General features: G+C 55.0%; 55 protein-coding genes and 1 pseudogene (2 of these 56 cut by a window edge). 26 read left to right on the top strand and 30 right to left on the bottom strand.

All coding sequences use genetic code 11. From position 1 onward, the window contains the following. From ACSQ3N_RS26815 to ACSQ3N_RS26690, 26 genes are all read right to left on the bottom strand, one after another. Positions 1 to 2,228, bottom strand: partial view of a hypothetical protein gene (locus ACSQ3N_RS26815; RefSeq protein ID WP_436137181.1) — the 5' portion only. The gene continues 709 nt to the left of window position 1, outside the view; 2,228 of the gene's 2,937 nt are visible here — the first part of the coding sequence; it begins with the start codon at positions 2,226 to 2,228; its stop codon lies beyond the left edge, outside the window. After that, positions 2,225 to 4,372, bottom strand: coding sequence for a hypothetical protein (locus ACSQ3N_RS26810; protein WP_436137180.1), 2,148 nt, complete (start codon positions 4,370 to 4,372; stop codon positions 2,225 to 2,227). Before ACSQ3N_RS26810 ends, ACSQ3N_RS26815 begins: the two co-directional genes overlap by 4 nt. A gap of 1,028 nt (positions 4,373 to 5,400) precedes the next feature. Then, complete coding sequence (locus ACSQ3N_RS26805) at positions 5,401 to 6,309, bottom strand: tetratricopeptide repeat protein (protein ID WP_436137179.1); 909 nt, start codon at positions 6,307 to 6,309, stop codon at positions 5,401 to 5,403. Positions 6,310 to 6,655: 346 nt separating this feature from the next. Continuing rightward, complete coding sequence (locus tag ACSQ3N_RS26800; protein ID WP_436137177.1) at positions 6,656 to 10,162, bottom strand: conjugal transfer protein TraG N-terminal domain-containing protein; 3,507 nt, start codon at positions 10,160 to 10,162, stop codon at positions 6,656 to 6,658. Between the two features lie 7 nt (positions 10,163 to 10,169). Continuing rightward, positions 10,170 to 11,675: a conjugal transfer protein TraH gene (locus tag ACSQ3N_RS26795; protein ID WP_436137176.1), complete on the bottom strand. Its 1,506-nt coding sequence runs from the start codon at positions 11,673 to 11,675 to the stop codon at positions 10,170 to 10,172. A gap of 1 nt (position 11,676) precedes the next feature. Then, positions 11,677 to 12,669, bottom strand: coding sequence for a conjugal transfer protein TraF (traF, locus tag ACSQ3N_RS26790; protein ID WP_436137175.1), 993 nt, complete (start codon positions 12,667 to 12,669; stop codon positions 11,677 to 11,679). Then, positions 12,657 to 13,631, bottom strand: coding sequence for a hypothetical protein (locus tag ACSQ3N_RS26785; protein ID WP_436137174.1), 975 nt, complete (start codon positions 13,629 to 13,631; stop codon positions 12,657 to 12,659). Before ACSQ3N_RS26785 ends, traF begins: the two co-directional genes overlap by 13 nt. A 560-nt stretch (positions 13,632 to 14,191) precedes the next feature. Next, positions 14,192 to 17,692, bottom strand: a complete 3,501-nt coding sequence (locus ACSQ3N_RS26780; RefSeq protein ID WP_436137173.1) for a conjugal transfer protein TraN — start codon at positions 17,690 to 17,692, stop codon at positions 14,192 to 14,194. 465 nt (positions 17,693 to 18,157) lie between these two features. Continuing rightward, positions 18,158 to 19,180 (bottom strand): TraU family protein, encoded by a 1,023-nt coding sequence (locus tag ACSQ3N_RS26775; RefSeq protein ID WP_436137172.1) that lies wholly within the window; start codon positions 19,178 to 19,180, stop codon positions 18,158 to 18,160. A 115-nt stretch (positions 19,181 to 19,295) separates the two neighbouring features. Next, entirely contained in the window at positions 19,296 to 20,414 is a 1,119-nt protein-coding gene (locus tag ACSQ3N_RS26770; RefSeq protein ID WP_436148025.1) for a TrbC family F-type conjugative pilus assembly protein, read from the bottom strand. A gap of 25 nt (positions 20,415 to 20,439) precedes the next feature. Then, the gene (gene lepB, locus ACSQ3N_RS26765; protein WP_436137170.1) at positions 20,440 to 21,006 is read right to left on the bottom strand and encodes a signal peptidase I; all 567 of its coding nucleotides are present in this window, start codon (positions 21,004 to 21,006) and stop codon (positions 20,440 to 20,442) included. A gap of 8 nt (positions 21,007 to 21,014) precedes the next feature. Then, complete coding sequence (locus ACSQ3N_RS26760; RefSeq protein WP_436137169.1) at positions 21,015 to 21,485, bottom strand: TrbI F-type domain-containing protein; 471 nt, start codon at positions 21,483 to 21,485, stop codon at positions 21,015 to 21,017. Between the two features lie 5 nt (positions 21,486 to 21,490). Beyond that, the gene (gene traC / locus ACSQ3N_RS26755; RefSeq protein ID WP_436137168.1) at positions 21,491 to 23,914 is read right to left on the bottom strand and encodes a type IV secretion system protein TraC; all 2,424 of its coding nucleotides are present in this window, start codon (positions 23,912 to 23,914) and stop codon (positions 21,491 to 21,493) included. Positions 23,915 to 23,964: 50 nt separating this feature from the next. Continuing rightward, entirely contained in the window at positions 23,965 to 24,345 is a 381-nt protein-coding gene (gene traA / locus ACSQ3N_RS26750) for a TraA family conjugative transfer protein (RefSeq protein ID WP_436137167.1), read from the bottom strand. Between the two features lie 27 nt (positions 24,346 to 24,372). Further along, complete coding sequence (gene traV / locus ACSQ3N_RS26745) at positions 24,373 to 24,879, bottom strand: type IV conjugative transfer system lipoprotein TraV (protein WP_436137166.1); 507 nt, start codon at positions 24,877 to 24,879, stop codon at positions 24,373 to 24,375. A 5-nt stretch (positions 24,880 to 24,884) separates the two neighbouring features. Beyond that, positions 24,885 to 26,432 carry a TrbI/VirB10 family protein gene (locus ACSQ3N_RS26740; protein ID WP_436137165.1) on the bottom strand — a complete coding sequence of 516 codons (1,548 nt, stop codon included), beginning with the start codon at positions 26,430 to 26,432 and terminating at the stop codon, positions 24,885 to 24,887. Further along, positions 26,429 to 27,553: a hypothetical protein gene (locus tag ACSQ3N_RS26735; protein ID WP_436137164.1), complete on the bottom strand. Its 1,125-nt coding sequence runs from the start codon at positions 27,551 to 27,553 to the stop codon at positions 26,429 to 26,431. The genes ACSQ3N_RS26740 and ACSQ3N_RS26735 overlap by 4 nt, the downstream gene beginning before the upstream one ends. Continuing rightward, a complete protein-coding gene (locus ACSQ3N_RS26730) occupies positions 27,553 to 28,362 on the bottom strand; it encodes a TraE/TraK family type IV conjugative transfer system protein (protein WP_436137163.1) in 810 nt (269 codons plus the stop codon). Before ACSQ3N_RS26730 ends, ACSQ3N_RS26735 begins: the two co-directional genes overlap by 1 nt. Beyond that, positions 28,359 to 28,637 (bottom strand): type IV conjugative transfer system protein TraL, encoded by a 279-nt coding sequence (gene traL, locus ACSQ3N_RS26725; RefSeq protein ID WP_436137162.1) that lies wholly within the window; start codon positions 28,635 to 28,637, stop codon positions 28,359 to 28,361. The genes ACSQ3N_RS26730 and traL overlap by 4 nt, the downstream gene beginning before the upstream one ends. After that, on the bottom strand, positions 28,634 to 29,239 hold the full coding sequence (locus ACSQ3N_RS26720) for a hypothetical protein (protein WP_436137161.1): 606 nt from the start codon (positions 29,237 to 29,239) through the stop codon (positions 28,634 to 28,636). Before ACSQ3N_RS26720 ends, traL begins: the two co-directional genes overlap by 4 nt. 154 nt (positions 29,240 to 29,393) lie before the next feature. Beyond that, positions 29,394 to 33,149, bottom strand: a complete 3,756-nt coding sequence (locus ACSQ3N_RS26715; RefSeq protein WP_436137160.1) for a hypothetical protein — start codon at positions 33,147 to 33,149, stop codon at positions 29,394 to 29,396. Positions 33,150 to 33,168: 19 nt separating this feature from the next. Then, positions 33,169 to 33,603 (bottom strand): lytic transglycosylase domain-containing protein, encoded by a 435-nt coding sequence (locus ACSQ3N_RS26710; RefSeq protein WP_436137159.1) that lies wholly within the window; start codon positions 33,601 to 33,603, stop codon positions 33,169 to 33,171. Between the two features lie 84 nt (positions 33,604 to 33,687). Beyond that, positions 33,688 to 34,323: an EAL domain protein gene (locus ACSQ3N_RS26705; RefSeq protein ID WP_436137158.1), complete on the bottom strand. Its 636-nt coding sequence runs from the start codon at positions 34,321 to 34,323 to the stop codon at positions 33,688 to 33,690. Positions 34,324 to 34,364: 41 nt separating this feature from the next. Then, positions 34,365 to 34,973, bottom strand: a complete 609-nt coding sequence (locus tag ACSQ3N_RS26700) for a DUF4400 domain-containing protein (RefSeq protein WP_436137157.1) — start codon at positions 34,971 to 34,973, stop codon at positions 34,365 to 34,367. A 3-nt stretch (positions 34,974 to 34,976) separates the two neighbouring features. Beyond that, positions 34,977 to 36,863: a conjugative transfer system coupling protein TraD gene (gene traD, locus ACSQ3N_RS26695; protein WP_436137156.1), complete on the bottom strand. Its 1,887-nt coding sequence runs from the start codon at positions 36,861 to 36,863 to the stop codon at positions 34,977 to 34,979. A 618-nt stretch (positions 36,864 to 37,481) separates the two neighbouring features. After that, a complete protein-coding gene (locus ACSQ3N_RS26690; protein ID WP_436137155.1) occupies positions 37,482 to 37,802 on the bottom strand; it encodes an H-NS histone family protein in 321 nt (106 codons plus the stop codon). A gap of 515 nt (positions 37,803 to 38,317) precedes the next feature. Between ACSQ3N_RS26690 and ACSQ3N_RS26685 the strand changes: the two genes are divergently transcribed. The 3 genes from ACSQ3N_RS26685 (at position 38,318) to ACSQ3N_RS26675 (ending at position 43,118) form a co-directional block, all read left to right on the top strand. Continuing rightward, entirely contained in the window at positions 38,318 to 39,469 is a 1,152-nt protein-coding gene (locus ACSQ3N_RS26685) for a ParA family protein (protein ID WP_436148024.1), read from the top strand. A 20-nt stretch (positions 39,470 to 39,489) separates the two neighbouring features. After that, a complete protein-coding gene (locus ACSQ3N_RS26680) occupies positions 39,490 to 40,560 on the top strand; it encodes a ParB/RepB/Spo0J family partition protein (protein ID WP_436148023.1) in 1,071 nt (356 codons plus the stop codon). Between the two features lie 1,583 nt (positions 40,561 to 42,143). Next, entirely contained in the window at positions 42,144 to 43,118 is a 975-nt protein-coding gene (locus ACSQ3N_RS26675; protein WP_436137152.1) for a hypothetical protein, read from the top strand. A gap of 580 nt (positions 43,119 to 43,698) precedes the next feature. Here the strand turns inward: ACSQ3N_RS26675 and ACSQ3N_RS26670 are convergent. The 3 genes from ACSQ3N_RS26670 to ACSQ3N_RS26660 form a co-directional block, all read right to left on the bottom strand. Continuing rightward, complete coding sequence (locus ACSQ3N_RS26670) at positions 43,699 to 44,565, bottom strand: restriction endonuclease (RefSeq protein ID WP_436137151.1); 867 nt, start codon at positions 44,563 to 44,565, stop codon at positions 43,699 to 43,701. 14 nt (positions 44,566 to 44,579) lie between these two features. Further along, on the bottom strand, positions 44,580 to 45,050 hold the full coding sequence (locus ACSQ3N_RS26665) for a DUF6283 family protein (protein WP_436137150.1): 471 nt from the start codon (positions 45,048 to 45,050) through the stop codon (positions 44,580 to 44,582). Positions 45,051 to 45,142: 92 nt separating this feature from the next. Beyond that, on the bottom strand, positions 45,143 to 45,631 hold the full coding sequence (locus tag ACSQ3N_RS26660) for an Aca2/YdiL-like domain-containing protein (protein WP_436137149.1): 489 nt from the start codon (positions 45,629 to 45,631) through the stop codon (positions 45,143 to 45,145). Positions 45,632 to 45,796: 165 nt separating this feature from the next. Here ACSQ3N_RS26660 and ACSQ3N_RS26655 point away from each other — a divergent pair, with 165 nt between their 5' ends. Continuing rightward, the gene (locus tag ACSQ3N_RS26655; RefSeq protein ID WP_436137148.1) at positions 45,797 to 46,198 is read left to right on the top strand and encodes a hypothetical protein; all 402 of its coding nucleotides are present in this window, start codon (positions 45,797 to 45,799) and stop codon (positions 46,196 to 46,198) included. 25 nt (positions 46,199 to 46,223) lie between these two features. Here ACSQ3N_RS26655 and ACSQ3N_RS26650 read toward each other — a convergent pair whose 3' ends face one another. Then, positions 46,224 to 46,685, bottom strand: a complete 462-nt coding sequence (locus tag ACSQ3N_RS26650) for a hypothetical protein (protein ID WP_436137147.1) — start codon at positions 46,683 to 46,685, stop codon at positions 46,224 to 46,226. A 124-nt stretch (positions 46,686 to 46,809) separates the two neighbouring features. On the opposite strand from ACSQ3N_RS26650, the gene ACSQ3N_RS26645 reads away from it, so the two are divergent. The 22 genes and pseudogenes from ACSQ3N_RS26645 to ACSQ3N_RS26540 all read left to right on the top strand — a co-directional run. After that, positions 46,810 to 47,028, top strand: coding sequence for a hypothetical protein (locus ACSQ3N_RS26645; protein WP_436137146.1), 219 nt, complete (start codon positions 46,810 to 46,812; stop codon positions 47,026 to 47,028). Between the two features lie 42 nt (positions 47,029 to 47,070). Further along, a complete protein-coding gene (locus ACSQ3N_RS26640; RefSeq protein WP_436137145.1) occupies positions 47,071 to 47,691 on the top strand; it encodes a phospholipase D family protein in 621 nt (206 codons plus the stop codon). Between the two features lie 449 nt (positions 47,692 to 48,140). Further along, positions 48,141 to 48,449, top strand: a complete 309-nt coding sequence (locus tag ACSQ3N_RS26635; protein ID WP_436137144.1) for an H-NS histone family protein — start codon at positions 48,141 to 48,143, stop codon at positions 48,447 to 48,449. A 198-nt stretch (positions 48,450 to 48,647) separates the two neighbouring features. Then, the gene (locus ACSQ3N_RS26630) at positions 48,648 to 49,085 is read left to right on the top strand and encodes a hypothetical protein (RefSeq protein ID WP_436137143.1); all 438 of its coding nucleotides are present in this window, start codon (positions 48,648 to 48,650) and stop codon (positions 49,083 to 49,085) included. A gap of 109 nt (positions 49,086 to 49,194) precedes the next feature. Next, positions 49,195 to 49,437: a hypothetical protein gene (locus tag ACSQ3N_RS26625; RefSeq protein ID WP_436137142.1), complete on the top strand. Its 243-nt coding sequence runs from the start codon at positions 49,195 to 49,197 to the stop codon at positions 49,435 to 49,437. 101 nt (positions 49,438 to 49,538) lie between these two features. Further along, a pseudogene (locus tag ACSQ3N_RS26620) lies at positions 49,539 to 49,676 on the top strand (hypothetical protein); the annotation flags it as partial. 51 nt (positions 49,677 to 49,727) lie between these two features. After that, the gene (locus ACSQ3N_RS26615) at positions 49,728 to 50,714 is read left to right on the top strand and encodes a transposase (protein ID WP_436137281.1); all 987 of its coding nucleotides are present in this window, start codon (positions 49,728 to 49,730) and stop codon (positions 50,712 to 50,714) included. Between the two features lie 114 nt (positions 50,715 to 50,828). Continuing rightward, the gene (locus ACSQ3N_RS26610) at positions 50,829 to 51,230 is read left to right on the top strand and encodes a hypothetical protein (RefSeq protein WP_436137141.1); all 402 of its coding nucleotides are present in this window, start codon (positions 50,829 to 50,831) and stop codon (positions 51,228 to 51,230) included. A gap of 75 nt (positions 51,231 to 51,305) precedes the next feature. Beyond that, a complete protein-coding gene (locus ACSQ3N_RS26605) occupies positions 51,306 to 51,641 on the top strand; it encodes a hypothetical protein (RefSeq protein ID WP_436137140.1) in 336 nt (111 codons plus the stop codon). 204 nt (positions 51,642 to 51,845) lie between these two features. Continuing rightward, positions 51,846 to 52,427, top strand: a complete 582-nt coding sequence (locus tag ACSQ3N_RS26600; protein ID WP_436137139.1) for an antitoxin Xre/MbcA/ParS toxin-binding domain-containing protein — start codon at positions 51,846 to 51,848, stop codon at positions 52,425 to 52,427. After that, positions 52,424 to 52,897, top strand: coding sequence for an RES family NAD+ phosphorylase (locus ACSQ3N_RS26595; protein WP_436137138.1), 474 nt, complete (start codon positions 52,424 to 52,426; stop codon positions 52,895 to 52,897). The genes ACSQ3N_RS26600 and ACSQ3N_RS26595 overlap by 4 nt, the downstream gene beginning before the upstream one ends. Positions 52,898 to 52,902: 5 nt before the next feature. Further along, positions 52,903 to 53,328, top strand: coding sequence for a hypothetical protein (locus ACSQ3N_RS26590; RefSeq protein ID WP_436137137.1), 426 nt, complete (start codon positions 52,903 to 52,905; stop codon positions 53,326 to 53,328). 95 nt (positions 53,329 to 53,423) lie between these two features. After that, the gene (locus ACSQ3N_RS26585; RefSeq protein WP_436137136.1) at positions 53,424 to 53,660 is read left to right on the top strand and encodes a hypothetical protein; all 237 of its coding nucleotides are present in this window, start codon (positions 53,424 to 53,426) and stop codon (positions 53,658 to 53,660) included. Continuing rightward, complete coding sequence (locus ACSQ3N_RS26580; RefSeq protein WP_436137135.1) at positions 53,660 to 54,157, top strand: hypothetical protein; 498 nt, start codon at positions 53,660 to 53,662, stop codon at positions 54,155 to 54,157. Before ACSQ3N_RS26585 ends, ACSQ3N_RS26580 begins: the two co-directional genes overlap by 1 nt. A 13-nt stretch (positions 54,158 to 54,170) precedes the next feature. Then, positions 54,171 to 54,404, top strand: a complete 234-nt coding sequence (locus tag ACSQ3N_RS26575) for a hypothetical protein (RefSeq protein ID WP_436137134.1) — start codon at positions 54,171 to 54,173, stop codon at positions 54,402 to 54,404. A gap of 108 nt (positions 54,405 to 54,512) precedes the next feature. Beyond that, positions 54,513 to 55,193 carry a YkgJ family cysteine cluster protein gene (locus ACSQ3N_RS26570; protein WP_436137133.1) on the top strand — a complete coding sequence of 227 codons (681 nt, stop codon included), beginning with the start codon at positions 54,513 to 54,515 and terminating at the stop codon, positions 55,191 to 55,193. A 7-nt stretch (positions 55,194 to 55,200) separates the two neighbouring features. Next, a complete protein-coding gene (locus ACSQ3N_RS26565; protein WP_436137132.1) occupies positions 55,201 to 55,530 on the top strand; it encodes a hypothetical protein in 330 nt (109 codons plus the stop codon). Between the two features lie 149 nt (positions 55,531 to 55,679). Continuing rightward, the gene (locus ACSQ3N_RS26560; RefSeq protein WP_436137131.1) at positions 55,680 to 56,219 is read left to right on the top strand and encodes a hypothetical protein; all 540 of its coding nucleotides are present in this window, start codon (positions 55,680 to 55,682) and stop codon (positions 56,217 to 56,219) included. Between the two features lie 8 nt (positions 56,220 to 56,227). After that, positions 56,228 to 56,449 carry a hypothetical protein gene (locus ACSQ3N_RS26555; protein WP_436137130.1) on the top strand — a complete coding sequence of 74 codons (222 nt, stop codon included), beginning with the start codon at positions 56,228 to 56,230 and terminating at the stop codon, positions 56,447 to 56,449. After that, positions 56,446 to 57,183: an adenylosuccinate synthase gene (locus ACSQ3N_RS26550; RefSeq protein WP_436137129.1), complete on the top strand. Its 738-nt coding sequence runs from the start codon at positions 56,446 to 56,448 to the stop codon at positions 57,181 to 57,183. The genes ACSQ3N_RS26555 and ACSQ3N_RS26550 overlap by 4 nt, the downstream gene beginning before the upstream one ends. Positions 57,184 to 57,198: 15 nt before the next feature. Continuing rightward, complete coding sequence (locus tag ACSQ3N_RS26545) at positions 57,199 to 57,396, top strand: hypothetical protein (protein WP_436137128.1); 198 nt, start codon at positions 57,199 to 57,201, stop codon at positions 57,394 to 57,396. A 21-nt stretch (positions 57,397 to 57,417) separates the two neighbouring features. Further along, positions 57,418 to 57,671, top strand: the 5' portion of a protein-coding gene (locus ACSQ3N_RS26540) for a hypothetical protein (protein WP_436137127.1). It continues 244 nt past the right edge of the window; only the first 254 of its 498 coding nucleotides appear in the window; it begins with the start codon at positions 57,418 to 57,420; its stop codon lies off the right edge, out of view.

The following is a 57,671-nucleotide window of genomic DNA, read 5'->3' as shown; positions in this document are numbered from 1 at the left end:
AACGCAGCGCTTGCGAATTCCAGCGGAGTGAAAAGAGTCACGCCGATGGGAGGAACGGAACGCGCAACAGCAACCAATTGAGCGGAATGCAAAACGCCGTAGTCGAGGCCAGCTACAGACCATGTGCCGCTGTCTCCGATCTCTTTGGACTGACCGACAGGCGACTGATCGGACGCCAAACGGAGAGATCCCACAAAAGTACCAAACGAGGCGGTACTAAATACACCCGTCGTTGGGCCCAGTGCAGCATTCACCGTGGGTGTCGAGCTGACGGCACCAGAAGCAGAAACAATGAGGCCACCAGGAGCCACCGTCCACGAAATCGGTACAAGTACAACGCGACCTTGGGTAGCTGCTGTCGCATCGGCGTACGTGACCCGAACAGTGGCGTTCACCATCTGCCAAGCATTTGCGTTTGCTCCCAACGTCGAGGAGGACATTTGCATGGTCACCGGCGCGTTCGGGGTCACTGCATTCAACACGACCGCAAGGCTGGCGTTTGACTCATCCAGGACTTCAACGCGCGCCTTCAACGAACCTGAGTAGGCACCCAGATCCACTGTCACTTTTGCGAAATCACCCCCAGCGCGGTTGACCACAAAGCCCTGTCTCGTGGCGTCGCCAAACGAGCCCATCGTTGCCGCAAGCGAGACGACTGGAATGGGCAAGTTTTGGTATGTGACTGCTGAGGTTGCGCACTCACTGGCTGAGAACACGCTATTCGATACGGAGGCCTTGAGATTAATTTTCACCTCGTTAGGCTGCAGGTGCGCGGCGAGGGGAAATGTCGCGATCCAGTTTGATCCGTTGAAGGTCATTGGATACGCTATCCCATTTCCTTCTCCCTGAATATCGCCCCACACTCGAAGCGAAGCAGCTTCGACGGAGGATGCACCGGCCAAAGTGGCAGTTACAGTAGCGTTGGGATTGAAAGTCGTAGAAATATCGGTATTAACGGCTGAACATTTCGGCGTGTCATAAACAACAATACTTGCCGAGGTCGAAGCCGTGCCAAAGTTGCTCCCGCTCTTCTGCATAATCCGCTGCAAGGTGTAGGTCCCCGCAGAGGATGGCGCAGTTCCAGTGAGCGTCGTTGTAACCTGAGCATTGTTTCCAGTAGTTCCAGCAAATGCTGTGAACGGGATACCCCAGGAAATAGCGCCATTCGTAGAAAAGCTTCCTGTTCCGTAAGCAGCACTAGTCCAGGTTTCGGACCCGATATTCTTCCAAACCTGGGAAAACGTGAAGGATTGATTTACGCCTAGCTTTGCTGGAATCCCTGTTTGCGAAATAAACTGCGGCCCGACAAAAGGTTTTATGTACCCTGTCTCCGTAGATGACCATGGGGAAGTGCCAAGATTATTTTCAGCGCGTACCTGAAATTCGTATATGCCGTCATCAGGCACGGTTGCCCACGAATAAGTCAGAGCTGAAGTTGTAACCGCGGGGATAAGATTCAACCAACTAGTGGTGCCTTGCTTACGATATTGAATACGATAGGCAGACGCGCCAGAAGTGGCTCCCCACGATAAGTTAATACTTGTGGAGCTGACCCCATCTGTGGCAGAGAATGTGAGAGGAGCTTGCATACTAGCGAAGCAACCCCCATCGGATACAGTCCAAGTGCCCGACCCTGAACAAGTCGCTGAAGCTTGGCCCGTTGCGCCATTCGAAATGTTTGACAGATTTAGAGCAGTGCCAATGTCTGATTCATCAGCATGTGCGCTGCAGAAGTTACCGCTGCCCCACCGCAATGTTTGGGCTGGGCAGCTTGGAGGGACATAAGGCTTGATGAGCAAAGTAGAACCCGCCCCGCCCATCCACATATCGTTGAATCCGCCTGCGTCAATCTTTACGCATTCGAATTCATAGTCAGAAGCGTCATCAACCTGTGCACAAATTGGCGTTGATCCAACGTTGTTGACCTGGAACTCTGCTGCATATGCAGTATGCGTAAATGTGTAGTTCGAATTAGGGCCGACCGTCGCGTTTTTACCCGTGGATAGGAGCGAACTGGATTGAGTAGCTTGAGCGCTAAGCCAGATTTTCACCGTGCCGGCAGAAGACCCACTGGTCATGTTAATAACAGACCAGTTTGCTGCACTTGCGGAATGTGCGGCAAATGAGAAAGCGGCGAAAACGCACAGTCGCACCAGATTGGATTTGATGCGGATCATCAAGCCATTTACCAATGAATGGTACTTGGCAAAGTTAAAGCTTTTATTCATTTGACTTCCTCTGCAAAGCCGATTCCATTGCCGCCATCCATCCGAATGCCGAACCTGCCAATGGACGTTGCTTCAAGTCCGGCTTGCGCTGCAGAGCCGTCATAAAGAATGGTCAGGTTGTTTATCGTGATCGACGACCTGTCCATCACAAAAGGAATTTCATATGTCCGCTTTGCATTGATAACTACCCCAGCGGAGTCGAACGTGGCTCGCAGCGTGTGCGATCCATCATTCATTCCGGTCGGTATGGGGAAAGAGAACCTGCGGTACTTTGGGTTTTGTCCAGCAAGCTGAATTTCAGACGATTCCAAGGCGTCTATGCGGCCGGCACCAACGAGCCCCTGCAGGCATTCCCAGCTCTCCACCAACCCGTTGATTGCCGACATGCTCGCGTCCATGGAAGCACCGATCAGACGTGCTGCGCGGCAAGCAGGAACGAAGCCCGTGTCAGTCACATCAGCCTGGCTCATGACGTTGTTAATCAGCGTTTTCACGCTGTAGCTATAAGTGGTGCCGCGCACTGGTGGGACGTCGACCACTTCCAGTGCGTTTATGCCGCTGCTCGGTGTGATCTCTGTGGAGTCCCGAAACACCCGGTAGCGGATGGCGCTGCCCGTTGCGATGGCTGGCCAGGTCACTTGCACGTCGTTCTCGCGCGTTCCATCTGTCGCGACAACTGATAAAGGGGATTGCACAGGCAACACGAAGGGGGCGCTTGTGAATTCCAGCGGACTGAACAAGCTAATGCCAGCGGGAGGAATTGCGCGTGCAACTGAAACGAGCTGCGTGGCAAACAGTTGGGAGTAGTCGAGTCCAGACACAGTCCAGCTTCCCGTATCAGTAACTGGCTGTGCGCCAACGCTCGACTGATCAGCGGCTACCCTCACTGAGCCAATGAAAGAACCGTAGGTAGAAGTAGCGAAGGCGGGGCCTGAAGGATTCAAGACCGAGGTCACGGTAGGGGTCACACCCGTTACACCACCCGCGCTCACAGAAAGACCACCAGGTCCTGCAGTCCAAGAGATTGCGAGCAGGAAGCTCTTGCCCTGAGATGCTGCGCCGGCGTCCGAATACGTCACTCGCACCGTCGCAGCTTCAATCCCCCACGCACTGGACAGCTTGTTGAGCACTGAAGACGAAAGTGAAAGTGATGTCGGCTGCGACGCAGTGACAGCGTTGAGCGATGCAAGGGGTACGTTGTTCGCGTCGATCACTTCAACGCGCGCTTTCAGCGAATTGCTGTACGAACCAAGATCAATGGTGATCTTGGCAAATTCACCGCCCTGCCTGTTAGCTACGAAGCCCGGCAGCGATTGATCCCCGAAGGTACCGAATGTGGGTACCAGCGTTACGGCTGGAACAGGCAATTGCTGAAACCCGACAGAGCTACCTGCACAGGAAGCAGCACTGAAGAGACTGTTGCCCACCATCCCTTGAAGGTTGAGCTTTACCTCGCCAGGGCTCAAATGAGCCGCTACAGGAAAAGTCCCCACCCAGTTGGTGCCATTGAAAGTCATCGCATAGGTTGCTGCGCCTGTCTCTCCTTGTGCATCACCCCAGACCCGAACATTCGCAAACTCAACGGACGATTCGCCTACCAATGTGGCTGTAATAGTGGCATTTGGATTGAAGGTCGTGCTGAGGTCAGTGGTCAGTGCGGAACAAGTAGGTGGTCCAACAACAACCACCGTCAACGGTGTCGATGGTTCGCCAAGGTTAACGCCGGACTTTTGCACGATTCGCTGAAGGGTGTAAGTCCCGGGTGTCGCAGGAGCCGTCGCGGTAAAGGAAGACGTGACCTCTGCCGAGGTTGCCGTGGTTCCTGCGAAAGCTGTCACGCCCAGGCCCCAATCAATTGCCCCTCCAGCGCCAAACGGTGCCGTCCCATAGGCGGCGCCGGCCCAGGTTTCAGCACCTGTATTGCGCCAGACCTGGCTCAAGGGGAATTTGCTACCGACGGCCACTTTGAGGGGCACGTTGGACTGCGAAATGAAAAGTGCATTTAACGCAGCTCGGATGAACCCAGTGTCGATTGCGCTCCATTCCGAATTGCCGACGTCGTTCTCTCCGCGAACTTGGAACTCGAAAACGGACGGGTCTGCAACGCCGGTCCATGAGTGAGTAAGGGAGGCCGTGGAAGTCAAATCTGTCCACGTCGGGACGCCCGTCTTCCGGTACTGCAAGCGATAAGTCGAAGCTCCTGGGATAGCCGACCAAGACAAGTCAATCCGCCCCGTCAAAGTGCCTTTTGTTGCGGAAAGACCTGTTGGAGCGTTAAGACTTGCCGAGCAAGATGACGCCGTCACGGTCCAGCCCGCGACTGAACATGACGCGGTGCCGGAGCCTGTTGCTCCGGTTGTGGAGTTGGTCACCGAAAAGGAGTCGCCGGGAACACCTGCTGCGACAGGTCCTGAACAGAAGTTTGAGGTCCCCCAGTTAACGTTTTGTGCGGGGCAAATCGGTGCAGTGGATTTATCCACCTCATACGTAGCGTAACTCCCACTCTGGCTATATGAGCGGGTAGTGTTCGGCAACATATTTGCACATGTTGTCGATCCGTTCTGATAAACGCACGCTTGATCGCTAGCAGTATTCTTTACGAAAAGGGTGGTTACTGGCTCCAATAACGGGAGGCCCTCACCTGGTGCCAACGTGCCTACTTTTGTGGAACCACTAACGAATTTTACTTCATAGCCTATTGTCCGCCCGCTGGTTGCACGATTCAATAGATAGGAATCAACTTTTGTGAGTACAACCCATTGCTGAAACCGCCTAAGTCCGTACGGTGTAGTGGAATCAGCACCAACCTTGTAGGTATTCGCGGACGTGCAAGGTGTAGCACTTGCATCCAGAAATCCGGAGGGAGAATGCCGCATGCAGTAATACAAACTCCACGGATTTCCACCCCCGACGGAAAAGGGGCTGATGTATGGGTTTACGCGAATGCCATCAGTGAAATTCCCGCTGCCGCTAGTGCTTACTCCGGGAGGAGCAGTAAATGAAGAGCTGCCACTACCACCCCCCCCAAAAACCGCTCCATCGTTAGTCAGATTAACCGTAACAGCGTTCGGCAGATCATTCTTGACATATGCATACATTGTGACAGCATATGCATTCATAGTCGCGCCTAAAACCAGCGCTATGATAAATTTCGCGACGAATGATTTCACAGTTAACCCTTCGCCGTCTTGTTTGCGGTGGCCTTGCCGCCAAATTCCAGCAAAAATTGATCCGCGTTGGCGTCACCCAACTTTGAAGCCTTCTTCAGGTAATAAATCGCCTCATCAACGTCTTTCTGGGCGCCCCTTCCATTTGCAAGCATCCAGGCGTATGCAGTTATCGACTCAACGTGGCCAGCCTTTGCTGCCATGAAATACCAGTGGATTGCAGCGCGGTCGTCAGGAACCCCATGGCCGTGATCGCCACGAGTGAAGGCGTAAGCAACAGCGGCCATGGATTTCGGCACGCCATCTTTTGCTGCCAAGTAGTACCAGTTGAATGCCGCACGTGGATCTTTTGCGAGCCCGAGCCCACCCTTGTCGTACTGCTCAGCAAGGATGAATTTGGCTTCAGGAATTGATTGCTCGATGGCGCGCTCTAGAAGCTTGAGAGCCTCGTCTTTGCTGCCGTCCTCGATCCGCTTTTTGAGGAGCAGCACGAGCGCGCCTTTGTGCCCGCACTCAACAGCTTTGCCTGCTAAGTAGTCGCCGTCTTTCTTGTGCCCTTTGGCGTAGAAATCTTGCGCTGCACGAAACATCGATTCCGGGTCGCCATACTGCGAACCCATCCAGTTGAGATGGCGGACCATGAAGGGGCTCTTCTTGAGTCCTCGACCCTCTTCATACATTTTGGAAAGGAAATGATGAGCACCACCGCTGCCGTTTTGGGAAAGCGGATACATGACACGGAAAGCGTCAACCGGACGATTCTGGTCAAGGTACCCATCAGCAGCTTCAATCTGGGTGCGGTCCAGATTGGCGGAACAAGCGCTCGCAGTTCCAGGCATCGCGGCGCCGAGGAGGAAGCCTGCGGAGATGGCCAACAACCTGTTGATGATCTCCGGGCGAATTCTCTTGTTCATTTTTTGTGCTCACCACAGAATGACGATGCACTAATGGTAGGGAGGACGACCCCCTCGAACACCCCCCGAAAAGCACGCAAAAAACGCACTTTTCAGCTATTTCCCTGAGAATGAATTGCCAATTAATGGGTTTGCAATTATAATTGCGACATGCAATTATTAAGGGCAAAGAAATGTCTTTCCTGATTTTATTAGTTACTGCGCTTGGTATAGGCTTTGTAGTTAAAGCTATCTATGGCAATCGTAGCTCCGAGTCAATCCAAGATGAGATCGAGGATGAGCCCGCCATGAAATTCGATCCGATCTTGAAAGTCGGAATCCCTAAGCCAGGTGATTCCGATTTCATTTAACGTCTACCCATTGGGGTTTTAGATTTGCCAGCGTCAGTTGACGGGTTGTCTTTGGCATAAGGTTTCGCAGATGGCGTTACCGGTGCAGACGCAGGTGCAGGCCCACTTCCGCCGCCCCCCTGAGAAAGATTAATCCCACCATCCCCGCCTAGTTTAGGGAGCTCGCTCGCACTGCCCCCCGAAATAATATTTGTGGTTGAACTGCTCGTTGAACCTGTTGAGCCACCGGACTGCCCCCCCCCTGGAATTAGTGATCTTGCTGTATCCATGCTGGCTGACACCGCTGAACCGAGCGCAGCTGGCGCAACACTTGAGACCTTGGCTAAAGAATGTGAAAGATCAGATGACAGCTCCTGAGCTTTCGTAGCGCCTGAGCCCAACATATCATTCAGCGTTTTAGTCGGGGCAACGCCGTTAGACCCTTCAGGCCCATTAGCACCACTGTTCTTACCTTCCGACTGAGATCCAAAGATTTTGTGTCCGACGCTAGTTTGGTTTCCTGCGCCGAACTGGTTGATATCACCGCTCATTGGGATAGCTGATTGAGCAGCCGATGATTCCTGAGATGCCTTTACCAATGGGGCAGTGTTGGTTAAGTTTGACTGAATAGAATTCGAGGAATTAAGTGCCTGGGTTTTTGCGGCTTCACCAGCTGCAGTCACAGCGCTTAGGCCTCCAAGTGCTGCTCCCCTGGCTCCATTGGCTTCCTTCTTGTGTTCGTCCATTCTTTGTGCAACGCTGCTATTGAAACCACCAGTCGCGGAAGCAGACAAACGGCTATCTGCTGCTGCAACCGATTGCGCGACGGAAGGTGAAATTTTTGATTCCATCGCAGAGATGTTGCTTGCAACACCTGCAACTGCATCAAGGCTATCCTTGACTGCTTGGAGTGGTTTCGTAATATCCGCAGATCCGGCCGCTTTAGCCAATTGCGCCATTCCCAGCTGGGCAGCGATTTTTTCCTGAGGTGTCGAAGCTGTTGCCGCCATATCGGAAAGGGTGTTCCAAGCCGCAGCCATCGCCACTTGGTCCCTACCTAATGCGGTTGAAGCACCGGTCTTGTCGAGCCGTTTCATCTCCGCAGCCGCAGATTCGCCAAGGGCTTTTTGCTGATCAGAGCTCAATGCTGAATTTGCAATACCCTGTACTCGGGATAACGCGACGCCGTCATTACCCGTACTACCGTTGAATTGGCGGCTAGATTGGGCCGCCCAATTGGAAACGACTGAACCTCCGTCAATATCTTTCCCAACTGATGCCGCGGAAGTTTGAGACGCTTGCGAAGTAGCCTTATCTGCCTTGTCCAGCGCATCAGTTTGGGAAGCAAGCTTTGAGAATGTTTTTTGTAATGCGTCGGCCTTAGTCGCTGCATTTCCGTACTCTGCGCCGTCTGTAGAGCTTGATCCAGAAGACGCAGATCTACCTCCAGAAACACGAGTTGACTCGGATGTGCCTGCATCCTGTTGTTGTCGAGCCCCGTTCGAGTTACCTGCTTTTACATCTTGCGATACCGCCTCTTTAATAGCACCAGCAATATTAGCGCCCACGTTCAATCCATTACCAAATACCTTAAACCCCCCGGACGCGTTAGCTTCAACGCCAGCGCTGGCCTGAGTGCCAGTTGAATTGGTCTGACCTGAAGAGACGTCAAACGAGCCGTATTTTGATGAAATCTGCCCAGTTTTAGAGTCGAAGCTAAAGCTTAAATCACTCGATGACATTGCCTGCGCTGTCTTCGCGCCGCCAATTTTCTTAGCGGAACTCTGGACTAATTGAGCCAGTTCAGAGAATGCCTGCTGTGATTGGCTTTGCAATTGCTGTCTTGAGGATGCGGAGGATTCCATTGCCTGTGCAGTACCGCCTTGTACTGCACCGGACCCACTTAGCTTCGCTATCCCCGGTAAAGCGGCCGATCCATCACCGCTTACACCAACCCCGGCCGACGTCATGCCCCCTTGCATAGCAGCCATACCACCGTGAAGGGCGTGACCCATCCCTGCTCCCGGAATAGCCCCCTTCGCACTACCCGGATTCATCACATCTGCGCCCCCACCACCTGCACCTCCACCCTTGAGTGCAGCAGAAGAATCGCCCTTGCCTGATGGCATTGCCTTAGACACCATTCCAGAAAGTGCAAACATACTCCCCGTCATGATGGCAAACATGAGATAGGGCGCCTGCTGGATCATGTTCGACGCCGCAATAGTTGTCGTATAAGCATGGCGCATAAAAAACGCCATGTACTCGGGCGTGAAACTCTGGGGGCTCACCATGTTTCGGATTTCAGTCTGGTACCACGACATGACGATGGCCATCATTGGAATCCAACTCTGTGTCCACATCCCGAAGAGTGCGTACGATCCGGCAACCTTCAAACCGCCCTGAGGGTTTGCCGCGACGATAAACATCACGATGGGAGTCGAAGCAATAAACACGAAGAACAAAATGTCCATGAACTTGGGAGCGGTCGTGCTCACAAGCATGCTCTGCTGAGATTCGGACTTGGCCCACTCAAACAAACTCGTGTCGCGCCTGATTGATATTGCTTGATCCAGCGGAGCATTTGCACTGAATTTCATGGTGTCAGCTAGCGCATAAAGCGTCACGTTCGCGAATGCCAACGAATCCATTTTCGAATTAGAATCACGAAGTCGGTTAATGTCGGTGAGCGCTTCATCCCAGGTCCTTTCGGTCTGTGATGCGGCTCGTGCACTGGAAGAGTATTTCTTGATCTCTGCGCGATTGGCCAAACCATTCATGGCTTTGCTCACCGAACCCACCCCATCTCTTTCATTCTGAGCGACACTCAGAAAGTGCGACGCTGCGTCTGCACATGAAACAGCACGTCCACCCCCACCGCCAGGAATATATGGGTTGGTTGTATCGAAAACGATTGTCTGGCCTTGCAATTCAAGAGTATCTGCGAACGACTGCAAAACATTGCCAGAAACTTTGAAGTCGGTATTTGCTAATTTACCGCTTGCGCAATACCTGCTTGCAAGGCGCATCGACTCCACAAGATTCTGGTCGGCACAGGACATAGGATCTGACGGGCACATCGTGATTGCCATCAGGGCGCGAGCTGGTGTAAATGGATGGGAATCACCGCTGACGGATAGATAGTCTCCATCCACGTTAACCATGACAGCTTCGATTTTGCTGGTCATGTAGAGGGCAAAAGCCCCCGCCACGGACGCCGGCAGGGCTATGGCATATGGAACGTCATCAACGACACGTGGCGGAGCGGCATTGTCGAACTGCTCGACTGTGACGGTGGTTTTCGGCATGAACATTGCCCAAACCACAATCACCTGGATCACCATCACATCGAGCCTCAAACCGTTCCTTGTCACCCCCTGGGCAAGGATAAAGATCAAAGACAGCATCAGCCCGGTCTTGATTGCGGATGCAACCCAGTCGTCTTGTCCAAAGAACATGGCCATCGCGCTGAGGGCAGACCCGACCGTGGCGGGGTCGGAGACCGTGTAAATAGTGAATGCCATGATTCAATTACCGCTGAGCCTGAGGACGAATGGGGGACGTGGTCATGTGCTGAGCTTGGGTGAGTAACTTGTACATGCCGTCGATCATCCCAACCAGGTCCTGAGTTTTGGGGCGCATCCCAACCAACTGTTGAGTCTTCGAAGCCAACGCATCTTTGTATGCCTGAGGCGTGTCAACTTCCGTCTGCCCCGTAAATGCATTGCTTCCGATACCGAGAAGTTCCATGGCAATTAGATATTCAAAGTACGGTGGCAATGTGTTCGACAACAGCATGCCCATGGTTTCAGCGACGCCAGGCGTTTTTTGTGCCTCGTAAAGCATTAGAAGAATTGGAACCGGAATTACAGCTAGCATCTGTCGAGCACGAGGCGACAAGTTACTGCCATCCAGGTTTACAGGTTGCTTATGTACGAACGAACCGATGATTGAGTCTGCGGTATAGGCAGCGCGGTTATGCGCATCAACCGTACCAAATAGGGCCAAATTGATTGTGTCCTCGACACCCCCCCATTCACCCACGGTCATAACACTGGTCGCCACACGGGTGCATCCTTCGCTCCAATTAGTGCAGCGAAGAATTGAGACACCTTGCGGACTGGTGGAACGGGTACGGGTAAGCTTGTCCCAGGCGGTAATAGTCGGGGAGTATTCCGCAGGCTTGTTGTCGCAGCGCTCCTCGGATGGAGAACCCGTGCATTGCCCATCGCTGGCTTCTTTGCTTCGGACAATTGAGGTGCCAAATAGTGACTGAACCATTTCCGTCACTTCTCTGGTTGTCATAAAAGCGCGCAAAGTATTATTCCCCGCATCCATCGTGTGTTGGGAAGCACGCCAGACCATATTGCCGAGAACCGGATTGCTTTTGGCGACTTCAGCATCTCCACCTTTCGCGGTAACGGATGGCTTTTCGCTTTGGGCCTTGTTCGTCGCCGCAGTCGAGTCGGCCGCACGATTTGCACTGACAGAAAGCTGCTCGCCAATCTTTCGGCCGTGCTCCATCATCTTGTCTTTGGTGGCGATCATCGACGCCATTGAGATAGCACAGGTATTTTTTGCAAGGCTATTGAGGTCTCGAATCGCCTCTTCAAGAGTTTCAAGAATTGCACCGCATGGGCTACACATCGACTGGATGGCCAATTTAATTGCATATCCCACCGCGTTTGCGGCAATTGACCGGATCAGCTGCTCAAATTGGGCACCGTTGATAAAGCTGAATGAGCCAAAGAAAATATCAACGCCCCCACAACCGGCGTCAATTTTTGGCGCGGCGAATTGTACGATTTCAAAACCACGGCCGGGTGCTCTCACGGATAGCGACCCACCGTAATACCCCCTCAGTCGTTGAGTATTGATGGCCTGCGCGCCTGTACCACTGACAAGGAACATTTCACCCATCGCGTCTTTCAAGCCCGCATGCACGTCCTTGGGCGCTACAGCGCCGCCGATAATCGAAGCCACTAAAACGGAATTGACAACCCCGGCGAACAGTTTTTTATAGCCAATCATTTGCATGTCAATATCTCTTCTCAAGTCGTTGTTGTGCGCCGGGTGTCAGGGCATTTTTGTCTTTAAGCATTTCCTTGCCTAACTCCTTGATATCCTCGGGAGTCAATATCCCGCGTTCTTCTGGGAATGCGTTTTTACGCTCCACCCCAGTAATAAGCCCAGCAGCATCACCGGCAATCAAAATGCGCTCTTCCAATAGGTCCTGGGAAAGCAGGCCTTGCGTAATGACAGTGACCTTCGCGGGAGGTACGACAAGTGCGACCGCTGGGCGGACGCCGATACGAAGTGTTTTGGACTGGCCTTCGTCTTTCAGGACGTTGGACCCGCCCATCAACCAGCTCGGCCGCTTGCCGTCGGGGGTGATGTAAAACACCTCGAACTGAAGCTCCTTGGCCAATCGAGCAACGATGGGGTACTGCATGGCGCAGAACGGGCATTGGTCATCGAGAAAGACCCACAGGCCCGCCTTCTTGTTGAGCCCCTTCGTCGCGGCTCTCTTGGCGTCGATAGACCATCCCTGGAAGCTCCCGCGCATGCCGGATGAAAACGGTGAGCGCACTGACTCGTCGAGCAGCGTGTCGAGCAGCGACTGCTTCTGAAACTGGCGTGTGAAGTTGCTGGCCTTGTCCAGCATGACTCGCGTCGCGTATCGATAGTTGCGAACGTTTGCCTCACTAGGGTCGTCGATGGCAGCGTGAATGACGCTCATGTATTCCTGCTGGAACCACTTCACGCTCAGCGGCTCGACCTCAGGCGCCTTTGCCTTGGGGGCCTCCAGCTTGATGATGGAAGGAGTGGGCGGTGCCTTCTTCGGAAGAGGCTTCTTCTCTTCCTTTAATGGCTCTGGTTCTCGTTCGTACCAAAACCACCCCTCTTCCCCGCTCTTGTACATGTTCACATCCCGTGCAGGACGGGATTCGCTTTGAGCAGCGGCAAGCCCACAAAGGGTAAGTAGCGCAGCAAGCAGGAATGCCGACCTGGTCAAAATCAATCCACGCATAGATCTGCGAACTCCAGGTTGTGCTTTGTTGTGGTTGCGATGCGCATACCCGCTTCCACGGCCTCTTCAAGCCGCTTTTCCATTTCGGGTGTGAGAGGCTTGATGCGTTGACGCATCGTTGCCTCGAAGTCGCTTGTTTCGGTCACTCCGCCAAGCCTGGTTGCCATCTTCATGGCCATGCGCCAGTGATACTGCGCAGTGAATCCTTCAGCGTCGGGAAACCAACGCGACGAGTGAAGGTCACCAGTGAGCATCATGATTTCCGGCAGGTGCCACTTCCAGCGATTCGTCATCATGCGAACCTCATGAAGGGCAACTGCTCTTTCACTTTCTGTCAGCTTGCTCATGGACTGGGTAAGCAGCCGCATGTAGTGATACGAGCCGGGGATGTACCCATTTCGAGCAGAGGCACGGTAGTGAAGAAATGCCTTCTTCACATCAACCTTGCCCGTAGCTCCCGTCTCAGTGAGAAGACCGGAGAGATAGTGAGCTTGCGCGCCGACAGCACCACGCGAGTTGAATGACGATGCGCCAGACTTTTCAAGCAGCGAAAGAATTCGCTGTGCAAGCTGTGGGTTCACCCCGTCAGGTGCCGACTGATAGAGGAGCAATGAGGCGTTCCATCCGGCTTCCTGAGACTTGGCCGCGCGCTCATACATTCGCATTGCCATGCCCAGGTCACTCGGATACCCGTAGAGAGCCTTCCGTGCAACATCACCACGGGCACGGAGCATCAGCGGCTCCCCGACCTTGAGCTTGCTCGACACTTGATCTACAGCCTCTTTTTTCACCCCGGCATTGGCGGAGGTTGTCGGCTCATTTGCTTTCGCAAGCTGGATGCAGACCGAGATCCTGTTGTTGTCCTTCGCAGACTCCTTGACGGCGCTGACCACCCCTTCAGAGGCACACGCGAGTGCAGGGAACGCTACCACCAACAAGGCGACCATGAGTTCACTTTTCATAGCCTGGCTCGCCCAACCGTACGTGGTGCCACAGCCTCAACACGCTTCTCGCCAGGTGGCGGAATTCCCAAGCGGCTCTGATTCACGAGCACGAGTTCGTGCTCCTCAAGGGCCTTCTCGCGCTTCGGAGATGCTGAGAGAGCATCTAGTTTTGGTTGGCTTTCAGAGGCATCTTTCGCGGGAGCCTTCGACTGAATGTTCTTACGAGCATCCTTTTCTTTGGCAGAAGATGCAGCAACAAGCACAAGGGCTATGCAAACGCACACCAGCACCAATCCCAGTAACCCAAATCTCGCACCGTCCATGACACCCCGCCCTTCATCGAAGACTTATCGGCCCCTCTCGAACGGCTCGGGGGGGCGAAATCTATCCGATCAATGGTACGGAGCGCACCCCTCCAATACAGGTGCGAAAAGCAAGCGAAAACAGCACGTTAAACGGCTGGGACGTAAAAAAGGCCGCTTGACGGCCTTCTGTGGAGTTTGTCGAAGATCTCGTCACCCTTGGGGTAAACGAAAAGGTCCATAACTATTGTCGAAAATGTCCATAAAAATTGTCATCTACGGAGTGCTCTTGCAACCAGGATAGGTGAATGGCATCAGTCGTGAGTCCTTGTAGCAATGTTCTGGAGCCTCTTTCAAGACCTCTGTGTTGTTCGTCACATTTGGGATGTTCTGACCTAACAACTCAGCGGACTTCACTGCCGGAACCTTGGTGGTGAAATTACCCTGTGGATCTGCATCGCGACCGACAGTCATTGTTTCCTTGATTCTGTTTTGCGAGATGCCGTAGTTCGTTCGAGGGTCAGCCGGATTTAGCTGCCCAGACTCGATAAGAGCATCGGTCCACTCCGTCAGGTCGACACGACTCCAGTCGACTGCGGCCAGCTCGAAAGCAGTGAATCCACCGCAGTTGATGTTGCAGCCGCCGAGACTGCTGCCGTCGTTGGCTGACCTGAATCCCCGTGGGCGCGATCCGGTTAAATTCTTCTTAATCAGCTCGGACGAGATGACCCGAATAGCAATCGATTTGTAGCAGCAGTACAGCTGGCGTTTCTCTACGCACCCCAGCAACGGGACCTTCTTGTTGCAACAGCTGTCCGCGAACGTACATAGTCGCCACCTGTCCTGCATCCCCCATTCGTACTCCTCCTTCTTGCAAGCAAAGATGATGTGGCCAATCAAGCGCGCAATAGAGTAGATCTGGAATGCAAACATCAAATTCTGCATCCCTGCAGTGAACTCCAAGCCATTTGCACCTGTTTGAATCACCATTCCGGACAGTTCCTCGCCCCCGATTTTTGTGAGGATGTCCTGAATCCCGGCCATGATCTGCTGTTCGAATCCATGGATCAGTTCTGATATTCCCCCTGCCTTGCCGACGCTACCCACGGCCTCAGGAGCAGCGTTGCCGCCCACCAGATTGTCGAAACCGGCCCTAAATGGAGTGATGAACTTATCGGTGACGAATTGAGAGGCACTGCTATAGGCATCGACTACGGGTTGCTTCACGTCACCAAAAAAGCGAGAAATTTGCCCATACACCTCGGACCCCTGCATGGCCTGCATCACACCCATGCGCTGGCCAATCTTTCCCAACGTTTGAAGAGCTGACAGGTACTCCATCCAACTAGGTGCTGACTTCGCCCCTTTCTGAGCTTCTTTGCAGCAGTTCGGGGTCAACCCAATCTCATTGCCGATTGGGATCTTGCAGTACATGGCCTTGCCACCAAAAATATAGGGCGTGCACGCTTGTGTCACGCTCGTTGGCTTCTCTCCCGTTTCGAGGCAGACCATGTCCTCGACCATGGCGTTGACGGCCTCCATAGCACCTACCGCTCTGGCGAAGTCGCCCCCGTGCGTGCCTGCCAGGTTTGGTCGGTGGCACTGAGTTCCCAGGCAGCGCATCGCCCCGGAACAGGCATCACCCAACTCCTCAACGATGACTGGAATGGTCGAAGGCTTTGTTTCACCGCAGTCATAAGCAAGGGTCGGGTTGTAGCACTGCCCGGTGAATGGACCCTTGAAGCGAGTGTCACATCCATCGTTCTCAGGAACCCGCTTGCAGCTGGGTGAGTTTTCAAGCGGAACGCCCTTGTCGTCTGCCGCCAGGTTGCAGTCCGTCGCCCATTGTTGCCCATCGCGCAAGAAGGTCCGCAACGTACCCTTCTCATTGTTCATGGTGCTGCAGGACGTGAAAGGCTCCGCATCTGCCAGCCAGCACATCGGATCATCGAGAAGCTTGATTGGCGGGCCATTGGGCGTGGGCTCAGACCCTACACCGTTGTCGTACTCGGAAGGCATGACTGTCGATGCATCAGTGCCCCAGGTCTTGAGCAAATCAACAATGCCCTTGTTCGCCAAACCAGGCCCGAACGTCACACCGCCCACTGAACGCGTTGCCGAGGTTTCCTTGCACGTCAACTTGCCGCCCTTGCAGAACCCATCCGCTATGTATTCCATGTACCGTTCACAGCCAGCAAAGGTGTTGATGGTCACGGAGTAGGCCTTAGCCATCATGCGGATTTCATGAAGCGTTCCATCTCCGCTTGCTGTCCCGGTTGGGAGCCACTGAGCTAAAGGGGAGCCGTAGTTCGTGAAATTGCTTGTAGCACCAGCCTGCGCATACACGCCATCAAAGGCGCTTGCCTTCGGATCTCCACCCATGGGGTAGTGCAGGTACTCAAGGTACTTCCCTTCACTGGTACCCAGAGGGTCATCAGGGATCTCGGTAGAACAGCGTCCTTGTCCTGGGCAGATAGCCGCGCCCATGATCGGGAATGACGTATCGATCTGACCTTGAACGTTGGTCGGCTCTTTCTTGTACGTGAAAAGCGGGTTGCCGTCGGCATCTTTGATCTGCTTGTTGGTCGCAGGATCAATGATCGGCACCTTGGTCTTGTTGAATGCCTTGACCGTCAGATAATTGTGCTCGCCCATGTAGGAGAGACCGAACGAACGGCGCAACCCATCGCAACCCTGCGGATAGGGATTGACCAGCGTTTCCGAGCACATCTGCATGTTGGGTATGCCATAGGACCCACCTTGGTTCAGTTCGACTCGCGACACTGCATCACGTGAGCATTGGCCAATCAGCTCTTGTGCCTTCGCACTTGCAGGCGCGTTGACGCCAGTGATCACACCCGCGCGTATTGAAGGGTCAGTCGTGTAGTCCTTGCGGGCCGCATTGTTGGCCATCTGGTCATTAAATGTCTTGCCGTATCTATCTGAAGATGGGTGGGCCACATCGTCGTACATCGATGCAATGTTCGCGCCAAAGGAGCCCGGACAAAACCTGATGGGATCTCCACCTATCGACCCGACCTCGCAAACTTCTGGCGGGTCTGGCGGGCACGGGTTTCCTGGAGCTGGCTCTGTGTACGTGACCTTGGTCTGGTAGAGATCGGCCGTCAGGTAAGCCGCAGTTGCGCCAGTGGGTACAACGTGCGTATGGACTGTCTTCCAAGAATCAGACGGCGACCCATAGCTGACCATCTCCCCAACCACGCGCTGGATTGCTCCTCCGGTGCTGTATCCCAACCAATGGTTGTACGTGAAGTAGTTTCGCCCCTTGGAGGAAGAGAAAGGGGTATACGTGTAGCGAATCGTGTGGGTCTCGCCCACACGCTCCCAGTAAACGCTAGGCGAGGCGCCGAGAGTGGCCACCTGCATGTTCAAAGGCCCGCCCAGGTGCTTTCCAGGAACGGTGATCGTCTGGTACTCCACTGGATTGGTTCCAGGGATAGGTTCTTTGACCAGGTCGAAGAACTCCACCTTCAATATGCGGTGCGTAGCTCCGGTCGCAGCCAGATCCACATTCTGGCGCTCGCGCAGTATGAAATCAGTCTTTCGGCATCCGTCTCGGCGGAGATTGCGCCGGTTCTGTTCGGCGACGACTTTGGTCAGCGATGGGTTGGCATACAGCGCACTGCCCATGTTGCTCATCTCAGACGCCTCGTTCTTGTTGAACCCCGGCATGATCTCTGAGAGGTTGCTCCGGCCTGGTGCAGTGTCGTTTTGGCCGGGGTTAACGCGCTCCACGGTATTGGTCTGGTTGGCCAAGTCCGCCCTTTGGTAGCTGGCGCGACCAACCGCACCACCCTTCTCTGCTCCAGAAACCATCTCCTGAACGGTGCGCGTTCCGGCCCGTTGGCCCTGCCTCTGCGCCTGCGCATCACTCGTGGGATCAGAAATGGTTCTTGGCTCTCGTACGGAAGGCTCGACCGCGTCAACCCGAGGAGCACGAACGGGTGCAGAACTATCGAAGCGGCCATTCAAGAGCTTGGAAGCTCTCTGATTGATAAGGGTGTCGCTTGTGGCCGTGTCTACACGTCGCTCAAGTACAGCGCTGTCTCGCTGAAGGGACGTTGGGGCTTGGTCTGGGAGGCCTTGTGAGTAGGCCATCATAGAAATACTGGGCATACCGACCGCAGCCCATGCCAGCATCAAGCGCCCAACCGCTTTGACAATCCTGTCCCGCGTTGTAATCGGATCTGAAGAAAAATTCATAGCTATGTCGTGCGGGGATTAAGGCGTGATGCCAAAGCAGCAATCGGTCCACTGAAAGAGCAGGTACGAATGGTCTTCACCTGTGGCAGGTACATCGCGCCACATGCCCCAGGCCGCAGTGCTTGACCCGGTTGCATGGGTGCAAGTCCCAAACCGTTGTGGAGGGCTCACCTCCTGAACCTGCGAAGTCGTTGGAGTTGGGGCCGGTGCCCCGGGCGGCCGTCCATTCACCTCGGGTGAAGGAGCCAAGAACTGCCAGCGGTAGGCGTCCTTTCTGATGATGTAGCGAGGGTTCCGCTCGCAGAGGTTGTCGTTGCCAATCGTCTCGTTTAGCAACCCGAGGCGATGAAGCATGGACAACGCCCTGACGCCAGTCAGACTGGTGAACTGCACGGGGTCAACCATCCGCCCTACCCCGTTCCCAAAAAACCCTGTAATCGGGTACATGTTTCCCCAAGTCCCCGCAACCCAGAAGAGGTTGTTCATCGGCGAGCCAAGCGTTGACGCGACGCCGTCCACAGGCATCGCAAACATGGCTTGAACACCAGTGAACAGCAGCATCTCTGGATTGATGAACGTCGTGTACCGGCCAATCGCATCATTCCAGTTTGGGAACATGGGGCTCGACTGGAGCAAATCGAATTCGGTCATGCCATCGGCTGGGCATGCGCCGTCGTCGATGAGACGCAGCATGTAGATGATCGGGAAGGTGTACAGGGTCCAGTTTGCGAAAGCTTCGTGCTTATCGCTGCGGCCCATGTTGGCCCCGCCGTTGAGGAACCCCACGCTCGCAAAGGGAAGCTCCATACCGCCCAGCGAGGGCAGGCAGTAGGGACGGCGGGTGACGTCGAGGATCTTGGACGGAGCCCAGAATCCCACCGTGAAGCCGATGCGTGGGAGCTGCCCCTTCGACAGGTCGCCCCCACATGCGCAGATGATTTTGTTGGTGCGATCTGCAGGCTCGCCACTCTTGCCGGCGATCATGGTTGCACCCATCAGTTTGAAGGGGAACATGCCTGACCAGCAGACGTCCTTGAACATTGTTTCAAGGGGGTTGTAGCTACTGCATGCCAGCTTCATCGTTTCCGCATGTGCTTGTCCGTGCCCTCCACCAAGTAGGAGGGCCGCGATCACCAAAATACTTCTCCACATGTGGTCAACCTTTAGTCTGGGGATTGAAGTAGCGGATGCGCAGGCGGTCACCCTCCTGCTCCACGATTGCGGGGACAGCTTGAATGCCAAAACGATCACCGAGTCGTTTCACCAACGGGAATACTGGGCGGTTGAATTTCTTCACCAGCTCCTCCATCACCACGTTACCGCTTTGTGCGCTGGTCATGCTGCCGACAATGAAGACGTCAGCCGCGCGGTATTCCGGGCGTTTCAGCCATCCGCGTACAAGTTGGATCTGGCGTTCATCACCAGCATCAATCGCAATTACAGGAACTTGCAGTCGTGTGTGCTGAAGGAGATTGAAGGTCTGACCTGCTTTCGCGAGCACAACCGTGCCTTTGCCGTCTGGGCCTGGACCAGTGACGTCCTCCGGTACCGTGAAGGTAGGAACAAAGTAGTCCGTCGACTCCTTCACTACTGTTGGCAGATCAAAGCTGGGCTTGATGTTCTGCGCTGCGCGCGTTCGAGCACGGGCAAAAGCGCCTTCCCAGTCGTACTTCTTTGCGCGGTCCTCGATCACGCTGAGAATGTCCGGCTCGGCCACTGCATAGGATTCGCCGGCCTTGTAGTTGCCTCCCTTGCGTGCCATGGCTCTCGCACCGTCCAGGCTCACTGCGCCTCGAATCGAGAACCACTTGTCTTTGTTCTTCACCAGATACACAGGGACTGAGGTGACCCCATAAGACCGAAACGCATTCGGGTCGACCTCTACGAGAACTTCATCTTTGTAGGGATCAGGCAGATGCATCCGCAGTTTGTGAATCAGCTCCCCGATCTTCTGCGGCTCAAAGCCACGCACCACGAATCGGACGCGCTTGCCACCTTCATCCAACGACTGGCGGAAGAGGCTGCGCAGCACACCGTCTGGCATGCCCGTCGAGATAAATACCTGCATGTCGAAATCAGGCAGAGCGCCGGTCTCTTGCTCCGACTTAACGCTCTGCTTGTATTGGTCACGCATGTCGCTCGTCCACTGCGGCGCAGGAGAAGAAACGGACGTGATGCCGTAGTCACGCAGCGTCCCCTGAGCGCTTTGCTGCAGCTGGACTGGTTTGGTGACCTGGTGCTTGTTGTCTTGCCAAGGGTTGCGGGACTCCGCCACCTGTGCGCTCGCGAGAAGCGGAAGGCTAGAACAAAGGAATAGCGTAGCCCAAAAATGCTTCACGATTTACAACCCCCCAATAGCGCGAATCAAAACTCTCTTTGGTAGTACCCATCAGGAACATCTGTCCTTCCTTGAGCGTGTACTCCGCATCAAAATCACCCGGGCTCTTGCCTGGTAGGCTCTTTGCAAGCCATAGACGGTCCACATGCACACCGTTGATCCACAGCTCAGTGCCTTCGACCTTTACCGTGTCTCCGCGAAGAGCGGCCACTTTCTTCACGATCCGGTCGCCTTCGCGCGCGCCCACAGACAAACCAGACTTCGGCATCCGGGTCATCACGTAGTCACCTACCTTGGGCTCTTGGGGCATCCCCTTCTTCCAGAGGTACACCAGAGATGGCATGCATGCTGGCTCACCGACGAGCCGTTGGACGTCGACACCAATCCGAATTCCGGTCAACCACAGGCCCAGGGCAATAAGACCGGTCACCAGCAACGAGCCGATCAAGTTCACTTTGATCAGACGGTAGACAATGCGCACCCCAACCCCCGGCCAATTTCTTGCCGGGGAGTCCTTGGATACCGACATGAAGACTCCTAACGGGCGGGAGCGGGACTAGGGTTCGTGCCTTCCTTGCGAAGGTACCCTTCGGCCACAAGCTCATTGCGAAGTGTGTCGGTCAGGTCGGGAACGCCCGCGGGCGCCGCCACCACGGACTCTGTTCGCAAAACGGTAGTGCCTGCTTCAGCGTGCGCCTGCAGGCGTTTCAGAATTTCTTGCGTGAATTGATTCGACTTCACCGTGACGTCGGACACCGGCAGTTTGCCGGCTACAACATCCTGGCCCACGAGGAGCACGTACTCGCCCACCAGCTGCTCGTAGTTCACGAAAGCGATCTTGCTCGGGGCTTTTTGCTGGTTCAGCAGCGGAACAGCAAAAACGTTGAAGGCCAGTGCGACAAGCGCGGAGATCAGAACGATGGTGCCGATCTCGGTAACCAGCGGGAGAACGCCCAGTGGCTGTTTTGTAGGGATGGCCTCGGAGGCCTGTACTGCATTGGTCGTCATGATTTTTATCCGTGTTTCGCAATGAATGACTCGATTGCTTCGACAGGGTCAACGCCCTTTTCGATGGCATTGATGATTTGTGAACGTTCTGGGTCGGAGGTAGAGAACAAAACTTGCGAGAACCTGTCCACCACGAGGCGCGCAATACCGACGCTCTCGTTCGCGTAGATCATTACCTCTGCGAATTGACCAGGCATGGTGTGAATAGTCCGCATCTGCTTGAAGGACCAGTCGTCAAGCGCAAGGTACTGTTCGCGCTCCACCAACTCGATGGTTTCGCTGTTCTGCTTCATGATCAGCTTGAAGGCGCTGTTTGCAGCAATTGCTTTGCCGGCTTCCGATTGATACAAGTCAGCTATCGACTGCGTAACGATCACTGCGCTCGCGTTGTACTTACGGAAGCGGCGGAATGCGTGTTCCATGAAGCGGGCAACCATCGGGTCATCCAGCAGGCTCCAGGCTTCATCGATAACGACGATTCGAGGTCGACCATCATTCGACAGGTAGATTTCTGCCTGAATCGCAGCGATTAGCTGCATCAGAACAATTTGCTGTAGGGCTGGCTTGCTCTTGAGCTCTTCCAGCTCCAGAACGACAAAGTCCTTGCTCAGGTCCAGGTTTGACTGGCCGTTAAACCACCGCCCTTCTGCTCCGAACTTTGTGTAGCGGTACAGCATTGCGCCGATATCACGCACTCGCTCATCTTCCATGTCGCGCATGTATTCAGCGATGTCGGAAATGTCAGTGCTTTGCCCCTTGCGACCCCATACAGCTTTCACGGACTCTTCAATTCGTGAGCGGCGATAGTCATCAAGACCGTCTTCTGGAGCGGCCATCTTTTCGATGATGGCTTGGATCAATCCCACCTCATCGTCAATATCCTGTACCTTTGAGAATGGGTTCAGGCATAAGTCCTTATCAGGGCTGAACTCGATGAATTCGCCTCCCATCCACTTGCACAGTTTGTAATAGGACTTGCCCACGTCGATGGCGTACACCTTGGCACCCATCGATAGGTACTCTGTCAGGAGTGTTTGAGTCAAGAAACTCTTCCCCGCTCCAGATTCCGCAAACACGACGGCGTTCGAATTGGTCTTTGAGTCGCGCAGGTCAAGAGACATGATCTGACCACGCCTGCTCTGAAGAAGCATGGCGTATCCCTTGTCTTGCCCGAGCTGGTAGGAACTTCCTTTCCACTCACCAAGAATGGGAAGAAAAGTTGCAGCGTGCTCAACCGCCAGCGTCTTGAAACGGAACGTGTTCTTGATGCTTTCCGCCGACGGAAACAAGGGAAACGCATTCCAGAACACCGGCAAGAGGACCAGCCGCTCTTCACCCATCGAGAACTGAAAAGATTGCAGATAGGTACGCATCGCAGCCATCTGACGGGTGAGTGGCTCGCGTTGCTGGCCAAAGATCCCAACTGACAGGGAAGCCTCGACGATAGTGGCGCCCGTGTCTATTGCCGAGACGATGACGTCCATTCCCTGCTTTTTGAGCGCAAGCTTCGGCACGAACTTCAATAGCGGCCCGAAAGCCTGATATGTGATCATTCCCGCTTTCGTTTTCACAGCAGACGTCTTGCTGTGTTGCGCCGGGTAATGCATCGTCAGATTTATCTGGTACGGAAACTTGATTTGGTTGTTCGCCCCGAGCGGGTCCCCGATCATGTACGCCATCAGCCAGAGAGCGTTCTCCTTGGGCCAGCGGCCGGCCGAGAGCATCTGCACTTTGGTGCCGCTGGAAAACTCAAGTGTGTCTTCGGTGACAGAGAACCCTTCACCAGGCAGAAAGACTTGATCCTTTAGCTTCTGATCCTCACGCACGCTGTCGAGCTTTGGCTCGTCAAATGGATGTGTGATCCGATGTGCGAGACGCAGGTAGTCTGCGCTGCTCATACGTGTGGTGTAAAGCCCGATGGTCATCAGTGACTCGGCCAACTTCGCTCCACTCTCGGCAACGATGTCCTGTTCCGCGTTGGTGGGTTCCAGACCCTTGTACGGGATCTTCAACGAAACCACTACAAAGCGATCAAGTAGCTTCGTTCCAAAACTTGGCAGATTCGAGCGATCTCGTGACTTGGAGATGAACTCGATGCGGCGCTTGTAAAACGCTTCAGCGCCAGCCTTGGTGACCTCACTGGTCAGACGATTTATCCCAGCCTGACGCCGAGCTTCATACCGACCCAACGGAACGTCGATATCGGGCATCGCATACAGGGTGACCTGTACCATGCTCCCGGCAGGAAGGGGTAGCGAAAATGCTCCCTTGAGCATCTCCGCTGACGTGTCATCCGCCCCATTGACAGGGTTGCCCATGTAGCAAACGCCGATGTAGCCGTCATCGCAGAGAAACACTCCCGTTTCTGGATCTTGGGCCACCACGGGAATGAATTCGCTGGGTTTGTGGCGTTTTACGGCTTGGCTCATAGCCCTGTGCAATGCGGACATTCAATCCCCCTAGTTCTGGAAAACGGTGATCAGATGGGATTGACGATCAGCAGACCGGACGAGATCACACCGTCGATCACGCCAGGACCGAAGCCAGCCGTCAGCGCCATCGCAACAGCAACCACGGCTGCGATGACAGATTGCTTGATGACGCCGACACCCAGGCCGACCAACAGCGCGGACACGCCGAGGGTCTTACCCAGCGTGCCGTTTGCCCAACCGGTGATCTGGTCGTAGACCTGTGTGAATTCAGTACCGCCGCCGCCCGCATTGCTCACGAAAGAGCTGAAGAAGATGCCCAGACCAAGGGCGAGCATGATGAGCTTTTCGACCTTGGGGGTGTTACGGGCATTGCGGCCGAAGGCGAAGCCGAGTGCTTGTTGTGCAGCGGCGAAAGAAACGTGAGTCATGGCTTTCCTCTAGTTGATAAAAGTAAATTAACGGGGGGTGAATGCAGCGGGCATCCCTTGATGCCGCACTTCTTGTTCGCCATAGCTCCAGCGCTTTGGCGTAACCTCGGTGTAGACATAGGTGGCCCAATTGAGGTTGTCGGTGCTGTCAACCCATGGGGCTACCCATATCCGCATAACTTGGCTGGCTTCGCGAACTGGCCTGGCTGGAGGCTCAGCAGCGGTCAGCAGGTGCGATGAAGGAGCGAGCGTTGTCAGATCACGGGCCAGCTCTTCACTGGATTCCATCGAACGAAGTTGCCCGCCATCCTTGGCGCCGGTTTTCCACTCTTCAGGTGTCCGGCCATCACGGATCGCCTTCGGCGTGTTGTGTGTTGCCCGGTACACCTCAAGCGGTGTTGGGCAACTCGTGTTGTTGTTGTCGCAAGCAAACTTCGACTCGGAAGCCGTGTTGAGTGCGCTTGCGCAACCTGTCAGAGAAAACACCACGGCAGCGGCAGCGCCGATCAGAGGGATACGGGAGATCAGTTTCATTTGGTTCACCATTGAGGCTTGTTGGAGCCAGAACCCTTTGGTGCGGGTCCGTTTACGCCGGGAATAGCAACTGGGACTTGATGAGCGCCCACGACAGTTGCGGGTTGAGCAGTGGCTCCAACCTGATTCGCAGCAGACGCGCCGGCAGCAATCTTGTTTGCCATGCTCTGAGCGTTTGCTTGGGCCTTAGGGGCAGCAACTTGGTCCTCGTCGTCGTTGTCGTGGCTGCTGCCACGAGCTGCGGAGCTGCCTGGCTTTGCTGGTGCATCCACATATCGTTCAAGCGACGTTGAACCCTTCAAGGGAAGGCTCATTCCACGCGTCACGATCACAGTGACCACTTGCCCCGCTTGCGTCTCGACGACAGGGAATGTCTCTTTGGCCATGTCCAGATAGAACCTGGCGATCATGTTTGTGGAAGACGAGATGCCACCAGCCAAGCCTGATTGACCGACGGAGGCGAGAGACTCGCTTTCGTAGATGTTGTTGCCCTGTGTAGGGTCAATGTTGAGGGTCGGAACACGCGACTTTGTGAGTGCTTGGCCGATACCACCCAGAGCGCCTGCAAGCAACGACTGGGCGATCATTTGTCCCTGCTTTGACACTAGTCGGCCAGGAACTCCCACCTTCCCGTCGGTGCCTACGATGTAGGCCTCCATCTTGGTATCGAACACCTTGCCGTCATGACGGACACAGGCAATGCTTTCGGTGCGAATCAATGCGCGCTCTGATGCAAGCTGGCCGAATCCCGCTCCCATTACGAAACATTCACGCACATCGATGGATGCGAAGTTGGGAAGCACGGCCTCCTTCTTCACTCGGATGAGCACTGGCGTTGGATTCTTCTGAGATACGCTCGACGTAGGGGCGTCCATGCCGTTCAGCAACACGCCCGGAAACATGGAACCGCCAGGTATGTAAGCGGCCTCGTTCTCACGCTTCTTCCGCGAATTTGCGCTTGCAGGAAGCGTGTTCAAACGCTGTTCCGCCTTTTGCTCGTCCATCTCTCCGCCTTCGCTAAGCAGACGAATCGTTGGACCAACGCTCGTTTCCGCCATGCTTGAGGTCGCTTCGTTTGCAGTAGGCGCACTTGTGGTAGCTGCCGGCATGGGCATGGGAGCAGCCATCGGAGGTGGTGGCGGCAGTGCTGGCGCTCTCGACGCGGGGGCATCGAATACGCTCGTATTTGCTTCGAGAGCTGGCACCACCGGTTCAGCAGGGCGTGAGGCGGCGGCGGTGTCTGTCGGGAGGCCTTCCGGGTTTCCTTTTTTCTCGTCGAAATTCTTGAATCGCTTCTCGAACTCCGCTCTCATTTCCTCCTGCACTTTGGTCATGGTGTCCATGCGAGCGCCAAATTGCTCAACACCTGTCACGCGCTGCGGGGTCACAACTGTCACCTCAGGCTTAGCCGCGCGCGGCGTGCGTGACGCCTTCTTTTCGGTCATGTTGGTGAGCAGGAAACTGACACCAAATACGAGAACGATGGCGCCGCCACCAAGCACCAGCCGACGAGTCTTCGGCTGAAGGTTGTTCAGCTTTTCGGTGATGCTCATTGGGCCTCCATTGCCATCGACGCGGCAGACTTCGGCTTGTCGGCCAAGATGAACACGTACCCTGACTGCTCAGGCTTGAGGGAAATTGCTGGGAAGAAGCTCACAGCCTTGATTCCCTTTCGGTAAAAGGCCGTTTCAGTGAGATCAACCTTCTCGGCCGACTTGTTGACGATCAGGTACCGATAGATGTCAACCGTTGAACCAGTGAATGCCACTTCTGGCGTCACATGCAAAGGGCCCATCTTTGCTACACCGCTCTCCAGCGGAACAGGATTGAAGCCTGTGACCTTGCCTCGCACGGCTTGTGACATCAGGGTCCGGATAAAGCCCGCGTAATCGCTTGCCCGCGGAGTCGATATCTCTGACTCCTCCTCCGTTGCGCCAGTGACATTCGCACTCGCGCGAAGGTCTTCGAGCTTCACGATCACGGATTGGCCTGGTATCGCGCCAGAAGGTATAGCGGTCAGGGAAATCGACTGAGAGGTGTTTGCCGAATCAACAATGAATAGTCCGATGGGCTGCTCACCGTTTGGCATGAAGTAGACGTCGCTGCCGACGACCTTCGCCATCGAATTAGACGTATCGATCACCACTGGCTTGGCAAAGGGCGTGGCGATGCGATTGAGCAGCTTGCTCGACATGCGAACGATTTCGTTCACGCCGTTTCGCGTGTGGATAACGAAGGGCTTCAAGCTCGGGTCGTCCTTCTTGAGTCCCGGCAGATTGATCTCACGTTGAATTGCATCGAGACCGACACCGCCCTCACGTTGCGCATCGGCAAGCGCTGCCAGGGGGTCCACTGGTGCTCTACCCAGCGGGCCCTTCGGCAAAATCACCGGAGGTGCAGCGCGGACTTGCTTGCTTTGCCCAGTGTTTGGACGTTCGACAAACCGGTTGGTGCCAGCTGGCAACTCTCCCGACGCAAGTCGGTTTGCGTCTTGCACAACGGCCGGGGCCAGTGGGGCGGACACGGGCTTTGAAAGCTCGGCATCTATCGCCGCCTTCGTTTGTGCAACTGCATCCCTTGCCTTTGCGGCATCGTCGTTGGCGAGTGCCGTGTTTGCCCCGGCACTGAGGGCGAATCCCCACAGGCAAGCCAGCGTCATCTTCATGGCGCGCATCAGTTCTGCTCCTTAATGAGTGTTTCGCCGGTAGCCGAATCAGTTGCTTGCACAGGCTGTTCCGAGACTTTTTGAGCCGCTTCTTGGATGGGAGCCGTAGCTGGCTTCATTGCATCGAGATCGAGAGCCTGGAGGGCATCCTCTTGCGGCTTACCGCCGTTTTTCTTGTACCGGCTAGGGGTCGCGTAGTCGGGTATGACACCGCCCTCACGGGAGCTGCGGTTCACGTGCCAGGCAACAGTTCGTGGAATGGTTCCCTCGTACGAGAGGAAGTGAGAAACCCATGGGCGCCCCTCACGGATCGAAATTCCCATTTCGTAGGTAACCTGCTTTTGGTACTTCTGAGCGCCCGATGTGGAGGTGATCAGGGTCCCTGAGACAAACACGCGGCTGGTGTCGGCTTCAAACTGAAGCGAGTTCGGCAGGAAACTGATGACGGAGCCTGAACCCTTGAAAACAGGGTCTTCCATGATCGTCATGAGCTGACGGCGGAAGTCGGTGTAGATCGAGGGGTCCATGAATGCGGACACCGAATCCAGCACGACTTGTGACGACTTCGGCTGGATGTTGCCGACCAAGGTGGCGATGTACATCCCAAAGCTCTTGATGTATTCCTTGTTGGCCGAATTCCACGCCACTTCGGCTTTCTGATCCAACATTGGTGGCACGAGCACAATTCGCTCGCGCTCGCCCGACATGACGGCAAAGGCGTACACCAGTGCGGCAACCAGCATTGCGTTTGAAACAACCAAGACCCTGGTCAGGGCTTGCAGCTCGCTCATGTTGCGCAGTGCGCTTTTGAAATTCATTCCGCCACCTCGCGCATTGCGCCACTGTCGAACCGCTTATTCATGCTCATCATTCCGGCCCACCAGGCCATATGAAAAAGCACTCCGTCCATGTGCGAATTCTTGAAACGGCCAAAAATCTTCACGAATGCATACGTGGCGAACATGCCCAACAACAGCTGATCCCACATAAACAGGACAACGAAGATGACTAAGGCGGGCAGAAACTCGTCTACTTCCCAAAGGAAGATCTGCATCTGGTCATCCACGTAATTTGGAATTGGTTTCTCGGTCATTTGCCCACCTTCACAAGCACGATACTGTTGGTTGATTGGTCGTATTTCGCGCCACCGAGAATGACATTCGAAGCGTTTAGCCCACGATCTTTAAGACGTGGAACTAATTCCTTCCAGGCCTGCATCATTTGATTTACTCGCTCTTCAGTCATTGGCCCATCATTCAAAAATTCAACGTAATATCGAGCCATGTCGTTAGTTTTGAATTTTTGCAATGCAATTTGACCTGCAACTGAAACAGAATTGGATGCAACATTGAAACTGTGAACTTCAACAATTGACTTCCCAGTTGCACCACGCATTGCATTCATATCTGCAGATGCGCCATCCAGTCGTTCGTGACTGCGCTGCAGCTTGCTCTTGGCCATATCGACTCCAGCTAGCCATACAACACGCTCTTCAGCAGTCAAACGGAGGTCTTTAGCGACGTCGGTAAGGACGATTTCGGTTTGTTCGGTTTGTCCAATAGCGCCATGGGAAAGAATTGCATCGCGCTCAACCCACATTGATTTCTTTTGCTGTGCTGGGACGTCGATGAATTGGGGAGCACAGCCGGTTGTTAGAACCGCCGCTGCTACCACCGCCAAAATTGCTGCTCTCACGTCCAAACCCCTTCATTGCTCTATGAGCGATGTAGAGATATTACGGGGCTCAACATGCGAAAAGGGGGGCGAAAAGCACGCTAAAAAGCGACGTTTCGCACCCCCCGAAGGTTTGGAAGTGTTTTCAGCCCAGTTTTGGGCTGGTTATGCAGGGCTACTGATTGATGATCACGTCTTGCTCAGCAATAGCACCCAGATCCGTGTCGACCGTCAGTCGGAGCCCGGTTAGTCGTGAAGTCCCAAGCCAGGCCTTGGGAATGGCGAATGATTTAGACGTGGATTTCTGGGCCACACCGTCCAGGTTGTAATTCCAAACCGTAGACCGCCAAACTCCGGCTTCGATCTCGCACTCAGGTGTCAGCAACATTCCACTGGTTGTGGTGGTTTGCTTGATAGTGCAATTCGGCTTGGGCGGTTCCTTCACATCGAGTGAAATCGTCTTTTCACCGTAGTTGCCCGCACGGGTGATAGTGCGAACCTGAACTTCATATTGGCCAGGCGTTTGGAAGGACACGTAGTGCCCCGAACCAGTGAATTCGCCGACTTTTGTGCCATTGATCAACACGTCGTTGCGCATGAATGAATCACCGCGCGGCATACCCACGATCTTGAGGCCCAGATAGTAAGAACCAGGCGCGAAATACTTGTCCAGGTACTTCGAAACGATGGAGGCTTGGGTCTCGACGCTGGCTGGCGGGAGTATGGTGAATTCGTCGGATGAGACATTCACCACATTCCCGCGCGTGTCCGATACCTGCAGAGCCAACTGATAAGTGCCGGTGGCGCCAATGTTTACAGTGCCGGCAACATCACTGCCGCTGCCCCGAGTCACCCCGGTTGGCAACGACCACGTGTATGTCAGTGGCTCACCGTTCAGCGACTTCAAATCAAATTCGGGAGTCTCTACGTAGTATTTAACGACCGCTGGCACATCCGTCGTTTGCGGAACCAGTTTGATCTTCCAGCTTGCTGGCCAGTTGTAAGCCCATGCCTTGATGGCAAGGGTGGCGACTGTAGTCTCGTCGGGGTAGCCCTTCACGTAGGTGTAGTAGCTCAGCACCTTGTCCGTTGGTGCAGGTGTGTAGCTCAGCTCTGTGCCGTCGACGCGAGTGCCGTCTGGGAGGAGCCAATAGCCGAGCACCTCGTACGACTTGGTTGAGGTTGTCGGGACAACGTCATTGATGGTGGCAGAGTAGACGTAGCTCTTTCCAGCCTCAACGTACGTTGGTCCGCGCAGTGATGCTCGCGCCACGAGAGGATTCACCGCCTTCAACCCGATTGTCTTGATGACGTTGGCGGATGGGTTGTCTGGCGCCTTTGCGGATCTGCCGATGACTTCAATGGCGTAGTTTTTGATTTCCGTTGGGGTGAAAGTCAGTGTGTCCGAGTTCTCTCCCGTGACATTCGTGAAGCCGCCGGTTGTGACGATCCGCCATTGATACGCTGCATCGAAGCCCTCTTCCGCTTTCACCTTCAACTCCACGGGTTGCCCAACGAGCACGACCCCAGGAGCTGTGACACTGAACGTTGGCACTTCAAACGCCGTGAGAGTCAGTGGCTCCGTCTGAAACTCGGCACCTGAATATTTGTTGACGAGCACGGCGCGATAGGTCGCCGTTCCCACGTTCTCCAGCCGCGCTGTGAAGTTTATGCCTGTCTGCTCGATTTGCTCTGTGCGCATAACCCGACGCCACGTTCCGTCAGTGTTTTGGATCTCCCAGGCAACGGCTTTGACATTGGCGAGCATTTTTGCGTTCTTGACGTTCGCATTGAGCGTCTGAACAAAAGGCGCTTTGCCGCTCAACACGCGGGCGCTGAGAGAGGCCTCAATCACATCGCCAGCCGCCGTGATGAGCGCGCGAGTCTTTGATACCACTGAGCTATTTAAAACCAGCCCGTCGCTGACCATCTTCGCTTCAGCAACGATGAATCGCGTGCCTGCTGACAAGCGGCCCATGTTGACAGTGAAGGCCCCTTGATCGTCAAGCATCACAGGCGAAGACAAGGCCGTGTTGGACTTTTCATCCTTGATGACGATTTGCCACTGACCCATAGACTCTCGCTCGAAGACGATGTTTTGCCCACGAGCGATGCCCACGATGCCATTGATGACAGTGTCAGCCTGATCGTGGGAGACAAAGTTCTTTTCGAAGTCGACCAATGGACCTTGGGGGACCCCAATAAAGTCGAAGACCTGTTCTGTCTTGAACTCTGGTGCGCGCCTGTACCAGGACTCGACTTTCACTTTGTTTTCAGCCCAAGGAGTATCCGTCTGCATCAACAACGTGACGTTCGACTCTGGTATCGAGCTGGTGACCTCCTTCACCAGATCTCCAGGGTAGGTCACACGAGTCACTACTTCGCGATGCCCAGCTTTGACGTTGACCACGCCCGCAGCGCGTGCTTGAGCCTTGTCCACAGTTGCAAAATACTTACCCGGGAACTGCGACGTGTTCTTTGCATAGAAGGTGTCCAGCAGCTTGTCATTCTTGAACGAAAGCGCAATTGGCGCCGGAGTCGTGCCCACAATGTTCACGGCGCCATGGCCTGACTTCGCTGGGTAGAAGGCTGTCTGTCGGGTTGCAGGATCGGTATAAACAATCCCAGGGGTGAACGTGATGGTGTTGTCGCCAACTGTCGGCACCGAACCGCGCAATGCGTTTGATGCATAGGGGTTGTACTTCATGCCCTCAGGGAGCGCGCCGAACTGAATTGCACAGTTCACTCCGATGGTTTGGGAGAGCATGTACCCCGGCCGAATTGTGCTCAGGTTGCTGCAGGTTTCAGTGCTGCCGTTTTCAAGCTTTGCCTGCACGTCCGCGTCTTGGACTTTGATGGCGGCGGTGGGTAACGACTGGGAGACGACAATCTTTTTGGCTGGGTTCCACGTGGCTGTTTTGAGGAGGATGTTGGGTGCATCAGGTAGGTTCACCCACAGCTTCACGTCGCGCGCAACTTCGGTTTCGGTGGTGTCCTTGACAACAATCGGGAAGGTCCCAGCCAGGTTGGCTTGACGGCCGAGATCGAATGCCGAGTCTTTGGAGACGGCTTGCCCATTCACCGAGAGACCATCAGCGGATGCCGAGTCAACCACCACTGGGAGAGCAGCGACATCCATTGCGCGATTGTTCAGCGGACTCGACGGGGTCAAACGGCTGCTCATTCCCGGAAAGGCTTCAACGATTGGCAGCGAAATGTCCGCTTTTAGTACCGGGCGCTTGTAGCTGAATGCCACTGACCGTGAGGCTGTGTTGGAGCCTGCAACAACCTCGGCCTTGATCTCCATGGGGCCGTCACGCAATGGAGGGTATCCGACGGCCTGGATCGCGCCACCAATGCTCCGCACCATCTTGAGCGGCACCTCTGTTCCACCGCTGTGTACGAGCTTCAGTGGGCTTTGAGCGTCGGAGAGTACAAATCGCCCCTTTGCTTCCGCCCTATCGAGTGGAAGCGAAGTCATGATGCCCTGTCGCATTGAAAGGCGCACTTCTTGTATCGTGTACGGCCCCGCTGGCAGGGACGATGAGAACACCTGGGCTACGAATCCTGAGTTCAGCAGAGGATACTGAGCATCAGAGAAGTCACCTGTTATGTGGTCGGCAAGAATGTCAGGCCGAGATTCGATACGCTGAATGGGAATCTTGTAACTGATGAGGGTGTCATCGTTCTTCACCACGATAAAACCCCCTGCAGTCTCATTCGGCCGTTCAAGGGTCACCATGTCGAATGCATACCCTCTGATCGTCAAAATTCCGGTGGGCGTGATAGTAGGTGCCCCAGCGTCGCAAGTGTTGACGCCGTTGACTTCACATGCCGCAGATACAAGCGCCGCGTTGGCCGAGGGCGCAATGCTGCAGCACAGAGTAAGTACAGCAGCTACTGTTTCGCGCAGGATGGGTCTTTTGGTCATGGTGTAGTCCAGGAGGTTGTCACTTGCTTGCTACTTGCACTGGGGCGTGCTTTGCCAGGACTCGCTCCACCTTGCGGGCGTAAACAAGTCTTTTGTAATCCGTGGTGGCGTTGTAGGCCCCGATGGCTTTCCATGTGAAGCCATGGGAAGCAATGCTCTGGGCCAAGATCCAGGCACCCACATTGGTGTTGATGCAAGGGTCCGAGATGTTCTCTTTGGTGATCCCGTATGCAGCTAGCTTGGGAAGCCACCAGTCATTGACCTGCATGTGGCCATAGTCGTAGGAACCGCCCTTGTTGCGGTTCACGGCATTTGGGTTGCCGTTTGACTCGACTGTCGATATCGCCTTGAGAAGTTCTACAGGGACTTGGTACCGTTTTGCAGCGTCTTCGAAGCAAGCTGCGTGGGCCTGCAAAGCGAGAGCGAAAAAGAACGTGACGATCCAATGTTTCATAGCATTCAATGCTACGAAGCCGCACCCCGCCAACCACCCCTGAAAAGCACGCCTTTTGCGCGCTTTACGAATATCGTGGCCTCTTCAGGCGGCTGCAGCCATCAACTGGCGGTTCCTGGCAGTCACACCCGGAGGAGTCAGCGCTGGGTGAACTTCGTCCTCTTTCAGCACGTCACACCAGTACCCCTGAAGCTCAGTTGCTCCGCATTTCGCGGCCTGATGTGCTAGGTCAGGAGACTCAATTTGCTCAGCGACGACGATGGATTTGGTACCGAAACTGGTGATGAAGTCCAGACCAGACACGCTGTTTGCTTTCAGCACTTCAGGGCGAAGAACCTCTATCAGACTGGCCTCCAAATCCGTGCCTTCAACGTCGTCCAATGCCACTGCGCCGCCCAGGCCTCTGATGCCAGCACAGATACCCTGTATCTGATCTAACGTCCGTGGATGTTTCAGTGCCTCATTGCGCTCGACGATCTCGATGACCATGCCGCGGCACACGTTCTCAGCCATCGCCACCACCCAATCAATGTTGAGCATGGACGACAGCTCTACGTTGCAGTGAACCCGCATGTTCATGTTGTAGAACTTGCAGAGTGCTCTAGCCGCCTTGACCGCTGCAATGTCGACCTCCAGCATTTTTGCCTTATCGCTGAAGTCGATACGGTGCCGAAAAAGGAGTTCGAAGCCCTCAATGCGATGAGAACCGCAGGCAAGCATTGGCTGGGCCCTGAAGTTCGCGAGGATGCCTGGCGAGCGAATTACAGACGTTTCTGAAGGTTTGCAACCCATAGCCACCACGCAAAAGATAGACCGACAATTGCAAAAGGGGCCACCCACGTCGAGACGTAGATCGGCGCGAACAGCCAAGCCACAAGCAGCGCCGCCACTAGCTTGGCCAGGTCCACCCCGCGCTTGTGAAGCATGGGGCTCTGTGAGGTGAATGAGGCTTTTGATATCTGCCGCCGAAAATGGCCGTCGCTCATTGCTGCAAACATGCAGGGCAAAGCGAAGATCGTCCACATGGCCAGCATTCCACACCGGTAGAGAATGACGTGAGCCCAGACCGTGCCAGCGTAGGCGCGGGTCATAACCCACCGGTCAATCTTTTCGTTACCGCTCAGCTCCGAGCTAACAAACGCGGCCGTGACCTCTTTATTTATGGCTTCGAGTACATCGAAGATCTGATTCATCACCCACTGGTGAGTGTCCGTGCCGAGCCAAGATACGAGCTGTCTCTGCTCGGCATCCCGCACTGCATTGAAGACAGGCAACGGGACCAGCAACATCACTGCGAACGCGCCAAATATGACGATCACCAGCATCACCGATGCCAGCGAGTGCTTTTTTTCCTTCTGTTGTGCGGCCATTCCCTATCCCCCGAACATCGACCAGAAGGACGGCTTCTGCGTTTTCGGCAATGGGCCATCGGTGATGAGGATGGGAATCCGCGCTTTGAACGTTCGACCACCGGACATACGCGCATAGAAGTGCAGCGGAGGAAGCTCACTCAGAATCGCAGGGGGTATCAGGTCTGCTTCTTCTGCGGTCGACTGCTCTTTGTAAGAAGCGTCGTAATTTGCGCTGGCGTCGGCCGCTACGTTGTGGCCGTAGCTCACTGACATTGACTGGGCTTTGATCTTCGGGATGCCATCGGCGAAGAATTGCTGGGTCCGCGTGTCCTGAACACGCAGAGCGATCTTGTTGTTCGTGTTGGCGAGCACCTGCAGAGCCTTGTTCTCATCGCCAAGACGAGCAGAAAAGTCGGCGAACGTTTGTGTCGCGATGGTCAGTCTAAAACCAGCGCCTCGACCCTTGTTCAACAGTTGAATCGTGGGCGTGTTGATCACCTCGGCGGCCTCATCAACAAACACGGCGATTGGTTTGCGCTTGCCCTCACCGTAGTTATAGAGGTCACCCGCCACCGCGGTCATATCCGCCAGCATCACCGATCCAATGGCGCTGCCCACGGTAGGGTCCGCCAGGGAGTCCAGGCCCATGTACAGCACCATGTCGTTCCGTATCACTCTCGACATGTCGAGAACAATCTTCCCGTTGGCATTTTCGGGATCTGGAGAAAGCAACTCCGCCAGCGGGTCCGCCGTCAGCATCGACAAAATTGGGATCAGTGACGCGACCATCTTCTGGAAATGCTCGCGGTTGTGCTCATAGGTCGAAATCAGACCTTGCAGGTCAACATTCGGCCACTCGTGGATGACCACTTCTTTGTAGTATTGGATGTACGCCATGAGCAAAGCCTCTTGGCCCTTGGCTTTGCCCTTCGCCTGGTTCTGCTTCACATACGAAGCGACCCCCTCCTCCCAGTTCTTGACCTTCTGTCGAAAGTGCATCTGAAGGCCCTTGACGAGCAAGTCGTCGGGTCCGCCTTCGATGTACCGACGCAAACTCACCAGGTTGGGACGGGCACCGGTGGCAATCAGCCCAGCGCAAATGTCCTGAAGAACTTTCCAGCCGAAAGCCACAAACGCGTCAGCTCCAGTTTCAGAAGGGATCAGGGCAGCGACGCGCGAAGCCAGTTCGGTTTTACGGTTCCAGTTCCGCAGCGGATCTAGGCAGGCCGACTTCTCTGGATGGGCAGGATTGAAATAGACAAACCTGTCGGGTTGCCCCATCGATTCACAGATGCGGCGAGCGTTGTCGGCTAGGCCTTGGTCCCCTTTGGGGTCGATGATGATGACTGGCTCGCCTCGGAGGATGGCCTGACCAATCATCAGGTCAAATAAGCGGGTCTTCCCAACCCCAGTTGATCCAACGATCAGCGTGTGTCCTTCAAGCAGCTCCAAAGAAGCGCTGACGTCTGCTTCTTTCTGCAGTCCGTGAAGCCAGTAGCTGCCATCCTTGCTGGTGGCTTCTTTGCCCAGTGTTTTAGCAACGCCGCTCGCAATGAGTGCGTGCATTCGCTGGGACTCGATATCAGTCCATTGGAAGCCGTGACCAAGCCAAAGCTCTTTGTTTTTGATCGAGTTCTTCGATGCCTTCTTCAGGCCCTCAATATCGATGAACGTTTTGCCAGTAATGTTGGTCCGGGCCTTGTCGCTATACCGCGCCCAAGCCTTTGACAACCTCAGTAAAGCCATGCCACCGCACCCGAACGCAGCCACCGCGGCAAATGTTGTGGGGAGCGGCGTGTATGTCACGGATGCAATGCAAACTGCGAAAGCGCCAAACCAGCCTAAGGCCTGGCCCGCCTCATAGTTGGGGCGCCAAGGGTTGTCGAAATCAAAAAGGTGCTCAGCCACGCGTGACCTCTTTAATGAGGAGCGGACATGGCAATTGCCCCATTTCCGCCTGGTGCCGCTTCAGCCGTCAACGTGGCGAAAAGGCCGGTAACTTTCACCGCGATGTGGTCAAGCGTGAGTGGGCCCGGATGAGGTTGCCCCTCGTCATCGTGAGAGAGCTGTGTAGTCAGAAGCCTCTTTATCTTTTCGTACCTAGGGTGAGCAGGGCTCACGAGCACCCTCTCTAAGCGTTGACCTCCGTAGAGCGCGGCTCGGCTTTTCCAGCTCGTCACGTTTTTTCCCGGGAAGCGTGTCGCAACAATCCGTGGCGCTCCACTCCCGAGCACGAACACCATGATGTAGCCGCCGACCTGCGCAGATGCATCTGGCACCACTGCACTGACCATTTCAGGCTTTCCGTCATACAACCACACGCGCATCTCCTGATCCAATTGTTGCGATTGAGAATAGCAACTGGAATATGGCCAAACACACTTGAAAAACGCGTGTTTTGCGAGCTTTTCAATGTTTTTGCCCAGGAGGCGGTTCGAATCAGTCCATCCAGGTCATTCCTGCGTCCCGAAGAGCACCCAAAAAAAAAGGAGCCCAGAGGGCTCCCATGTCTGACCGGGGTGACTGTCACACCACCGCGTACTTCTCCAGCGATTCTCCGGCTGCAAGAACATCCAAGACCCATTTAGGTCGACGTCCAGGCCCCCCGCTCCACGTCTCGCCCTTCTCGTTTTTGTACTTGATCGTTCGCGTGTGCCGTTCGCGCCTTGGTGTCGAGCGGGGCATCAACTTGACGTCGGGAAACAGGTCCATCGGAGAGATCCCGTAGTCTGCGATTTGCGCTTTTATAGCGTCTATCACCATCGGCTTTTCTTTTTGGCGAGTTGCCTCCAAGGATTGCTCCAGCTCGGCAATTTTGGTTTTGATTTCCGAAACGGTGTTTGGCATGAATTAGCGATAGATTGAGCGAAATGATATTCGTTGGCAACTTTATACAATTCTATTGCAAATCTTTTTGCAATTCAACTAGGTGTGGCCTTACCTCCTACATACGCGTGAGCACTGTGCAAGGGATGCGGGCTACGCTGGTCCCTCTGATCTTGGCCTCTGTAGCTTTTAGCCAGCCGCCCGGTCCTTGTACGCGGTGTGCTCCTCCAAAAAAGGTCACCGCTGAGCCTCAGGCGTAGTCCGAAACTTGCTTTTAGCCTTAACGTGAGTTTTTTGCTTACTTTTCGAACCCCTTTTGGAGTAAACGGGTTCCTAGAATCTTGGCTTCACAACACGTTGGTGGGGCAGAGAACTGCAAACTCATTGCAACTGGAGGCGCCGTTGTGCCCCCCGTTACAAATTGCTCGTTGGTGGCTTTTTCGCCGTAGACAGGTGTTTTGCCCACCAGGGATTGTTTTTCTTGACACCCCTATCACCCATGCCCATAATTGCTCATCTTTTTGATGGGCTGCGCCATGACTTTGCGATCAACCTACTCTGACCCTTCGGGCCTTCAGTACCGTCTGCGAGCAGCTTCGGCCCTCCTGGGTATCACTGACAACACCACCAAGCGATACCTGGAGGAGTCACAGATACAAGTAAGGCGCGCGAACGATGATGGAACCAAGTCCGTAGCCGTTAGGTTGTTCGATCCGGATACCCTCTTCCAGATTGCCCAGTGGCGTCGGGAGAAGAACCTCATCAAGACTCCGCAGAATGGCCCGTATGTCATTACTGTGGACATTGTGAAGGGTGGGACCGGCAAGACGACGACTGCAGCAGAGATAACGCTCCACCTTCAACTGGCCGGGTTGCGTGTACTTGCTATCGACCTGGATGTGCAGGCCAATCTGACCCAGTACATGGGTTATGAGGCAGACCTCACAGAGAAGGATTTGGCCAGCTACGGGCTCAACCTCGACGCCATCGTTGGGCAAACTTTTGCGCATGTCGTTTGCCCGTTTTTGAATCGAGCACCTGGCGAATCGGTCGGTAGTTTGATCAAGATGCCCTTTGGCAAGAACGGGCCTCACCTGATTGCTGCGGATGCCAACTTGGGTGATATCGAGTTCGCGCTAAGTACAGCAAAAGGGAGCCGCGAGATGGCTCTGGACAAGCTCTTGAACTTGGCGAAAACGGGTCAGCTGCCTGGGTTCGACACAAGTAAATACGACGTAATTGTTTTCGATTGCCCGCCAAACGTTTCGATGACAAGCACAGCGGCCCTTGCAGCTGCAGACATCGTCGTTGCACCGGTTCGCCTTGACGCTTTTGCAGTTAAGGGGCTTTCGCGCGTGATTGAGGAGCTAAAGCTACTGCGCGAGACTTACAAAGGCGCAATTCACAGCGAATTGGTAATACTCGCAACCCACTTTGCCGCACAGTTGTCGCGGATTCAACGCATGAATCAGGCACTTCAGCAGTATGAAAAGCAGGTAGCTCCGGTCTCGATTTCCGTATCAGAAGAGTTCCCAAAATCTCTGGAGCGCTACATCCCGATGAGCCTGCAAAAGCCACTCAGCCAGGCAAGCAACGAATACAAGCTATTTACTGATCACTTGATTAAGCGGCTGCTTGCAATCGAGGAGAAAAGGTCGCAAGCAGTCGAGAAGGGGTCTCAATCATGAAGCGGAGAGGATTCGCGCCGGTGGAGGACGACAGCAAGTCCGCACCGCCAGCTGCGGCTAAAAGACCTAAAGTTGCGCCGTTCGTACCACCCTTGCGGTTGCCCGAGATAGTTGAGGACGGGGATGTTGTATCTCGTCCTGAAGGTGCTTCTTCTGCGGTCGAACTTGATAGTTCGACCGTGCATGCCCCTGAGAAGCACGATGGGGCATTATCTGTCCCGGCAGGTCTTGTGATGGTCCAGGAAACATTCTGGATCGATGTGTTCGCCATAGACGAAAACGCCTTTCCCCCGCGTAATCAATACAACGATAGCGCAATTATGGAAATTGCGAACTCGATTCATGCGAATGGGCAGCGAGACGCAATTCACGTCATACCAAATCCGTCCAAACCCGGTCGTTTCATCATTGGCGACGGGTGGACACGAGTACAGGCAATACGCGCCAGGGATCTCCAAGAACGCAAAGTCAAAGCGGTCATCCACTATGACCTCACTGAGCAACAGGCGGCTTGGCTCGGCTATGCAGAGAATGAGGAACGTCGTGCCCATAGCGACTACGACAGGGCTTTGTTCTTCAAGAAGTTCAGATCATCAGGATGGACATGGGATCAGATCGCTACCGAAACAGGCATTCCAATTGGCACCCTTTATCAGTACGGTGCTTACGATAGCCTGGACGTAGACCTCATTGATTTCGCGAAGCAGTACCCAGAGAAGGTCACCGTCAACGCTGTTTCGCACTTCAAGAGGCTCACTGATCTGAAAGGACGCGATTACGCACTGGAAGTTTGCAAAAATTTCGTAGAGGAAGACGAAACTTTTCGCTGGCTGAAGCAAAAGGTTGAGCTCGCGATTGGTTCGTCAGAAAAGAAGGCCGGACGCAAGAAGAGCCAAGTGAATTTCCAGCGCCGCTTTCCCAATGGCCATTTTCGTCTTCGCACGGATGGTCAAGTGGAAATTACAGGCACCATCTCTCCTGAGAGGCTTGAAGAGTTCAACGCGCTCATCGAGAAATCTTTGGCTCCGTTCTTTGTTGGCCAGGACGATGGTATTGAGCCATCAGCTCCTACCTCAAGCACTCAAGAATGACTTATTTGGGCTTAGCTCAGCAACTACACAAGGGACACTCGCTGTCCCTTGTTCTTTATGGGCGTACCAAAAAGTTCTTTTATGCAGAGACAGGGCCTTTTGCTTTGCCCCAACCATTTGCCACGCAATTTCACCTCAATGGAATTCTTCGGGCATGTGCGATATATGACGCTGAAGGCAGGGACCATCGTCACCCTTGTACGTACAAGGGTGACATAGCCCATTCATCATTGGACGGAGCCTATGCCAGTTCTGCCATCGACCCTTGTACGTACAAGGGTCTGATGCAGAGCGGGTCCGAACACTTCCGAGTGTCTGCGAGTGAACCTTGTACGTACAAGGTTTTCGTGTCCAGCTGCCGTTTGATCGAATCACGATGGAGCGTAGGCAACGGCCCTTGTACGTACAAGGGCAGCACGGACATCGCCTACACAGGCGTCCGCCGAAGCGACGGAGGCCTGGGCCCTTGTACGTACAAGGGCGGGACAACCAGTAATCTATTTCATAGCAGGTCTGGCACTGACTCCTCTTTTACGCACGCGCGCTCCATTGCAAACGACTACGTTCGTGTATCCCTAGAAGGCGCGGACTTGGACCCTTGTACGTACAAGGGCGAGGACCCTCACAGCGTACTTCTTTCGCGCTGTTCAACTGACGTCTTTCGTACGTACAACTGGCGCGATAGCAAGACTCTCCCAAGCGAACGCCAACTCACTGTGGACGCCGACCCTTGTACGTACAAGGGCGTGATGAGCCGCACCCAAGGGCGCCTCTACGTTGCCCCCTTCGATCAAACCACGTTCGAAAGCCGTCTGCGAGACAAAGACATCGCGAGCGAGGAATCTGATCCTCTATTCCAGGCCCACATAGGCGCGGTGCGACTTTTGTTTGTTGAATTCCATTGCTCCAGAGTCGATGCAAATCAGCCTCTTGCGTGCATAGGGCGATTGATAGATTTTGCATGCACAGATGGCTTGGGCGCAGACCCTTGTACGTACAAGGGTGCACTGTTGGCGCGACCCTACCTGACTTTCGGCAATCCAACCGGTCCTTGTACGTACAAGGGTGGAGCGTTGGCACGGCCCTGCCTGACACCGAGCTATCTAACCTACCCTTGTACGTACAAGGGGGGGCTCAGTTTGACCTCGCCTAGTAAAAGATCAGTTCAAGTCGACTTTGCCAAGACTGAGACTGCCTTGTACGTACAAGGGTCTGGTCGAAGCATGGCGCCGGCAGCTCTCGACAGCGTGCACAGGAATTTACCAAGCAAGGCGCCCATCAGTTCCACGGGCCAAGCTGCCCCATCCGACCAGAGAGTCAAAAAGCAAGAACCCCGCTCCAAGCGGGGTTCTTGCTTTTGGGTTCGTCGATATAGGAGTGACCTCATGACCTAAGTAACCGGCCAATAAAAAACCCCGGTAGCGTCAACTACCGGGGTTATCAGCATCGAAGGATGCCCTGAGTTCCTACTGTTCACTGCTCGACCGACGTCAATCGGAAAAAGCAAGTAGTCCTCCACACAGAGCGAATAGTAGTTTTCTCCAGCGCATCCGTCAAGGAATTCGTGTCCCCTGGAGACTGCGATGGATAAGCTCGCCTATACAGAAGTACGGTACCCCTACGCGATTGTTCGCGCTTGCTCGGAACTACCGTACGCCCCGGCATTTGTCGAAATGCCAGATGGTTTTCTTAGAATTGTTTTAAAAATAGTTCAAAAGATTAATTTGCTGAATCCCTTCAGCGAAATCTTTGCGTCCCGTCAAACGCTCGCGGATGAATCGGGGAAGTCACTCGATTCAGTCCATAGAGCGATCAGCTGGCTTGAGAAACAAAACCTCATTGAACGAGAGCGCGTAGCTCGGGCAGGGCTACGCGGATCACGGTCGCCACTCGTTCCCACAAAGGCGATGCTGGTTGCACTCGGCTTGGTGGATGCACTGGGCAAGCCCACGGCTAAGCAAAGACTGCTTTCCGATAACAAGCTTGATACTGCACCCCAGCGGCCCACCAACCCCAATGCTGGTACCAGCTCTCATGAGAGGCGGACTACCACCTACCCAACGGACAGCACAGAGGTCGTTAACGGCTTTGACGGGGGGTACACAAGGGTGGGGAATGTTTCCCTGCCGAGTGACCTTCTGTGGCTCTGCGGGAGGGGTCTGTCGCCATTCGCTGTGCTAGGGCTCATGAAGCAAGCCAGAGCAGCAAGCCAACGTCTCTCCGACGTTGCCCATGGCGCCCATAAGTACCTCTTCAAACTTAAGGCTAACCAGCTGTACGCCTACATCAAGGCATTGCTCGTCAGCGGACGCGACTTTTCAGCAGGAATGCGTGAAGAACAAACCAAAGAGCAGGAAAACCGTGAACACGAGTATTTAGCTCAAAAATCTGAGATTTACGAAGGTAAAAGCTTTATTTCGAAAAAATCAGGGAAGGTTTTCCGAATCGAGTCCGGGGCCGTCAGGGAGACGGATGGACAGCGCTCATGTATGGCGCCATTCACCATCGGGTTCATTGAGGCGGTCGAGGCAGGCAAGCTCGTCCCGGTGGACGGCTAATCCCAGGACTCATGTGGCAATCCTGCGGCTTCTATATCTTCTTAAAACAATCTTACGAAATACATGCGCTGCAGCTTGTGGATAAGTCCCGAGAAGACAGAACACGGAGTGAATTTTGGATTTGCTAACAAAGTGTGGATCGTGCTGACATGACGATGGTTGAAAGCCGTGGCCTGCTGACGATAAGGTTTAAGCCAGCGTCAGCGAGTTTCGTGAAGCGTCATTTGCGGCACCAGGCAGTTTCAAACCAATCGAGTCCCCTGGAAACTAAACGGGGAGCGCCACGAAACACAACGCTCGCTTAAAGTCATTTCGAGCAGGATCTTGCTTTATCCATGTTTCATAGAAGGTACTACCCCAACACCTCGAATCACTGAAGGGCGACTAAAGAGCGAGTAGTAGTGGGGGGCGACAGAAGGGCGACTGCAGAGCGAAGAAAATAGCAGCGTTCCCCAGAGGGCTTCTGCGGGGCGACAAAAGCTTCCAAGCCCGTTGAAGGCCATGAGGACTGCTCCCTGCTGCCAGCGATGACGTCAAATCGCACGCTACTTTTTTGTTGCCTGTGCGGCGAGTCAGTCAGTTAGAGTTTTCTCGTGCCACGGCAAGATGGGAAGCTGGAGCATCCCCAAAAAGGTTGAGCACCATTTCGGGAAATGCGCTTCACCATAGCCCCCTTGCACGATGGGCAGACGGGCGATGTCGCGGATGGCTCGGGCCTCGATACCGCAGGCTCCGGTCGCCTTTTCGGAAGGCCTTCAAGCCGTGTACCTTGCGCTGAAGCGTCCTTGCCGCGTACATCCGCGATCATGGTCATCAGCTGTTGGCCATCGATCAAGACGACATTTCTCCCATGCGCAAAGTCCTTAGCAGCCGACGTGAACGTACCTGAGGTCACCACAAACGAACCAGCAGCACCGTGCGCTGCCATGACCCCAAAGATCTGACGAACAACGTCGACACCAACAGATAGAGATCGCCACTGCTTGCATTGGACAAGGTGGGCTTCGCCGCTCTTGGTGAGAACAAGATCGACTCCACCATCAGGTCCGCTACCGCCTAACTCCTTCACCTGGTAACCCTTGAGACGAAAGGCTTCGCCAACGAGCAGCTCGAATTCCTGCCAAGTGATCCCCTCAAGAGATCGCTGGCTTTCCGCTTGGCGCAGCAAGTTTCTGCGCTTCGCTCGTGCAAGGTAGGACAAGCCAGCAGAGGCGAGCAGCATGGAGGAAACGAGGACTTTGCCCACCGTCAGTAAGGCCAGGATTGCCGCCTTCCCAGCTTTTGCCGGCCCGTCTGCGCTCACTGCGTCGGAGTAGGCCAACGAGAAGTAGTGGAGGCACCAGAAAGAGCCGGCTGCGGCCAAAAGACAGATCCACCACGGGAGCAGCGCAAACACATCCAGGACGTCGCCGAAAGACCCTCTTGATGAGCGTTTTGATTTAGCCATGAGGAGTCTTGGATTTAATCGCGACAAAGTTTGAGCCGCGGGTGACTAGGATCTACGCCGTTGGCCACTGCCATCTCCCTGTAATTCGCGTGCAGGGCGTGACCACCGTCCGTCACGTCATCCATCGGTTCGCCGCGCACGGCTTTTAGCCGCACTGAGAGGTTGTGATCTGCCCCTCGCAGCAGGAAGCCGGCGCAGGTCGCTGGGCGTTTGGTGCCTGAGTCATGACAAGCAAACAGGTTGGTAGCCATGTCGTAGGCGGTGGTAGCTGAGTGGACAAATGCCTCTGGTGGGAATTCACCAGTTGCATCCACCCGCCACGGGCATTTTTCGCACGGTGTGCGACGGTAGCAGCCGCTACCTGATCCAGCCAACGTGACAACTTGGTGGTCAGGCCCTGCTTGAGTGACTGCTATCAGACGCGAAGGCGAATCAGGCGACTTGGCTGTAGTCCCGTTGCCTGGCTTTGTAGATTGAGCTGCCATGGATCAGTAGTCTTGGTTCTGAAGTGCCAGGAGTTCCGGCATTCATATGCGCGAGAGGATGGCAACGTCACAGACTTGCCGACAGCCAAGTGTCAGCGATGCGCGTTGAACATTGGCTCGGAAATCATGGCCAAGTAGTGTGATTGCAGCTCATCGGTACCGGGACGACCGCTAGCCCATGCCGTGAATGCTGCCAGATCGAAAGGGTAGAGCTTGAACTGTGTCGGGTATTCCGTCGCGAGGGACGCTGCCAGCGATTGCGCGGCCCGAAAGTGCTCCGGTTCTCGTTCGTCGATGGCCATCCAATCATCAATCGTTGCATGCCAAAACTCGTTGAGCGTGCAAGTGGGGTTGCTCACCATCATCTGTCGGGTCATAGCAAGCTGATGATTGCGCCAGTTGAAGAGGTTTTCCAGCTTCTTGATGACGTGATCCGGTGCAGCCTCTTGACCGGCCTCTATCGCCGCCCATTTCTCGGGCGTCATGTCGCTGAACATCGCAGAGGCTTCAGCGGGCTGCAAAAAAAGTACGGACCGGATGAGTTGAATACGCAGACCTGTATTGAGATGTGGTGTCTTCATGGCGGGGCTCCTTTGGGCAGTTCACAGAAATGACTGGGGCAAGTTCGTATTGCGTCGAGCACTACCGTCGAAAAACACGGGTTTTGCTCGCTTTACGGGAAATCAGCTCTAAAAAAATGACATGTGCGGATTGTTTTTGGACACTGGCCAAAAGCATTCCCAACCATGCAAACCAAATACTCATTCCCTAGTGCGACTGATGCAATCAGCATCGGATTTGTGGTTGCTCAGGTAAAGCGATATCAGGTCTACAAAGGTTGCTTCATCAACGGGTTCGACACCAGCGGCCGAGGGGCAAAGGGCTACTCATTCGGTCTGAGGGTCGAAGTGCCCGATGACTTCACTCCAAACTTCCTGGGTGTTCAGTCCGAGAAGATCTTCGGGCAAACCATTGCAGTTTCGGTTGGCTCCTATTCTTCAGCCGCGCCTAAAACGTCAACGGTCGTCATGTTCGAACCACAGGTGTTCAGAGCAGCCTTAGAGGAAGCACGATTCTGGGTTGACGTCTGGTTTCGGGCTCATCCGGAGGCCGCTGCGCTGGCGCTGGCGGCAATGCATGCGCACTGATTGCATCCCCCGCATCAGCAAAGCTCTATCGATTGAAGGCAGCAAAGTCTTCTTCCGTTTTGAACACCCGCAAGTAATTCGAGTTGTTGGTCGTCTGGAAATACCGGAAGAGGGTGCCTGGCTGGAAATTGGTGAGGTTCCTTGGAGCCGGGGCGAGCAGCTTCTTTTCTTCGCCGGTGGCGTAGTCGGTGTAGGTCACGTGCATGACGTCCTGGCTCTTCTCGATCAGATCGATGACGCCTACGACCAAGAAGGCCCCCTGCAGCGTATCGCTCTTAGTCGCCAAGCCGATCGTGTCAGTGGCTTTGACGTCGCGCGGTGGCTTGCCAATGCGGGCTTCTTTGATTCGCCCTTCGATGATGACTTTGTAGTCGTTGTCCGCGCGAGTCTTGCGGCCCATCTCGTTGAGTTGTTCCTGGGTCATCGTCCCGCATGCAGTCAGCCCTACGGCCACAGCAAGCATTGCAATCTTGATCAATTTCAGCATTCCAAACTCCTTTTTCGATGTGGCCAATCCTACATAATTTAAACACAACTTGCAATTGCCAATGCAATTACAGTTGCTTTAACGTCAATTACGAATTGCACAACTTTAAAACAAGGGAATTTTCATGTCGATTCTGAACAGCGCTTTGACTTTTGCCGCGATAAGCTTCGCGGTTGCCGTGGTGATGGAAACTGCAGATGGAGCTTCAGGTGCAGTGGACCGTGTCGTCGAGCGAGCCTCTACCACGCTGACTGCGACTGCTCAACACGCTTTGGATGTGGCATTGACGCATCTGCCTCCTGAACAGCAAGCGCCTCAACCGACTCGCGTGGCCGCGCATTAAGGGATGGAGATGCAATCCGTAACTACAGGATCTAGAGCGTGTTTGGCGTTGCTGCTTTGCCTTGGGCTGTCCGCTGGTAACGCAGCAGAAGGGTGGGGGGGCAAAGCCCAGCGGATGGCATCGGATGCGGGTGAGCAGTTGCGCAAGGTCCGAGAGCTGACAAGCCCTGGTGGCACTGTCGTTAACTCTAGGGGTTCGATTGAGGTTGCGTTCTCACCCAATCAGGGAGCCGAGGAGTTGGTCCTGCGTGTGATCGACAGCGCGCAGGGTGATTTGAGAGTGATGGCCTACTCTTTCACCAGCGCAAAGGTGACCGCTGCCCTGGTGAGAGCCGTTAAACGCGGTGTGCATGTCTATGTGCTGGCCGACAAGAAACAGAACCTGGGGGAAGGCAACACCTCAAAGTCCCGCTCTGCATTGGCCACCTTGCAGCTAGCGGGGGCTCAGGTCCGGGTGGTGGGCGCTTATCCGATCTTCCACGACAAGGTGATTTTGACCCCGAGAACCGTGCAGACTGGAAGCTTCAATTACAGCCAAGCAGCAGCTACGCGCAATTCGGAAAACGTCATCGTGCACTGGGACAATCCGGAGCTGGTAGCTGTGTACGCTGGGCACTTCGCAAGTAACTGGAAGCTGTCGGAGCCGTTCGAACCCGGCTATTAATTGCAAAATAATTGCATTGCTATACAATTGTTCGTGCAATCGAACAATTGATGAAATGCAATGACTCTGCGAATACCTAAAACTGCTTCAGATGCGGACCAGTTGATCTCCTATGAGCTCACATCGGGATCGGGCAAGCACCTCCGTCTAGTAGCGCAGAACGAGCAAAAAGCGATGCAGTGGCGCCGGGACATTGAAAATGCGGCCCTTTTGCGAGGGGTACCTTCTCGTTCTGGTTCTGTTCTTGTTCAGCCCCACTCGCCAGAGTCTATATCTCTCATCAAGCGGCTCAGTTCCGCCCAAAGAAAACGAGCGTATCTCTTCTTGAGAGACCACTGCCCATTGCCGTCAGTTTCTTGATGTTGCAGTTTATCTGCTGCATTTGAGCCCCAAATTATTCAACGTATGTAAAATGACGTTCGTCATTAATATTTTGAGGCTCACACCACATGGCAACTTATCAAGAGTTGATGAAGCAGAAGCAAGAGCTGGAAGCTCAGATTGCTGAAGCGCGCAAGAGTGAAGTAGGCGAGGCTATTGCAACTATTAAGAAGCTGTGCGCCGATTTTTCGTTGACAGAAAAAGACATTTTCGGCGGTAAAGCTGCAACGGGTGAATCTAAGTCATCCCGCAAGGGCAGTACCGTGGCTGCAAAGTACCGCGATCCGGCATCAGGCTCCACCTGGACTGGCCGTGGCAAAGCACCGCGCTGGATCGCAGGCGCTTCAGATCGTACGCAGTATCTGATCAATTCATAAAAGCGCTTCGTCGCTACAAAAGGCTTCCTGCGGGGAGCCTTTTTTTTGTCTAAGCGGAGTAGAGATGAAGGTGATAGGTCAAACGTCCACTTTTTGCTTGCTTTTCGGGGGGTGTTTGTCTGACTGTCGTGTTAAATAATTGCAGGGCTTGCACTACAGAGGCAAGAACAGCACCAATAGCCCCCAGGAAAGGCCCCCATGTACATGAGCAACGAGTTCAGCGAATCAGGATTTCTTGTCGCGAGAGCGAATACGAAAAGCGCCCAGGTTCAACTCATCCTCCATGGCCGGGGATTTGTGAAGGAGCATCACCCAGTGGTGGTGTTGATATATGCGGTGTTCGCTAGCTGCTTCTCAGCTTGGCTTGCGTTTGAGCTGAAAGATGGGAATTTCTCATCTCCGATGGCTCCTTTGGTCGGCATTTTGTCAATCGTATGCTTCGCCATGTTCTGGGCCAATGCCACTAGCTTGGCAAAGCCGGTGAAGGGAATGGAAGCGCTGCTCGTGAGTGACTTTGAATTCGCGGACGAGGCTAGGCACTTGATTGCAGTCCGGAAAAAGGCCAACTTGCCGGTTCGCGGTATCGATTTATGGCGTGCCCTGGTTGTTCATCTGCGGATCAGTGGATATCGCTAGCTTCATCCGCCTGTAATGCAGGCCATCTCAGACTCCCACTCGTCGGAATCCCGAGACACACAGGCAGTTGAGAGTTTTGTGCGCCCCCGCCAGTGTTTGAACCGTCGATATGCAAGATCCCAAAGATAAGTTCACCGTCGATATCCTTGGCAAGAAGCGCAGGGGCAGGCCCCCCACGGGTCGCGCACGAACTCCAGCCGAGCACAAGGCCGCTCAACGCGAGCGAGATCGGAACGCTGCTCCCAGTTCGATGACAGTCAGCGGCATCATGGAAGCCCTGGCCCGCGCCGTTAGAGAGAAGGACCTTTCACGTTTTGATGCGCTGACCCAAGAGCTGCGCACCCGCATGTGATTGAAGCGGCACGCCCATTGGCGATTGAGGACGCACCCATACTCACCCATCAGTACCGCGTCGACAGGTTTGAGGAGGTCGGATCTACGCTGCGAGTCGCAATGCACTGCGTTGCTTTTCCTTCGAAGTGCCCGCACTGCGGCGCAAAGATCGCCCCTTGGGGTAGCCAGCCCCAGAGGTTCCAAGACATACCTCGCCGTGGCAAAGCAGTCGAGCTTTTAGTGGAAGCCAAGCGCTACCGCTGCAAATCCGAGAGCTGTCGCAGAACCTTTACCCAGGATCTTCCAGCCATGTCGCCGCAGCGCATGCTGACGCAGCGGCTCGTCCGCTGGATAGGGGAGGCTGCGGTGGCCAGGCCCTTCGTGTCTATTGCAGCTGAGGTCGGCCTTCACGAGAAAACAGTTCGCTCTGTTTTCGACGAGCACATGCAGAACATTCGCGCGAAAGTTCGGATGAATGCCGGATCGTCGATGGCGATCCTTGCCGCGAAGGTCATGGGCAGTCGCAGGTATCTCATCCTGAACGCCGGCAGCAAGATGCTCGTCGATCTTGTGGAAGATCCGACCGCGGAAGCTCTCACTGATGCCCTGCAGTCGCTTGGCAAGGCCAAGGAAATTGCACACCTGAGCATTGACTTTGACCCGGTGGCTCACCAAGCAGCCACCCATTGTTTTCCGGCCGCGAGGGTGTTTATTGATCCCCTGGCAGTTCAGAGCTTGCTACGTGAGGGGCTGACGGCGATCCGTATCAGCGTACGCGCCCACTTGGAGCCTCGGCAGCTGCGCGGCATGCGCGGCGATTTGAAAGCCCTATTCACCCCGTACGATCAATTGAATGCATCCTCGCTGGTGCAATTGAAAGGGCTTCTGAGCCGCTACCCCGCACTGGCCGAGGCCCATGGCTTCACCAGGACAGTCATGGGCCTCTACGGGTCTACCAGCCCCGTCTGCGCGGAAGAGGCCAAAGCACGGATCGACCTCGCCTTGTCGCAACTGAGCCCCGAAGGCAGATCGTCCTTCCATGCCTTCGACCTTCAGTGGTCACATTGGCAGCTACAGATCCTCAATGCCTTCTCAACCGGTGCCCCACCACCTTTCATTTTGGGTGTCACTGACGGCGTGGAAATGGCGCGATTGCTGCAGCAACTTGGCCGTGAATATTCAATCTCGGCATTGCGGGCCAGATTGATGTGTCCTTCGGGCGTGCCGGCGTTCTCAATCTCTAGCCCCGGAATGGGTATCTCTCGGCTTCGGGACCAGGTTCTCAAGGCTCAGTGATGCAGGGCATAACGTGAAGAAAAATTTGCTGGCTCCACAACTAGAAATCGGATTTTGACGTTGCGCCTTACTTCCTATTCTTCTATGGTTCAGTTTTTGGACTGTCGAACGAATATGCGCCGCAAATACGATTCCAATTCATGCGATTCAGAAGCCGCCAAACTTGTCGTTTTTGACCTGCTGAAGCGGTCTGGATGGAGTGTCGGTAGCGCAGTCGACGAGCTGGTACGAGAATTTCCCGGTGCTGCTGGCGGGCACCGTGCGCACGTGTCCCTGCGGACGGCCACCGGCAATGGCCTGATTCTCTGTGCGAGCGTCAATCAAGGGGCGGATGATGCGCCGATGAAACAGGCTGCGGCATTGGAAATACCGGTCGCTGCATCGATCACTCAGCTGCAAGAGTCGGTATCGGGGTTCATCCGCGCGCTACTCAGGGCAGTAGGTCAGCTTATGGCAGTAGAACTGCTCAGCCGCAACAATAACGTCTTTCGCGCTCAGAAGACGTGCGAGGAGTGAGATAAAAAGTCTCTTTGAGAGTCAGGCATATGATGTAACTCCACGTGTCGCCGGGCGACGTACCGGAGAGAAAAGATGCCCTTTCAGACCGAATACTTTGTCATCCGCAGCATTCGAAGCACTCAAACGGGTTCCACAGTCAAACCCTTCGTTTGTAGCCTCAGGGGGGAAGAGATCGTGACCTGGGCACTGCAGGCGCTCGATGATCGCGACGACAAGGAAACACGAGCGAGACTTGAGCAGATTCCTTCCCCGTTCGCCCAGGTCAACGAGGCGGTAGCTATCCTGGGGCAGGACGGTGATTTTCAGGTGTTCCCTGTCACTGCGGCGGGGGCTGATGAGTTCGTACGGACAGCCCAAAAGATAGGTTTAGGTGACCAGGCCAAAGCACATTTACGGCGGTACATATGACCGAACATCCCCAGCGCTGCAAGCACCCCAAAGGGTGCTTTTTTTTTGCTAACCGATGTCGCAGATGAACCTTGTCTCCCGCGTGGCACACCACCCGTGCCTGCAATGAGATCCCCGCCCCCAAAGTCTGGGAGTCAACAGGCGAGGTTGAACGATGGCATTTCAGCTCCATCTGAGACAGAATGCACCTTCAAAGGAGAATTTATGCCTGTCATCATCACCCATAAAAAGCCTTTACGCGCCTCTGCGTTTGCGGGGGGAGGCAGCGCAGAGCCACGCAAAGTTAAGCCCCCACGCGTGAAGAAAAGTGTGATCGTCACCGATAGAAAGCAAATTTCTCGGCGGGATTCAGGTCATGCTGATCTGTACCTGAACGCATATCGTGCTCTGCCCTTGGAGTGGGTGCAAGTCGTCAAGTCGGGTGTGGAGCCCTCGCTTTTGGACCAAATCGCCGGCAACATGAAGGTCACGCAGGAAAAGCTGTTGGAAATTCTTGGTGTGCCACGGGCTACCTTCCATCGTTTTTCGAGCAAAAAGCTTCGTATGCCGCTTGAGTTGTCTTCGCGGGTCTACGGCATCACGAGGTTAATCGGCCAGGTGCAGGCGATGGTGGATGAATCAGGGGGGCAAGAGGGTTTTGATGCCGCCCAATGGGTCGCAAAATGGTTGGAGGAGCCAAGCCCGGCCTTGGGCGGTCGCAAGCCATCCGGGTACATGGACTCGGCCGAAGGGCAGCAGTTGGTATCGCGCCTGCTGTCACAGGCTCAAAGCGGTGCTTACGCATGACAGCTGTTTGGCGAATTGCGCAAGACACACAGGACTACACGGCCGACGACGCAACGGGTGAGGGTGCCCGGATTTCGGGTGGGCGCTGGAATAGCCAGGGCACGCCGGTTCTCTACACGGCTAGCTCTATCGCGCTGGCTTTGCTGGAGACTGTGGTCCATTTGCCAGGCGTGCCAGCCAATCGCTATCTAGTGAGATTGGATGTACCACCGGATGTGTGGAAGGCGAGGAAGAAGGACACCGCGGACAGTCTGCCTGTGGGGTGGGATGCGCTGCCGTTCGGAAAGGTCTCTCTGAACGCTGGGGACTCTTGGCTGAAGAGCGGCTCCAGCGCGGTCTATGCGATCCCCTCAGTTGTTGTGCCTGAAGAACTGAACATCCTCATCAATCCCAAACACCCAGACGCGAAAAAAATCACCGTGACGAAGGTGCGCAAATTTCTTTATGACGGTCGATTGTGGAAGATTTAACTTTCATGAATGAACATCTCGTAGATTGGCAGCGGCTGCACAACTACACCTACGAGGCAGCTGCAAAAGCCCTTGGGGTTAGCCGCGTTACTTTCTGGAGCTACCTCAAGCGCGAGAAGCTGCCCACGAGTGTTGCGCTTGCCTGCCATGGAGTCACGATTGGTCACTGCGTGCGCAACATTGGCGTTTGGCACCTACGGCATGGCCACACCTATGAAAGCGGCGCCAAGGCCCTGGGGGTTAGCCGTGCGACCTACGCCAGCTATCTCAAGGACCCCGACCGGGTGCCCCGCCTAGTGATGCTCGCATGTGCAGCTCTTGATGAGGGCCTTGAGCCCGCTCAGGCTGCGGCCGAGAGCGCTTTGGCGGGAGCTCTAAGCGGCACCGCCAGGGCAGGTGACTCGACTCAACCAGGTGGCAAAAGCACTTGACCATCAAGCGCCGCCCTCATGGAAGTTCGTAACGTCGCGTTTTTCCTTGCTTTTCAAGGGGTCTGCGAGCCTCAGCGTGTTGGGACAATTGAGTCATGAATGATCAGCGCCGCAGAGAGATCCAGACTCTGCTCGATGAGCTGATGGATCTACGTGATCGCCTTCAACAGATCCATGATGATGAAGTTGAAGCGTTCGAAAACATGCCCGAGTCGCTTCAGTCTGCTCAGAACGGTCAGGCCAGCGAAGAAGCGGCGTCCGCGCTGGATGCGGCGCTTGATTGCTTCGAAGAAATAGCAACCTCGCTTCTCGAAGCGAAAGGAGAGAACTGATGTCCACCCCTTATTGCGATCAGCCTAAAGAATGCTCCTGCGAGGGTACTAAATCAAACGCTGATGCACAGCTCAAGGTTGAGGCATATATGTACTTTCCAACCTGGATTTTTGCGGTGGCGGTTGGCGTTGCCCTCGCATTGACGGGGTTTGTGGGATATGCGCTCTATGAGCTGCCGTTTGAACTGCACATCGCGTATGTGTTGGTTGCTCTATGTGCTATCGCGGCTGCAGGAATTTTTCATTTCTGCTCGATGTTGGTACGTGCTCGGTTCGCCCCAGTCAACGACTGGGGCATCGAGATCATGAAAAGCTTCCGTTTCAACAGGCCCGGCGAGGACCATTTAAGAAGTGTTGTTGCGCAGCGCGGCGCTGTCCGCACCATAGACCTGGAGAAGGCTCTGCGTCTGCACTTCGAGCATGAAGGGGCTATGGAGCAAGAAGCGCTCAACCAGCGCCGGAACGATGCGGCCAGCCGCTTCACTGGTCAGGCATAGGTAGGAAGCGAGCATGACCAAGGCACGCGAAGCAACGAGGAACGCAGTCCGAAAGCTCAGCGAACCGCAACATCTCCTGGTGAGCAAGATACGCGAAGGTGCAACGTTGCAGCACCACAGCGACACCGGCCTCTTCAGATTGCGCGATGGCGTCACCACGCGGTCGGTTCCCCCAGCAACCGTTGAGTCGCTCCTGCGAAACGGTGTGCTGCAAAAGTCGCTTGCAGGTGTTTGCGGCCTTGCCTGAATGGGGGGACCCGTGGCGTCAACAGAAATTCCATCGTCGGCCGACATGAACGACCCGAAGGGGCTCATTCCCGCTGGGCAGATACTGCCTGCCACGGCTGAGAATCGCATGCGCATCGAACAGCGGTGGGAGGGCCTCAAGGACCGGGTGGAAGCCAAGGTACGGACACTCCATGGCCGTGATCGAAACCCTGAATTGAGAATGGTGGACCAGGCACAACGCGCTGGAAACGCTACCAAGCGAGTCACTTGGCTACGCAAGGCCGCAGACTACTTTGCTGATGGCGCGAAGCATCTTGCTGCATGCGGTAAAGGCTGTGCGCACTGCTGCCATATCACCGTGATGGTTTCCCGAACCGAAGCCCAGGTGATCGCCAAGGAGACAGGCGCAGCGCTCAACCCGAGCGCGGGCAGATTCACGATGAACAGCTCCGACGTTCAAGAGGCGCTGCAGACCGCCACGGCAGCGTATTTTGGTAAGCCGTGCACCTTCCTGAAGGGCGATCAGTGCGGCGTTTACGGCTCAAGGCCCCTTCAGTGCCGGCTGCTGATCAACCTGGACGAAGACCCCCTGTTGTGCCAGCTCATTGAGGGCGGGGAAACGAATGTTCCCTATCTGAACGCTACCGATCACCATGTAGGAGCCGTCGTCGCCTTGGGACCTCACCAGGAGTACGCCGACATTCGCGAGTGGTTCCCGGTGGGGCTGGGAGACGTCCACAGCAAGACCGATGGGACAGTGCTCGGTGATCCCGCCCGGGTCAATACCAATGGCTGCGGCGGAGACTAAGCGCCTCGTGCTCCTGTATTCATGGGTGGCGAACAACTTCAATGTCCTCGTGCCCAAGCGTAGGGGCGCTGGCTACCTGCGCGTGCCATACGGCCATCACGTTATTCCGGGTCTCGACGCCTTGGCTCATCGAGTTGGGGTGGACGTGACTGGGCTGGACGGCGCCTTGTGCTTTGAGTGCGGCGGCTCGGTGTTCAACGGGAGCGCGGCGGTCAAACAAGCATTCGCTGCCAAAGTCGTTCCGCTCCTGGAGGCCCATTACGGGATGGCTTCACGCGAGATTTCGGCTGATGAGTTCTGGAAGCTGCATCCCTGCTACACCAGTATTGGGGCGTGATGTAGGTCACAGACAGCCCCTCAGGCGAAACGTCACTGTTTTGCTTGCTTTTCGGGGGCTTCTGGAGCGGTGCGTGTCTGGACAATTGAACGCGAGGGAAGGGCGCACCGACGCTTGTTCCCTCGCTTCATTTTCTGTCCGGCCTCGTCATGACATACCCAACAATCGATTCAAGCTCCACCAGCGATAACGCCGTGGAGCTCGCTCGCCACTATTTATCGAGCCAAAGGGTGATCGCCATCGTCTTCTTTGGCATGGGGGCTGGAATCGTTCTGGAAACCGCTCGGATTTCGGCTGGGGGGCATCTGCCAAACCCCCTTGATTCAGTCCTTCTCGCGACGATGTATGCGTTGGGGCTGGCCTTCTTTGCGGGAAGCATCCTCATCGGCATGGGGCGCTTCAGGCCTCTGGGGGATGACGGGCTCCTGCTGCTGGAGGTCTTTCCCTTCAACAAAGCTGGCAAGAGCCATTTGGAGAAAGCTCTGGCCGGGAGGGCCTATCTGCGCGTAGTCGACCTCCAACAGGCCCTCAAAACGCATTTCGATTACGAAGCGCAATTGCAGGTGGCTCGGGGTCACGAGCCGCACGCATCCGCATTGGCCAGCCACCAGGGCGCGGAAAGGAGCTTTTCAAACGAAGTGCAGCGGTGCATGCCAATGCTTGAAATCTCCAGTTCACAGCGTTCCTGAACAGCATCATGAAAATCACAGTTGAAGTTACCCGCGCCGAACTCACCCAGATGGACGCCGATGCAGACGAGCTGGAATCAGCACTGCAACTGGGCCTCATGTCAGGCGTCGCAATCCAGGGCGACATCCTCTACATCAACGAACTCAGCTTGAACGTTGTCGTTGTGGACGGCGCGGGCAGCGGCTCGGTGAATCCGTTTGAAAAAATCCTTGCGCAAGCCCGAGGATGATCAACAAGGCTCCAGTGAAAGCCCCGTTCAAGCATGCCGAACTGTGCAAGCTGGCGGTTGGCTGGCTCAAGCGCCCGTCATCGCGTGGAGGTCATGGCTGCAGCGTTGCGATTGACGAATGCCGCACTGGCTGGACTGGTGAAGTGCCTGACGCCCTGGGCTACAGAGCCGCTGGTACGGCCGGTGATGGCACGGTCCTTGTCGAGTGCAAGGTCACCAGGGCCGATTTCCTCGCAGACAAGCTGAAGCCCCATCGCCAAATGGGCGGAGTTGGTAACTGGCGCTATTACCTCGCCCCTGAAGGCCTCATAGCACCTGAGGAACTGCCTCCAAAGTGGGGCCTTGTCGAGGTTAATGCACGTGGACACCTGAAAACACTCGTTGGTGCGTATACGGGCTCCGATTACAAGCTCCAGGAGGAGCGGCTCGCAGCGATGCGCCATGAGTCGGACACGGCACGCGAGTTTTTCCTGGTGGTGCGCATGTTCGACCGGGTCAAAGACGCTGAGAAGTTCATCGATCTAGGCAAAGAGCGCAACCGCTTGGCGTTCCGCGTCAATGACCTCGTCAATGAGCTGCGTGTTGCCAAAAACAAGTCTGGAGATCTACTGCACCAAGTTCATGAGCTGACCGATGAGCTAGGCCGATATCGCGCAGCTCACGGCTCCCTACCAGCGCTGGAAGCCGCCCTGTCGACCCGCACGCTCCCAAGGCTCCGCATCACTGAAATTTGAATCGAGAGAACGAATATGTACGAGAGATCTGGTCGCGATCCTGCGGCCGAACTGAAGCAGGCGGATGAGGAACGGAAGCTGCAGAGGCTGCAGCGCAATCTGCGGTTCGTCTCCACTGACCGTCGATATTTTTGGCGGATGCCTACCTGGTTGTGGGTGCCCATCGTGATGGCACTTGTCGTATTGCTGGTTGCTGCACTTTTAGTTGCCTGAGCAAAGTTTTGAAGGAGAAAAATGACGAATTTACATATCATGCCGAACGACGCCTCAGCTTCTCGCGCAGACCCGGAGCTGTTGAAATTGACGGCCAAGGCTAGCGGTTTCACCAACTTCCCTGTTGGCCTAGTTCTCCTCCTGGTGCTCGTTGGGGCAGGATTTATCTCGTTGTCGATTGCCGGGTTTCTGGGAGTATTCACAGAACCTCGCATGGACCAGATTAACGCTGCGATTCTTGGTGCCTTGGGCCTATGCGCGCTCTTTTTCGGCTG

Source organism: Acidovorax sp. LjRoot194, assembly GCF_964253015.1.
Lineage (GTDB): Bacteria > Pseudomonadota > Gammaproteobacteria > Burkholderiales > Burkholderiaceae_C > Acidovorax.
This window is presented reverse-complemented; position numbering and strand designations above follow the sequence as displayed.

Bases quoted from the DNA above. Each gene is read 5' to 3' on its own strand.
- ACSQ3N_RS26685 (WP_436148024.1), top strand. From the start codon at position 38,318: ATGACTTTGCGATCAACCTACTCTGACCCTTCGGGCCTTCAGTACCGT.
- ACSQ3N_RS26715 (WP_436137160.1), bottom strand. From the start codon at position 33,149: ATGACCAAAAGACCCATCCTGCGCGAAACAGTAGCTGCTGTACTTACT.
- ACSQ3N_RS26670 (WP_436137151.1), bottom strand. From the start codon at position 44,565: ATGGCTAAATCAAAACGCTCATCAAGAGGGTCTTTCGGCGACGTCCTG.
- ACSQ3N_RS26545 (WP_436137128.1), top strand. From the start codon at position 57,199: ATGTACGAGAGATCTGGTCGCGATCCTGCGGCCGAACTGAAGCAGGCG.
- ACSQ3N_RS26630 (WP_436137143.1), top strand. From the start codon at position 48,648: ATGTACATGAGCAACGAGTTCAGCGAATCAGGATTTCTTGTCGCGAGA.
- ACSQ3N_RS26650 (WP_436137147.1), bottom strand. From the start codon at position 46,685: ATGCTGAAATTGATCAAGATTGCAATGCTTGCTGTGGCCGTAGGGCTG.
- traV (WP_436137166.1), bottom strand. From the start codon at position 24,879: ATGAAACTGATCTCCCGTATCCCTCTGATCGGCGCTGCCGCTGCCGTG.
- ACSQ3N_RS26800 (WP_436137177.1), bottom strand. From the start codon at position 10,162: ATGGCATTCACTATTTACACGGTCTCCGACCCCGCCACGGTCGGGTCT.
- ACSQ3N_RS26555 (WP_436137130.1), top strand. From the start codon at position 56,228: ATGAAAATCACAGTTGAAGTTACCCGCGCCGAACTCACCCAGATGGAC.
- traF (WP_436137175.1), bottom strand. From the start codon at position 12,669: ATGCGTGGATTGATTTTGACCAGGTCGGCATTCCTGCTTGCTGCGCTA.
- ACSQ3N_RS26785 (WP_436137174.1), bottom strand. From the start codon at position 13,631: ATGAAAAGTGAACTCATGGTCGCCTTGTTGGTGGTAGCGTTCCCTGCA.
- ACSQ3N_RS26730 (WP_436137163.1), bottom strand. From the start codon at position 28,362: ATGAATTTCAAAAGCGCACTGCGCAACATGAGCGAGCTGCAAGCCCTG.
- ACSQ3N_RS26590 (WP_436137137.1), top strand. From the start codon at position 52,903: ATGAATGAACATCTCGTAGATTGGCAGCGGCTGCACAACTACACCTAC.
- ACSQ3N_RS26550 (WP_436137129.1), top strand. From the start codon at position 56,446: ATGATCAACAAGGCTCCAGTGAAAGCCCCGTTCAAGCATGCCGAACTG.
- ACSQ3N_RS26690 (WP_436137155.1), bottom strand. From the start codon at position 37,802: ATGCCAAACACCGTTTCGGAAATCAAAACCAAAATTGCCGAGCTGGAG.
- ACSQ3N_RS26575 (WP_436137134.1), top strand. From the start codon at position 54,171: ATGACCAAGGCACGCGAAGCAACGAGGAACGCAGTCCGAAAGCTCAGC.
- ACSQ3N_RS26635 (WP_436137144.1), top strand. From the start codon at position 48,141: ATGGCAACTTATCAAGAGTTGATGAAGCAGAAGCAAGAGCTGGAAGCT.
- traL (WP_436137162.1), bottom strand. From the start codon at position 28,637: ATGACCGAGAAACCAATTCCAAATTACGTGGATGACCAGATGCAGATC.
- ACSQ3N_RS26615 (WP_436137281.1), top strand. From the start codon at position 49,728: ATGTCGCCGCAGCGCATGCTGACGCAGCGGCTCGTCCGCTGGATAGGG.
- ACSQ3N_RS26600 (WP_436137139.1), top strand. From the start codon at position 51,846: ATGCCTGTCATCATCACCCATAAAAAGCCTTTACGCGCCTCTGCGTTT.
- ACSQ3N_RS26610 (WP_436137141.1), top strand. From the start codon at position 50,829: ATGCGCCGCAAATACGATTCCAATTCATGCGATTCAGAAGCCGCCAAA.
- ACSQ3N_RS26795 (WP_436137176.1), bottom strand. From the start codon at position 11,675: ATGCAAATGATTGGCTATAAAAAACTGTTCGCCGGGGTTGTCAATTCC.
- ACSQ3N_RS26675 (WP_436137152.1), top strand. From the start codon at position 42,144: ATGGATAAGCTCGCCTATACAGAAGTACGGTACCCCTACGCGATTGTT.
- ACSQ3N_RS26775 (WP_436137172.1), bottom strand. From the start codon at position 19,180: ATGTTCAAGGACGTCTGCTGGTCAGGCATGTTCCCCTTCAAACTGATG.
- ACSQ3N_RS26740 (WP_436137165.1), bottom strand. From the start codon at position 26,432: ATGAGCATCACCGAAAAGCTGAACAACCTTCAGCCGAAGACTCGTCGG.
- traA (WP_436137167.1), bottom strand. From the start codon at position 24,345: ATGACTCACGTTTCTTTCGCCGCTGCACAACAAGCACTCGGCTTCGCC.
- ACSQ3N_RS26585 (WP_436137136.1), top strand. From the start codon at position 53,424: ATGAATGATCAGCGCCGCAGAGAGATCCAGACTCTGCTCGATGAGCTG.
- ACSQ3N_RS26700 (WP_436137157.1), bottom strand. From the start codon at position 34,973: ATGGCCGCACAACAGAAGGAAAAAAAGCACTCGCTGGCATCGGTGATG.
- ACSQ3N_RS26760 (WP_436137169.1), bottom strand. From the start codon at position 21,485: ATGACGACCAATGCAGTACAGGCCTCCGAGGCCATCCCTACAAAACAG.
- ACSQ3N_RS26560 (WP_436137131.1), top strand. From the start codon at position 55,680: ATGACATACCCAACAATCGATTCAAGCTCCACCAGCGATAACGCCGTG.
- ACSQ3N_RS26660 (WP_436137149.1), bottom strand. From the start codon at position 45,631: ATGAAGACACCACATCTCAATACAGGTCTGCGTATTCAACTCATCCGG.
- traC (WP_436137168.1), bottom strand. From the start codon at position 23,914: ATGAGCCAAGCCGTAAAACGCCACAAACCCAGCGAATTCATTCCCGTG.
- ACSQ3N_RS26645 (WP_436137146.1), top strand. From the start codon at position 46,810: ATGTCGATTCTGAACAGCGCTTTGACTTTTGCCGCGATAAGCTTCGCG.
- ACSQ3N_RS26580 (WP_436137135.1), top strand. From the start codon at position 53,660: ATGTCCACCCCTTATTGCGATCAGCCTAAAGAATGCTCCTGCGAGGGT.
- lepB (WP_436137170.1), bottom strand. From the start codon at position 21,006: ATGTCGGTATCCAAGGACTCCCCGGCAAGAAATTGGCCGGGGGTTGGG.
- ACSQ3N_RS26625 (WP_436137142.1), top strand. From the start codon at position 49,195: ATGCAAGATCCCAAAGATAAGTTCACCGTCGATATCCTTGGCAAGAAG.
- ACSQ3N_RS26605 (WP_436137140.1), top strand. From the start codon at position 51,306: ATGCCCTTTCAGACCGAATACTTTGTCATCCGCAGCATTCGAAGCACT.
- ACSQ3N_RS26805 (WP_436137179.1), bottom strand. From the start codon at position 6,309: ATGAACAAGAGAATTCGCCCGGAGATCATCAACAGGTTGTTGGCCATC.
- ACSQ3N_RS26735 (WP_436137164.1), bottom strand. From the start codon at position 27,553: ATGCGCGCCATGAAGATGACGCTGGCTTGCCTGTGGGGATTCGCCCTC.
- ACSQ3N_RS26655 (WP_436137148.1), top strand. From the start codon at position 45,797: ATGCAAACCAAATACTCATTCCCTAGTGCGACTGATGCAATCAGCATC.
- ACSQ3N_RS26710 (WP_436137159.1), bottom strand. From the start codon at position 33,603: ATGAAACATTGGATCGTCACGTTCTTTTTCGCTCTCGCTTTGCAGGCC.
- ACSQ3N_RS26570 (WP_436137133.1), top strand. From the start codon at position 54,513: ATGCGCATCGAACAGCGGTGGGAGGGCCTCAAGGACCGGGTGGAAGCC.
- ACSQ3N_RS26665 (WP_436137150.1), bottom strand. From the start codon at position 45,050: ATGGCAGCTCAATCTACAAAGCCAGGCAACGGGACTACAGCCAAGTCG.
- ACSQ3N_RS26705 (WP_436137158.1), bottom strand. From the start codon at position 34,323: ATGCTTGCCTGCGGTTCTCATCGCATTGAGGGCTTCGAACTCCTTTTT.
- ACSQ3N_RS26595 (WP_436137138.1), top strand. From the start codon at position 52,424: ATGACAGCTGTTTGGCGAATTGCGCAAGACACACAGGACTACACGGCC.